Origin of the sequence: Arthrobacter sp. CAN_A214 (assembly GCF_015751955.1) — a bacterium.
Taxonomy (GTDB): Bacteria; Actinomycetota; Actinomycetes; order Actinomycetales; family Micrococcaceae; genus Arthrobacter_D.
The window spans coordinates 1-56,586 of record NZ_JADOUU010000007.1; the positions used below are offsets into that span (position 1 = coordinate 1).

The window sequence follows — 56,586 nt, forward strand, 5'->3', positions numbered from 1 at the left end:
AACAACCGTCCACAACTCATCTGGAATCACATCCGAACGAACCATCCATCCAGCTTCCAACATCACAAGCCGGATATTTAGCAGACACGCCCTAGGTCCGGCTCCTGTGTGCCGGACTGGAATTCAGAGGTTGGGTTTGGCGGACATCGGGCCTAGGGTTGGAGCTAAGCCTGCTTAGTATGTAGCGCAGCTGTGGGCTGCATGCCAAGCAGGCTCAACCGCAGTCCAACGCCGTCGAAGGAGCTGTTCATGGAACTCAGTACTATCGGTTGGAACGAAGAAGCACGCCAGAAGATCCTGCTCGACGCGGACCGCGCCCTCCAGTCAGCGGTGCGTGAGGCAGCGCAGACCCTCAAGGGCAGCAGCCGTGACGAGATCTACGAGTTCCTGTTCCAGAAACTGCAGCCCCAGTTCGTCGACTTCAAGCCCGGCCCCGATCTAGGGAAATGCGCCGACGCCGTGGCGAATGGTGAGGTGTCGCTGAACGGCTGACGCCGTCGGGTGATCAGCACCTCCCGCCAGCACCGCTGGTCCTTTCCTGGAAGGGGCCGGCGGTGCTCTTTCCATCCTCCGGGGTTTCCGTGCACGTTCCCGGTTCGCCGTGTCCTGTCGGTTGTTCCTAGTCCGGGGTGTCCTGTCCGCTGTTCCTAGTCGGCTGCTCCGGGCGGCATTCCGGGGCCGAAGATGGTGCCGGGCTCCGGGCGCTTGGCGGTCACGCCGTCGCCCGAGGACTGGTGCCGGAGCCGCCGGAGAACCCAGGGGACGAAGAACTCACGCGCCCCCACGAAATCCTCGGAGCGCGCCGTGCGCCAGCTTTTCGCCGGAAGGTCCTTCGGGCGCAGGGGCTCCAGGGTGTGCTCGACAGCGAGGGTGTCCAGGACCATCGCGGCGATGGTGTGGTGGCCCAGCGGCGAGAAGTGGAGGCGATCGGCGGCCCACATCTGCGGATTCAGCAGCAGCCGCAGCGCCCACATGTCGGCGGCGACGGCGTCGTGGCGCGCGGCGATGGTCCGAAGATTCTCGTTGTAGATCGCGGTCTTGGCCCGGATGCTCCCGAGTACGGTGTCCCGGACGTCGGGGCCGGTCAGCATCACCACCGTGGCGCCGTTGGTGCCGAGGATCTGCACCAACGCATCGAGGCGTTCGGCGATCCGGTCCGGATCACCGCCCGGACGGAGAAGGTCATTGCCGCCTGCCGAGATAGTGATGAGATCCGGTTTCAGGGCGAGGGCCGGGCCCACCTGCTGGTCCGCGATCTGCTGCAGGAGCCGGCCGCGGACGGCGAGGTTCGCGTAGGCGAAGCTCGGGTGGTCACGGCTGAGCTCCTCGGCCACGCGGTCGGCCCAGCCCCGGTTGCCGCCGACGCTTTCCGGATTGGGGTCACCGATTCCCTCGGTGAACGAATCGCCCAATGCCACGTAGCGGCTCCAGGGGTGCGGCTGGGGGTAGGGGACTTCCTCGACCTGCGGTCCGGGCTGGTTGGCTGTCACGTTTTCATCATTTCAGGCCGCGCGGTGGTTGCGCGAACACCGGCACGCAGGTCGCCCCCCGAGCCATTTGCCGCCCGTCGGGCGGCGCGTGCCAAAATATTCCCATGACCGACGCTGACGAAAGCCCCTTCCCGCACGACGCCGCCGCCTGGGACCCGACCGTGCTGTGGTCGCGGCCGGAAGCCGAGCGGCAGGGAACGCCGCTGCTGGTGCTGCTCCACGGGTACCTGGCCAATGAGGAAGACCTGATGGGGCTGGTCCCCTACCTTCCCGAGGAGTTCACCGTCGTATCGGTGCGGGCGCCCCTGCCCGGCGGACCGGGCTATTCCTGGTTTCCGCTCTCGCGCGAGGCCGATTACTCGGTGGACAAGGTTGCCGCTTCGGTGGGCCGGCTCGCTGCCTGGCTCGGGACCGTCCGGAGCGCCCACACCAGCGTCAGCCTCCTCGGGTTCTCCCAGGGCATGGCCGTTGCCACGAGCCTGCTGCGGCACACGCCGGAGGATTTCGCCTGCGTTGTCGGGTTGTCGGGCTTTGCCGTGCCCGCGGAGGGTTCCTCTTTCTTCCAGGTCGACGACGACGTCGCAGCGGCCCGGGTGCCCTTCTTCTGGGGTCGGGACCAGGCGGACGAGGTGATCTCCGCCGGGATGATCGACTTCACGCACGCCTGGCTGACCGCCAACACCAAACTCACCAAGGTCCTGTATTCCAACATGCTGCACAGCATCAGCCAGCAGGAGCTTGCGCACGTGCGCGAGTTCCTGGCACTGACGGTGCTGGGACGGCGCTAGCCCCTCGTGATCCGGATGCTCTGGCCGTTGACGCTCACCGTGTCGCCCGGGTGGAGCTGCCTCCCGCGGCGTTCTTCGATCTCCCCGTTGACCTGGACCAGACCGTTGTCGACCAGCGCTTTCGCCTCGACGCCGTCCTCGGCCAGGGAGGCGAGTTTCAGCAGCTGGCCCAGCCGGATCATGTCGTCGCGGATGGGAATCTCGTTGCTGTCGCCTGCGCTCTGCGCGGTGTCTTCGCCGGTCATGATTCCATTCTGACGTAGTTATCGCGGAAGCTGTGCCGTCGGCCCTCGGGCGGTTGCACGGATACGCCCTACGCGTGACCGGTGGCTACACACCCCTCGCTGTCCCCGGTCATCGGGCTTCCGCTCGCAATTGCCGTCGGCATCGCCATTCCGTTGCAGGGACGGATCAACGGAGCACTCGGTACGCGGCTCGATGACAGCCTCGCCGCTGCCCCGGTCAGTTTCGGAACGGGACTCGTGCTGATGATCGTCATCTCACTCACGGTCCCCACCGCGCGCGCCGGGGCACGCCAGGTGGTTCCGGCAGTCCGCGAGGGCGCTTTCCGCCGTACTACCTCGGAGCCGGCGCCATCGGCGCGCTCTTCGTGTTCTCCCAGTCCCTGACCATCGCGGTGCTCGGAGTGGCCCTGTTCACGGTGGCCGCCGTCATGGGCCAGTCCCTCAGCGGCCTCCTGGTGGACCGGGCCGGCATTGGACCGGCAGGTAGACGCTCCGCAACTCCCATGCGCGTGATCGGTGTCGTCCTCACCGTGGTCTCGGTGATGTGGGCGCTGTCCCCAAGGTTCGGGATTGCTGGGGGCACGGCGTCAACGTTCCTGCCGTGGCTCCTGCCCGTCCTGCTGCCGGTCGCAGCAGGAATTCTTATGAGATTCCAGCAGGCCATGAACGGGACCGCCGCCGTCCACTACGGAACACCGCTCACCGCCACACTCCTGAATTTCGTGGCAGGGAGCACGGTGCTCCTCGCGGCCTGGCTGGTCAAGCTGCTCGTCGCCGGTCCTGGGAATCCGCTGCCCACCGAGTGGTGGTACTACCTCGGTGGCCCCCTGGGGTGTGTATTCATCGCGCTCGGCGCGCTGCTGGTGCGCAGCCTGGGCGTACTACTGACCGGTCTCAGCATGACCGGCGGGCAGTTGGTGGGATCCCTGGTGCTGGACCTCGTGTTTCCCGCGCCCGGGACGATCATCGCCGTCGCCACCGTCGCGGGAACCGTGCTGACGCTGACCGCCATCGTCCTGACAACCCTGTCCTGGCCGCGGAGGACTACGGGCATCGCGTAGCGACGCCACGCGGCAGCGCGGCCGGCGAAGACGGACGCGTGGGGCGGAACCGGAAGGTTCCGCCCCACGCGTCGATGTCATGACCTACCGGCTACCGGCGGGGAAGCTGTCGGCTAACGGTCAGCCAGTTCGGAATCGTGGTCGTGCTCCGGGTGGAGTCCGCCACCGCTTTCCGTGCCGCCACCCAGGGGGTTGCCGTCGAAGCTCTCCTTCTGCTTGAAGTTGCCCTTCGCCGATCCCGCGCCGTTCACGCCTACCGTGTTCATGGCGTAGGTGAGGGTCAGATGGGCAACGGCGTCGCTCATCTGGTCCAGAGCTTCGATGCTCAGGTTCGTTTCGTCGTCGCAGGCGATGTGGTAGCAGGCGTCGTAGGGCTTGCCGGCCGTTCCCCCGAAGAGTGTCGCCTGCTCAGGGGTCTTGATACCTTCGGCTCCGGTGAACAGGCCGCCGGCCGGAATTCCTTCGGCGATGAAGGGCCCGTAGTCGCTTCGTCCGCTGAACGCAGTCTCGCCCGAGGCAAGCCCGGCCGAAGCGAAGTAGTCGTGGAAGTCCTGTTCGATCTGGCCCGAACCCTCAGGGCCTTCGGCGGCATTGGGTCCTACCTCGAAGGCGGAGTTGTCGCCGTCGTACACGAACCGGCCGAAGTTCGTCGAGCCGATCATGTCGAAGTTCAGGTACAGCCCTACCTCGTCGAGGGCACCGTTCTCCACGAGGTCGGTCACGTAGTGTTCGGCCCCGAGCAGGCCCAGTTCCTCTGCACCCCACCAGGCGAAGCGCACCTGATTTGTCGTCTTGACCTTCTGCATGCTCTCGGCGACGGCGAGGATAGCCGCGCTTCCGCTTCCGTTGTCGTTGATTCCCGGTCCCGCGACCACGCTGTCCAGATGGGCGCCGACCATGACCACGTTGTCGCTGTCGCCCGTCGCGGTCTCGGCAAGGATGTTGTAGGTGTCCCGGTTTTCGGAGATGGTCTCCGTTGCCACGCGGGCCGTGACGGCGTCGCCGATCAGTGACGTTCCCGTGGCGTAGCTCGCGCCGAGCACGGGGATCGAGACCACGCCGGGCGCGCCGAGGGTACCCGCGATCGGCCCGGTGTTGCCTCCGACCCCGGTGTTGAAGATCACGACGGCGCCGGCTCCCGCAGTTTCGGCGTTGAGGGCCTTCTGCGAGAACGGACAGGTGCCACGCTGTACCAGTGCAATCGAGCCCGGCTCGAAGCCGGCGAAGTCCGCTGCTTCGCAACCGCTGGTGTTCGTGGCGCTCGCCACACCTGCGGTGTCGACTGCGGTGATGGCCCCGGAAACGTCCCCCGAGCCGGAGTAGGTCATGGTGGCGAAGGTGTCGGCGGCATACGAGGTGGGAGTCGGACTCGTCTGGGCGAGGACGGGCGCGCTCAGCTGGGCATAGAAGGGGAACTTGAAGGTCTGAATGGTGGGGGAGTACCCCGCGGCCTTCAACTTGTCGACGATGTAGCCGACCGACTCCGAGTACCCCTTGGTGCCGGAGGCCCGGGTGTTGTCGTTCGCCTCGGCGATGGTGTCGAGCGCGTCCAGGTGCCCGACGACGTTCTCCACGGACACCGCTGTCCGTAGCTTCTGGGTGGTGTTGTTGTTGCTGTTCTCGTGGGTCGGACCTGCGTTGGCCGCAAGTCCGCCCGATGCAACGAGGGCCAGGCCACCGGCAAGTGCCAGGCCCACCCTTGCGATGCGTGCACGCGGGTGAAGATCGTTTGGGGTCACGATTCGTTCCTTTGGTCGCGAGGAGGTCTGCTGTTGCAGACACAGAAAACGCCTGTGATGTGGGTCACGTCACGGCGCCCCCCAACCATAGGAAGCAGGAATGCGGTGGTCAAGGGTGGGAAGTGGTTTTCGGTGGAAAACCGCGGTAATACTTGGTTCCTCTTGCGGAAACGAGCCCGTACCACTGGAGTCCTGCGCTCTGAGGGCCCGTGCCGCTGCCGGTAGGCTGGCGATGTATGTTCTTCCCCGCATGGATATCCGAAGGGATTTCCAGCACACCCAACCAGCACACCCAACCAGCGGACCGCACCCAGCGGCCTGCGGAAGCCGGAGCAGTAACCCCATGGCAGCAGCGAAATCAGCGCTCGATCCGATCATCTCCCTTGCCAAGCGCAGGGGCTTCGTCTTCCAGTCAGGGGAGATCTATGGCGGATCGCGCTCGGCCTGGGATTATGGGCCGCTCGGTGCTGAGCTCAAGGAGAATATCAAGCGGCAGTGGTGGCAGTCCGTGGTGCGCGGGCGTGACGACGTCGTCGGACTGGATTCCGCGGTGATCCTTCCCCGCCAGGTCTGGGAGGCGTCGGGCCACGTCGAGGTCTTCAGCGACCCGCTCGTCGAGTGCCTGAGCTGTCACAAGCGCTACCGGGCCGACCACCTCGAGGAGGAGTTCGAGGAGAAGAAGGGCCGGGCACCGGAGAACGGCCTCAAGGACATCGCGTGCGCCAACTGCGGCACCAAAGGTCAGTGGACCGAGCCGCAGGAGTTCTCGGGCCTTCTGAAGACCTACCTCGGCCCCGTCGCGAGCGAGGAGGGCATGCATTACCTGCGGCCCGAGACTGCGCAGGGCATCTTCACCAACTTCAACAACGTGCTCACCACGGCCCGCAAGAAACCGCCGTTCGGGATCGGCCAGATCGGCAAGAGCTTCCGCAACGAGATCACCCCGGGAAACTTCATCTTCCGTACGCGTGAGTTCGAGCAGATGGAGATGGAATTCTTCGTCGAGCCGGGCACGGACGAAGAGTGGCATGAATACTGGATCAAGGCCCGCTTCGAGTGGTATACGGAGCTCGGCATGAACCCCGATAACCTCCGCCTCTTCGTGCACCCCCTCGAGAAGCTCAGCCACTACTCCAAGGGCACCACGGACATCGAGTACCGGTTCGGCTTCCAGGGCTCCGAGTGGGGCGAGCTGGAGGGCATCGCCAACCGCACCGACTTCGACCTCTCGACCCATTCCAAGCACTCAGGAACCGACCTCGGGTACTTCAACCAGGCCACGAACGAGCGCTACACCCCGTACGTCATCGAACCGGCCGCGGGCCTGACGCGCTCCTTCATGGCGTTCCTCGTCGACGCCTACACCGAGGACGAGGCACCCAACTCGAAGGGCGGCGTGGACAAGCGCACCGTGCTGCGGCTCGATCCGCGCCTGGCCCCGGTGAAGGCTGCAGTGCTGCCCCTCAGCCGTAACGAGGACCTCTCGCCCAAGGCGAAGGACCTCGCGGCCGAGCTGCGGCGGAACTGGAACATCGACTTCGACGATGCCGGCGCCATCGGCCGCAGGTACCGGCGGCAGGACGAGATCGGCACGCCGTTCTGCATCACAGTGGACTTCGACACCCTGGAGGACCAGGCCGTGACCATCCGCGAGCGTGACAGCATGGCGCAGGAACGAGTTGCCCTCGACAAGGTGCAGGGGTACCTCGCGGCACGGTTGATCGGCTCCTGATGGCCCTCGAATACCGGGCCTGGCAGGACGGCGACGACCTCGAGCTCCTCCAGCTGTGGGGCGGAGCGGAATCGGCGCCGTCCGAGCAGTTCAGGGGTTCGTTCCGCCCCCCGGCGGAGTCGCCCTGGAACCGCTGCATCACGGCGCTGGACCAGGGGATCCCGGTCGCGGCCGGATTCGTCTACGAGACCGCGCTGCATCCCGACCGCCTCTGGTGCTACGTCGAAGTCGCTGCCGACCACCGTCGCACGGGCGTCGGCTCCACCCTGCTGACAATGCTGCGCCACGAGGCCGCGGCGTCGCCGTCGGGCATCACCGCGCTCCGCAGCAAGGTGCAGCCGGGCACCACCGGCGCCCTCTTCGCGGAGGCCGTGGGTTTCTCGACGATCCAGCGTTCGCGCGTGGTCGTGGTCAGCCCGGGAGCGCTTGCCGCTCCCGCGTTCGAGGATGCCTCCGGTCCCCAGCTCGAGGAAGCGGCGACGGGGTCGGTGGAACTCACCCGCGCCGTCGCCGACTTCTATACTGCGGTCCACGGCTGGGACCGCGCTGATCTGACTCTCGGCCGTGCCCAGCAGCTGCTGCTCTCCGACGCCAGCGGCGCGGCCGGCGCGATCGTGCTGCGCGACCGGCCCCGGGTCGACGGCGGCACCATCGCCGCTTTCGCGGTCAGCTACACCCAGGCCCGCACCGACGGTCCGGCCGATGTCCTCCTGGGCTACGACGCCGCGCTGAAGCCGTCCGAGCAGGAAGCCGCGGTGGCCACGATGATCGCGATGCTCGTGCATCAGTTCCCCGTGCAGCTCGAGGTCGACGACTCGATGGCGGCACTGGCACGGGTCGTCGAGCCGCTGCTGGCCGGACGTGCTGCGACGGCTGATGCCGAGGCGCACGTCATCGCGCTGGGATAGCTGCACGGCCTCCGGCTCGGTGATGGGTGATCCGGCTGCACGGCCGGCGGCTCGATGATCCGACTGCACCGGCTGCGGCTCAGTGATCCGATGATGCGGTGTCCAGGCCATCCGGGGAAGCACCGACCCGGTTGTGCCAGGTCCGGCGGGTCCAGCTCGGCCAATCGGACGACGGAACGGGCGCGGCGGGAGCGTCATGTCCGGACGCCGGGAACGTCGGCTCAACCCCGGCTCAACCCCGGCTGTGGCGGCCCGTGCTGAGGTCGTAGGCGTCGGCCGCGACGCGTTCTTCCTCGGTCATGGCGCCGCCGCCGAGGTGGGCCGGCTGCCACCAGGCTCCTGGCTCGGGGATCACAGGGAAGTCGCCGATGCACCGGTCGATGCCCTCCTGGACGGCTGCGCGCAGCTTCTCGGTCTCAACGGCGACGTCGATGCCTTCGCTGTGCCGGATCGGCTCGCCGCCATGCACCCTTACCGGTGTGCGCCACGCTTTCCGGACCGAGAATCCGTGGCTGCGGGTGAGCAGCCGGTGTGCTCCCCACACGGACACAGGGATCACGGGAACGCAGGCCTCCGCCGTAAGGCGCACCGCCCCGGTCTTGAGTCCGCGGACGGTGTAGCTGCGTGAGACGCCGGCCTCGGGGAGGATCGCTACGTACTCGCCGGCCCTCAGTTTTTCCAGCGCATCGGCGTAGGCATCGGCGCCGGCCCGCCGGTCAGTGACTACGTGGCCCAGGCCGTAGACGAAGGGTCCCACGAACCACAGTGACGCCATCCGCTTGGTGATCAGGTACCGGGCCTGGATGCGGGCATGGTGCCACAGGGCCAACTCCGCGAAGGCGAAGTCGAGGTACCCGAAGTGGGTGATCGCCACTACCGCCTTTTCCGGGGACCGCGCGCCGTGAGCGGCCGTTCAGCGGATCGGGTGCCGGCAGGTTTTCCGTGCCGGTGGTCCGGATCCGCAGCTGCAGCAACCACCGGATCAGCAGCCCCGTGCCCACCACGAAACGGTACAGGCGGTCGTTCTGCTTTGGCTTCTACGCCATGTCCACGCACCTTGATGCTCGGGCCGAGGGAGACCCGCCGGCGCTTGATCCTCACTCATATCACGACTTCCCGTCCACCGGATGCGGGGGAGCGATGCGCAGGATTTCTTCGGCTGGTTGGTGCACTACGTTCCCGAGCAGCGAACAGCCGCCGTCGATTTGCCCGGCCTTGCCACAATGGAGGGGTGACTGCTGTATCGACACGGCCCGTTCCGGCCACCGCGCCCTCCGTTTTTCCTCCTTCCGCTCTCGAGGGCGTGGAGCCTGCGCTCCGCCTCGACCTCCCGCCGCTGAAGCTCGGCGCCATCACGGTGGACACCCCGGTGATCCTCGCACCCATGGCCGGCATCACCAACCGTGCGTTCCGCCGGTTGTGCCGCGAGTACGGCGGCGGGCTGTACGTGTCGGAAATGGTGACCTCACGAGCACTCGTGGAGCGCAGCCCCGAATCGCTGCGCATCATCTCCCACGACGACGACGAACGGGTGCGCTCGGTGCAGCTCTACGGCGTCGACCCCGTCACCGTCGGTGCGGCGGTGCGCATCCTGGTGGAGGAGGACCACGCCGACCATATCGACCTCAACTTCGGCTGCCCGGTCCCCAAGGTCACGCGGAAGGGCGGGGGAGCTGCCCTCCCGTGGAAGCTCGACCTCTTCACCGGCATCGTCCAGACCGCGGTCCGCGAAGCGTCGAAGGGTGGGATCCCGCTCACCATCAAGATGCGCAAGGGCATCGACGAGGACCACCTGACCTTCCGGGAGGCAGGGAAGATCGCCCGTGACAGCGGTGTTGCCGCCGTCGCACTCCATGGCCGCACGGCCTCGCAGTTCTACTCGGGCAAGGCCGACTGGAACGCCATCGCGGAACTGCGGAACGCCCTCCCGGACATCCCGGTGCTGGGCAACGGCGACATCTGGAGTGCCGAGGACGCCGTGCGCATGGTGCAGCAGACCGGAGTCGACGGCGTGGTGATCGGGCGCGGGTGCCAGGGCCGGCCCTGGCTGTTCGGCGACCTGGTCAACGCGTTCGAGGGGAAGACCGAGCGCCACCGGCCGGGCCTCGGCCAGGTGGCCGAAACCGTGTACCGGCACGCCGAGCTCCTCGTGGAGACCTTCGACAGCGAGATGATGGGCCTGCGTGATATCCGTAAGCACATGGCCTGGTACTTCAAGGGCTACGTAGTGGGCGGCGAACTCCGCGCAAAGCTCGCGGCCGTCCCGACGCTCGAGGTGCTCCGCGGCCTCCTCGACGAGCTGGACAGGAACTCGCCCTATCCCGGCCCCGACGCCGAGGGCCCGCGCGGGCGTGCCGGTTCGCCGAAGAAGACCTCGCTGCCCGAGCACTGGCTGGACGGCCGGGTGCTGAACGCGGTTCAGCAGGCCGACATCGCCGCAGCTGAACTGGACGTCTCAGGTGGCTGAACACGCATCGCACCCGACACTTCAAGGCAGGAAGCAGCCATGAGTTTTCCGCATCCGCCCCCGACGGCGGGATACTTCGCCGAGGACATGGAGCGGTGGGTCCGCGAACCCCCCAAGAGCTCGCACCGCTCCGATTTCGAGCGTGACCGCGCACGGGTTCTGCACTCGTCGGCGCTCCGCCGGCTCGGCGCCAAGACGCAGGTCGTGGCTCCGGATACGGACGACTTCGTGCGCACCCGGCTCACCCACTCCCTCGAAGTGGCCCAGGTGGGCCGGGAGCTGGGGCGGGCGCTGGGGTGCGATCCGGACATCGTCGATGCCGCGTGCCTGGCCCACGACCTCGGCCACCCTCCGTTCGGCCATAACGGGGAGTCAGCCCTGAACGACATCGCCCACGGGATCGGGGGCTTCGAGGGCAACGCCCAGACCCTGCGCCTGCTGACGCGCCTCGAACCGAAGATCATCGGTGACGACGGCACTCCTGCCGGGCTGAACCTGACCAGGGCAAGCCTCGACGCCGCCTGCAAATATCCTTGGACGGCCGCGTCCGCTCCCGTCATCGACGCCCACCGGACATCGAAGTTCGGGGCCTACGAGGACGACCTCCCGGTCTTCGACTGGCTGCGCACCGGTGCGCCCGAGGGCCGCTCCTGCCTCGAGGCGCAGGTCATGGACCTTGCCGACGACATCTCCTACTCCGTGCACGACGTCGAGGACGCCATCGTCGCCGGTCACCTCCAGCTGAAGTGGATGGACAGCCCGGACGCGAGGGCGCGTGTGGTCGGGTACACGCAGCAGTGGTACCTTCCCGGAAGCGACCCCGCCGCCGTCGACGCGGCCCTCGCCCGCCTCGAGAAGACCCCGGTCTGGGTGCGGGAAGCGGACGGTGCGCGGCGGTCCATGGCCGCCCTGAAGAACATGACGAGCCAGCTGATCGGCCGGTTCTGCCTCAGCGCGCTCGAGGCCACCCGCGGCATCTACGGGACCGATCCGCTGACCCGCTACTCCGCCGAGATGGTGGTGCCGGAGGACACAGCCCTCGAGATCGCCGTCATGAAGGGCCTGGCCACCACCTACGTGATGACCACGGACCAGCGGCAGCCCCTCTACGAACGCCAACGTGAGATCCTGATCTCACTCGTGGCCCAGATGCACGCCGAAGGCGACCGCTACCTCGAGGCGGCCTTCGCTGAGGACTGGCGCGACGCAGCCGACGACGACGCCCGGCTGCGCGTCATCGTGGACCAGGTGGCCTCGCTGACCGACGGCTCGGCACTGGGCCTCCATGAACGCATTGTGGGCCCGGTTCCCGCGCTCTGGTAGGGCGACGCCTTTCGCGTGGCTGTTGCAATGCCGATGGCTGTGGCTGTGGCTGTGGCTCTGGCTCCTGCAATGCCGATAGCTGTGCCTCTGGCTCTGTTCACACGGGACGGCGGTCGGGCGCCGGCGCAGGGAAGCATAAACTGTTTTCATGGCCGGACTCATCAAGCGCGAAGACATCGATGAAGTCCGCCAGCGCACCGATATCAAGGAAGTCGTCGACGGTTACGTCACCCTGAAGTCGGCCGGAGTGGGCTCCTACAAGGGTCTCTGCCCGTTCCATGACGAGCGTTCGCCGTCCTTCCACGTGCGTCCACAGATGGGCTCCTACCACTGCTTCGGGTGTGGCGAGGGCGGCGACGTCATCTCGTTCGTCCAGAAGCTCGACCACACCTCCTTCACCGAGACCGTCGAAAAGCTCGCCGCCCGGCTCGGTTTCGAACTGCACTACGAGGACGGCGGCTCCGGGCCGAGGCGCGAGGACGTCGGCAAGCGCCAGCGCCTGCTTGACGCCCATAAGATCGCCGCCGAGTTCTATCGGGACCAGCTGGTCACCCAGGGTGCCGCTGCCGGCAGGCAATTCCTCCAGGAGCGCGGTTTCGACCGCGACGCCGCGGCCTCCTTCGGTGTGGGCTACGCGCCGCAGGGCTGGGACGGACTCCTCACCCACCTCACCGGCCGTGGCTTCACCCTCGACGAATTGAAGCTCACCGGCATGTTCAGCGTCGCCTCGAACAATGCCTCCCGCCTCTACGACCGTTTCCGAGGGCGTCTCATCTGGCCGATCCGCGACATCACCGGTGACACCGTCGGATTCGGCGCCCGGAAGCTGTACGAGGAGGACCAGGGGCCGAAGTACCTCAACACTCCCGAAACGCAGCTCTACAAGAAGTCGCAGGTGCTGTACGGCATCGACCTCGCCAAACGGGAGATCGCGAAGACGCGCCAGCTCGTGGTGGTGGAGGGCTATACCGACGTCATGGCCTGTCATCTGGCGGGCGTCGGCACCGCCGTCGCGACGTGCGGCACCGCCTTCGGCGCGGACCACATCAAGATCGCACGCAGGCTGCTGTCCGACGACGGCACGGGAGGTGAGGTGGTGTTCACGTTCGACGGCGACGCCGCCGGCCAGAAAGCCGCCCTGCGGGCCTTCGAGGAGGACCAGCGGTTCGTCGCGCAGACCTACGTCGCGGTGGAACCCGGGGGGGCCGATCCGTGCGACCTGCGCCAGACCAAGGGTGACGACGCCGTGCGTTCCCTCATTGCGGATCGGCGGCCGCTGTTCGAGTTCGCGATCAAGGCATCCTTCGGAAACTTCGACCTCTCCACCGGCGAAGGCCAGGTCAAGGCGCTCCGACATGCAGCGCCGATCGTGGCGCAGATCCGCGACGTGTCGCTGCGGTCCACGTATACCCGTGAACTCTCGCGCTGGCTCGGCATGCAGTTCGTAGGGGAGGACCAGGTGGCACGGGCGGTGTCGACGGCGGCCCGGCGCGACGGAGCCGGTACCCCAGGACGCCGGGAAGCAGCCCGGACAGAGGACCACCGCGGTGACCAGCCGGACGGGCAGGGAGGTGACACGCCCTCGGGGCCCCAGTTCTCCCGCCCCGATCCACGGGATCCCATCGGGCGCATGGAACGTGAGGCACTGGAGGTCGCGCTCCAATATCCGAACCTCCTCGAGCCCGTCCACTGGGAGCGGCTGGCCGGGGCGAACTTCTCTGCTCCGGTGTATGCGACGCTTCGGGATGCGGTGCAGGCAGCAGGCAGCAGCGGAACGGATCCGGCTCAGTGGGTCGAACGGGTTCGGCAGGAGGTGCCGGAAGTACTGCGGGGTTTCGTCACGGAACTAGCGGTTACCCCGCTACCCTCGAAGGCCGAGGACGCGCTCGCACTGTATTGCCGCGATATCGTGAACAGGCTCTTCGAGCTTCGCATCACCCAGCAGAAGGCCGAGAAGCTGGGGCAGCTGCAGCGCATGGATCCTGCCGCTGATCCTGCCGTCTACAACCAGTTGCAGCGGGACCTGATGGAACTCGAAACTCAGCGGCGGCTGCTCCGCTCCGACTAGGAAATTCCGGATGGAACGGCAGGAGCCGATCAGGCGCCGGGGCGCTGGTACCTGACCTGACCGGCCTGGCGCATGGCATCCATCGCTTCGTCGACAGTCAAAAGCACTGTCGTCTCGAGCGAACTGAGCGCGCCGCCACCGCTGACCGCGAGTGCAACCGCCGCCATCGACACGTTGTCGGGAGCCTCCCGCTGGCCGATTCGATATAGGACTGGGCGGCCTTTCCGCGGTCCTCGGGATTGCTGATCAACCGCGCCCACGTCTCCGGCATGTAGCTGAACCTCGAGAGATAGAGCGGCATCGACTTCACCTTTTCCGACTGTTCGAGCGCAGGCCCCGGTTGAAGTCTAGATCCGCCTGGAAGAAAAAGACCCTGCGGCACCGGCTGCAACGGGACGCTCGCGCCGCTTCCGGGGTTACGGTCGAAGGCGTCCTCGGTTCAGCCGGAAGCGGCCGGCCGGTCAATTTCACAACGCCGCGGATCGTATGTAGAGTTGATCCTGCCGCTTTCCTCCGTAGCTCAATTGGCAGAGCATTCGACTGTTAATCGAAGGGTTACTGGTTCAAGTCCAGTCGGAGGAGCAACAAAAGCCCCTGACCAGCGTTTCCGCTGGTCAGGGGCTTTTTTCTGCGGACCTGTCGCGGACAGCCGGTACTGTCGGAGCGCGGGCGTAGGCTGGGGCCATGAAAAATGACGGCGCGCTCATCCTTGTCACCGGTGCCACTGGCTACCTCGGCGGCAGGCTCGTGACGAAGCTGGTGGCCGAGGGCCACAGCGTGCGCGTCGTGGTCCGCTCACCGCAAAAACTCAAGGATGTTCCCTGGGCGGACGACGTCGACCTCGTCGAGGGGGACCTGCAGGATCATGAGACCATGCGCCGTGCCTGCGAGGGCGTGGAAACCCTCTACTATCTGGTGCATTCGATGGGTTCGGGGAAGAACTTCGACGTGCGCGAGAGCGAGATCGCCGTCACCGTGTCAGAGGCGGCCACCGAGGCCGGGGTCTCCCGGATCGTGTATCTCGGTGGGCTGCACCCCGAGGGGGTGACCCTGTCGACACACATGCGCTCCCGTACCCAGGTCGGCCGGATCCTGCTCGATTCCGGCACACCCACCATCGCCTACCAGGCTGGGGTGGTGATCGGCTCGGGGTCGGCCTCCTTCGAGATGATCCGGCACCTCTCCGACGTCCTGCCCGTCATGCCCGCACCCAGGTGGGTACTCAACCGCATCGAGCCCATCGCGGTCCGCGACGTCATCCACTACCTCGGAGGAGCCCTCGACCTGCCGCTCGACCTCAATCGGACCTTCGACCTCGGCTCCCGTGAGGTGCTCACCTACGCGGAGATGATGAACCAGTACGCAGAGGCCGCGGGACTGCCGAGACGCAGGATCCTCGCACTGCCGGTTCTCACGCCGCGGCTGGCGGGCCACTGGGTCAACCTGGTGACGCCCATTCCGCGCGCCATGGCGATGCCGTTGATCGAGTCCCTGCAGCACGACGCCATCACCGCCGAAAACGACATCGATGCCTATCTGCCCCTTCCCGAAGGTGGTCCCACCGGCTACCGCCGGGCCGTGGACCTCGCCCTGGGCAAAATGCGAGGCGGCGAGGTCGAGACAAGTTGGGCGGGAGCCTCCCAGCTCGACGCCGCCGCCGATCCACTGCCCTCCGATCCCCAGTGGGCGGGGCATACAGTTTTTACCGACTTGCAGACCTACAGCTCGTCGGCGCCGCCCGAGAAGCTGTGGAGCGTCGTCGAGGGCATCGGCGGCGAGAACGGCTGGTACTCATGGCCGGTGGGCTGGGCCGCACGGGGCTGGATGGACAAGCTCGCCGGGGGAGTAGGGCTGCGACGAGGCCGGCGGGACCCTCGGGAGCTACTCACAGGCGAGGCCTTGGACTTCTGGCGCGTCGAGGAGATCGTTCGCGGGGAACGCCTGCGACTGCGCGCCGAGATGAAGGTGCCCGGCCGGGCGTGGCTCGAGTTCTCGGTGGATCCCGACGGCTCAGGAAGCGCCTACCGCCAGCGCGCCGTCTTCTTTCCCCAGGGGCTTTCCGGGCGGCTGTACTGGCTCGCAGTGCTGCCGTTCCACGGCTTCATCTTCAAATCGATGGCGCGCAACATCGCGAAGACCGCGGAAGCAATGCCCTAGGGACGCCCCCGGAGGCCGCCGACGTGCCAGCGCCTCGGTCACGAGGCCGAATACGGTGGCGGTATCGCCTCGGGTGCCAGGTCGGCCAACTTCAACCGGCATTTCCTGGCCGGGACGGCTACTGCAGGGGCGGCACGCTTTTCGGCCGGATGACGGTCCACAGGAACACGACGGCCAGGGCGACGCAGCCTGCCATGACGGCGGCCATCGGTGTTGCGGACCTGATGCCAAGTACTCCTACCAACGGTGACACCACTCCTGCGAGGCCGAAGGTCACAGCGCCGAGCAGGGATGCTGCGGTTCCCGCCTGGGCACCATGGTTGATCAGCGCGAGTACCTGCACGCACGGGAACATGAAGCCTGCAGCCAAAATGTAGAACCACAGCGGGATGGCGGTTCCGAGGATTCCGAACCCGAGCTGGTCGAACACGATGATCAGTGTCGACATTGCCAGCATGACCGCGGTCGCGTAGGCCATGACCCATTGAGGCCCGATGCGCCGAAGCACCCGCGAGCTGATCTGCAGTCCGCCGACCACACCGAGGGAGTTCACGGCGAAGAGGAGTCCGTATTGCTGCTCGTTCAACCCGTACAGGTCCTGGAATAGGAACGGTGATGCCGAGAGGTAGGAGAACAGTCCGGAGAAGTTCATGCCGCCCACCAGCAACACGCCGATGAAGACGCGGTCGCTGAGGACCGCCCGGTAGCGCTGGAGCGCAGTGGAACCGGAACTCTTGCGTCGCTCGGCAGGAAGTGTCTCGATGATGAACACCGACACGGCAATGATGACCAGTACCCCGTATCCGGCGAGGAACCAGAAGATGCCGGGCCAGGCCGTCACAAGCAGCAGCTGCGACCCGATCACCGGGGCAAAGATGGGTGCCATGCCGTTCACGAGCGCCATGTAGGAGAGATTCCGCACCAGGGCATGCCCGCTGAAGAGGTCGCGCACCATGGCCATGGCCACTACTCCGCCGCCGGCCGCACCCACTCCCTGGAGGACGCGGAAGATCATGAGTGCCGTGATGTCATCGGCGGAAGCGGCGCCGATCGAGGCTGCCACATGGAGCGACGTCGCAAGAATCAGTGGAACACGCCGTCCGATCTTGTCGCTGAGCGGCCCGACGACCAGCTGGCCGGCGGCGAATCCGACGATCGTCCCGGTCAGCGTCAGCTGGGTGGCGGCCTCGGATATTCCGAGGTCGCTCTGAAGCGCCGGAAACGCCGGCAGGTACAGATCGATGGTGAAGGGACCCAGTGCTGTCAGCGCACCGAGGGTCGCGATGTAGATCATTTTCTCGCGCCGCGTGAGTGCATCGCCTGGGTGGGAGAGGGGGGTCAAGAGTCTGCCTATCGAAACAAGGTGGTGGGGCGGAGCGCGCGCTAGTTGCCGGAGCGAATCAACGCACCCTTCATCTTAGGGCCGATCCCGGAGCTACCCGGCGCCAAGCGCTTGTTGAGCGTTCTTCCTACTGACGTAGGGTGAAAGGGGACTGCACCTCGCATGAAGGATGGAAGATAAACGAGCCGGCAGGATGCGCGGCTGGAGGACGATATGTCGCCCCGCCACCTCGCCCGGGTCATCGGGATCAGTGTGGCTGCGGCGGTCGGCGGGCTCCTGTTCGGATTCGACACGGCAGTGATCAACGGAACAGTCGATTCCATCCAGGCCGACTTCGGCCTCAGCGCCTCCGTCCTCGGGTTCACCGTGGCGATCACCCTGCTCGGCTGCGCTGCTGGAGCCTGGTTCGCCGGCGGACTGGCCGACAAGTACGGACGCAAAACAGTCATGGTCGTCGCCGCGGGGACCGGTCTTCGGCCTCCGGTCCAGTCTGTGGGTCGGCATGGCCATCGCGGCGCTCCAGCAGCTCGTTGGCATCAACGCGATCTTCTACTACTCGACCACACTGTGGCAGTCCGTAGGATCCAACGAGAGCGATTCGTTCACGACGTCGGTCATCACCTCGGTGATCAACGTCGCCACGACCTTCGTGGCCATCTCTTCGCTGCAACACGGGGTCCTGTCATGTGGGTGACACTCGGTGAGATGTTCCCCAACAGGATCCGTTCCCTCGCCCTTGGTGCCGCCACGATGGTCAACTGGGTCTTCAACTTCGTCGTGACGCTGACGTTCCCCTGGGTCAGCGCAAACCTCGGACTCCGGACCGTGTGTGCGGCCTGCACCGCATTCGCCGTGCTGTCATTCTTCTTCGTGAAGAACAGGCTCAAGGAATACACCGGCCACGATCTCAAGGACAACACCGACCTCATTGCCCGCTGAGGGATGCACTTCGGCTGGGAAGTTCCGCGAAACCGCCCATAGCCTAGAAACGAACGAACTCCGCGGGAAAGCACGGGCAATGGGCGAGGGGCGCACCGGTGGTAATTTTAGGGTCAGTGTCATAACGGTTACTTCAAACAGGAATGGAGGCGGGGCGCATGAGCAGCTCGGCTAGCACACGCGGCAGGCGGTCCACGGGATCGCTTTCCCTCTTTGGGCTCATCAAGATACTCGCGCGTCTCACCCCGCGGCAGATCAGCGACGAATTCTCGCTGGCTCTGGAGCAGATGAAGCAGAAGGGGATCAAAGCGGGCGTTGCCGCCGCGTTCCTCGTCGTAGCGCTGATCTTTGTCCTCTTCTTCGCCGTCGCACTCATCGTGGCCGCGATCCTGGGGCTCGCAGAGGTTCTGCCGCCGTGGCTTGCCGCGCTCGTGGTCGCTGCCGCCTTCCTCGTTCTCGCCGCCATCATCGGGCTCATCGGTGTTTCGCGGTTCAAGAAGGCTCTGCCCCTGCTTCCGGAAGAGGCGATCCGCGGCGTCCGCTACGACCTCGGCGTGCTGAAGGAAGGCCGGAGCTTCAACCCGGCGGTGCTCGACATCAAGAAGCCGAAGGAAGATCCGAAGGACGACAACGCCCGGGACTCCGCACCGAAGGAACCCACGCCGTCCTTCGAAGAGCTGCGTGGACGTTCGGGCGAGCGCCGGACGCACATTGCTGAGGCGAGGGACTCCCTCGGGAGCCGGGTGGACATCAAGTCCCGCTTCGAGAAGGCCAAGAACGATGCGAAGGCCAAGAAGGAAGCAAAAGCGGTCAACGCTGCAAGTCGCCCCGGGGGAAACACCGACAGCGGCAGGGTTGCCGCCGTCGCCGTGGAGAAGGAAGTTCCCCACAACATCTCGCTTGCCGATCGCTGGAAGCCGCTGAGCGTGCTCGCCGGCTCGGTGGCCACCCTGGTGGTCCTGTTGAGGCGCCTGCTTTCCTGATAACAGCCGGCCCGGTGCCTGCATAATGGGAAGGGGAGGCATTGGTGATCAGATTTATCGGCGCTGGAACGCGGCCCGGGGCGCAGAACAGGGTACTGGCGACGGCATGGACCCTGCCCAACATCGTGACGATCGTCCGTTTTCTCGGGGTGCCGTTGTTCGTGTGGTTCATCGTGCGCCAGGAGTATGGCCCGGCCGTCGGAACACTCGTGATCCTCGGGTCGACCGATTGGATTGACGGGTATATCGCCCGACGGTTCGACCAGGTTTCAACGGTGGGTAAGTGGCTGGATCCCGTAGCGGACCGGACGGCCCTGATCGTGGTGGCCGTCACCTTCGTGGTGAACGGGATCGCACCCGCGTGGCTCGTCTGGATCATCGTCGTTCCCGACGTGATCCTGATCCTGAACATGCTCATCCTCTTCCGGGGCCCGAATCATCTGCCCGTGTCGAACATCGGCAAGATCCGTACGGCGCTGCTGCTCGTCGGCCTGCCGCTGCTCCTGCTGCACCGCGTGCCCGGATATGATCAGCCTTGGATCTTCCTGTCCGCGCATGCCCTCCTCATTCTGGGATGCATCGGGCACCTCCTCGCCTTCTACGGCTATTTCACCGCGGCCCATAGGCAATACCGTCGTCAGAAGCGCCGCCAGGGGCCCATTGCCGGTGTCGCCGGCTGAATGGCTTTCCTGGCGATCGTGCTGGCGCTGGCGGGTGCGGTTTTCCTCGCCTTCGGCGCCCAGCGGCAAGGCAGCGCCGTTCGGGCGCATACGGGCGGCCTCGACCTCAACACCGCCGGCTTCCTGCGGCTCCTGCGGAACCCCCGGTGGATTCTCGGTCTCGTCCTGTTGGGCACAGGCACAGCACTGAACGTGGTGGCACTGGCGCTGGCGCCCCTGACGGTGGTGCAGCCCATCGGCGCGATTGCGCTGGTGATCACCACCATCGTGAATTCCAGGGACCAGGGTATCCGGATCAACAGGGCAACGATCGCCGCAATCACGGCCTGCGTCTTCGGCAGCGCCCTGTTCGTCCTCCTCGCGGTCAATGTCACCCAGCAGAACCATTCGATCGCCGTCGGGCAGGAACTCTCGGTGGTCCTGCTGCTGGTGCTCGCCGTCGTCGTTTTCGGCACCCTTGCCGTCCTCGGGAAGCGCAGGCTCAACGCCGTTGCCTATATTCTCGGGGCTGGTGTGCTCTTCGGGTTCGTCGCGGTCCTCACCAAGGTCATCATGACGCACCTGCTGGATCCGAACGGCCGGTTCCTGCTGAACGTCCCGCTGTACACGGCGGTCGCGTTCCTCGCCGCTGTGGGCCTTGGGATCTGGTTCGTCCAGAGCTCCTACGCCACAGGCCCTCCCGACCTGGTGATTGCCGGACTCACAGTGATCGATCCGCTCGTCGGCATTGCCGTGGGGATCACCATCCTGGGTGAACTGCAGCCCGACGTGCAGACGATTGCCGCCGTGGGCATGGCCACGGCGGCATTGATTGCTATCGTTGGAGTCATCGCGTTGTCGCGGCACCACCCCGATGTGGTGAGACGGCAGCGTTAGGAATACCGACGCCGGCACCTGCCCGCCACTCCGAACAGACCTACGTAGGGGATCCCCGAGTGAACCACCCGGCTGGAAGCAAGCCACTGACCATCCTGATCGCGGCCGACACCTATCCGCCGAACGTCAACGGGGCGGCGCAGTTCGGCTACCGGTTGGCCAAGGGCATGACGAGGCGCGGCCATGACGTGCACGTTCTTGCTCCGAATACCGAGAACGGCAGGAGCCACACCGAATCCGGCGGTGAGTGGGCCGTTCACCGACTGCGCTCCCACAGCACCCCCACGCATGAGTACTGGCGGATCTGCCTGCCGTGGGAGATCCGGCGCGACGTGAGCATGTTGTTCGACCGGATCCAACCGGACGTGGTGCACATCCAGTGCCACTACATGGTGGGGGAGTACACGCTGTACGAGGCTGCGAAGCGCGGCATCCGTGTGGTGGCGACGAATCACTTCATGCCCGAGAACCTCAACCCGTTCCTGCCCTTTCCCGCATGGTTCAAGGAAATCGTCGCGAAGAACTCGTGGCGGGACATGGGCAGGGTCATGGGGAAGGCCGACGCCGTGACCACCCCCACGCCGCTCGCGGCGAAGGCCATGCACGATCACGCGTTCCTCCGGAAGGTGCTGCCCGTTTCCAACGGGATCGATTCCTCGGCGTACGAGTTGAGGCCCGGCGAGGAGATCGAGCCCCATTCACATCCCACCGTGCTGTTCGTGGGCAGGCTCGCGGAGGAGAAGCATATCGACGTCCTCATCGACGCGATCGCGAAGACGCCGGCGGAGCTGGATGTGCACTGCGAAATCGTGGGTGGGGGAGAAGTGAAGCCCGCTCTCCAGGCGCAGGCCGCGCGGCTGGGCCTCGGCGGTCGGGTCAGATTCCTTGGTCTGGCCAGCGATGAGGAATTGCGGATCGCTTACCTGCGGGCCACTGTGTTCTGTCAGCCGGGTACGGCTGAACTGCAGTCGCTCGTCACCCTGGAGGCGATGTCGGCCTACACTCCGGTGTTGCTGGCTGACGCCATGGCGTTGCCGCACCTTGTGGACGACGGCGAGAACGGATACCTTTTTCCGCCCAACGACAGTGATCAGCTCGCGGCGCGCATCACCGAACTGGTCAGCCTCCCTTCCGCGGATCGCGAGCGGATGGGCAAGGCAAGCCGCGCCATGGCAGAAAAGCACGACATCAACACCTCGCTCGCCACGTTCGAGGCCCTGTACTACGGGGCACCGACCGATGGCACTGCGATCTAGCGCATCCCAGCCGTTGCCAACGGCTACAATAAACGAGCGGTGGGGCCGTTCTGCCTCACCGGGGCAGGCGCAACTGCGGCAGGGGGCTGTAGCTCAGCTGGTTAGAGCAGCGGACTCATAATCCGTTTGTCCTGGGTTCAAGCCCCAGCAGCCCTACACCGGGAAGCCCCGGAATCCGGAAGATAAACCTTCAGGATTCCGGGGCTTCTCACTTTCGACGGTTCTGCACTGGCGGGCTAAGTTACTCGCGGGTAACATTTGATCATGGGTGTCGGCCATCAGGGCGCCCGGAAATCTCCAATCCGCGCCGAATGTAGTACTGGTCGCCGGTGATCAGAGTGAAGGACTATCCATGAGCAAGCCAGCCATTGACCTCGACAACCTGCCCTACGCGGACGGGGACTTCTACTCGTTCGAAGAATTGCTTTCCGACAAGGAGCGGTCACGGCTCGCCGAGGTGCGCGCGTGGCTGACTGCTGAAGTGCGGCCCAACGCGGTGGCGTGGTGGAACGAGGGCTCCTTTCCCCAAAGCCTTATCCCCCGTCTCGCAGAGCTGGATTCGATGAGCCCCGTCCACCGGCAGGGCTACTCGAACCTCTTCGCCGGGATGATGCACGCCGAGTTCACCAGGGCAGACACGTCGATCGCCACTTTCATCGGCGTCCACGACGGACTGTTCACGGGCTCGATCGAACTCCTGGCCTCTCGGGAGCAGCAGGAGGAGTGGCTGCCGGATATCTATGCGTTCCGGAAGATCGGCGCATTCGGGCTGACCGAGCCCCTCGGCGGCTCCGATGTTGCCGGCGGCACACGGACCACTGCCCGGCGCGACGGCGCCAACTGGGTCCTGAACGGCGCAAAGCGGTGGATCGGCAATGCCACGTTCTCGGACTGGGTGGTCATCTACGCCCGTGACGTCGAGGACAATCAGGTCAAAGGCTTCCTGGTGGACACCTCGCTTCCCGGCTACTCGGCCTCGAGGATCGAGAACAAGATCGCCCTGCGCACGGTGGAGAACGCCGACATCACCCTCGAGAACGTGGTGGTCGCAGACGACTTCCACCTCAAGGGTGCGAACAGCTTCCATGACACGAACAAGGTTCTGAAGGTCACGCGGCTCTCGGTGGGCTGGCAGGCGGTGGGCCAGCAGCTGGCGGCCTTCGACGTCGCCCGTCGCTACGCGGTGGAACGTCAGCAGTTCGGCAGGCCCATTGCCTCCTTCCAGCTCGTGCAGCAGCAACTCGTGCAGATTCTGGGCAACGCCATGAGTTCGATGGGAATGATGGTCCGCCTGTCCCAGCTCGAAGACGCCGGAACCGCGAAGGATGAACAGTCCGCCCTCGCGAAGGCGTTCACGACGGCGCGGATGCGCGAGAGTGTTGCCGCCGGACGAAACATCCTCGGGGGGAACGGGATCGTCACGGATTACGAGATGGCGAAGATCTTCTCCGATGCCGAAGCCATCTACACCTACGAAGGCACCCAGGAAATGAACACCCTGGTCACCGGCCGTGCGATCACCGGGATTTCTGCTTTCGTCTAGGTCGAGCCAACGGGCCGGTTGCCCATGGGCGTCAGCGGCGGAGTGGCAGCAGGACCGACGGACGCCGGTCCGAGACATAGGCGAGCGGGTCGACGTAGTTCCCCTGGAGGCGGACGCCCCAGTGAACGCACAGCACCGGGCAGTGGGGAGGCCCCTCGATGGTACCGACGGATTCGCCTGCAGCAACTTGATCGCCTTTCCTCAAAGTTGTGGCAACCGGCTCGAAGCTGCTGACACGGCCGTCGCCGTGGTCGATCGAGAGTACCGGGCGGTCGACCACGGTACCGGCGAAGGAGACGAAGCCGTCGGCGGGACTGAGGACCGGCGCGGCCGCTCCGGCTCCGGTCGACCGCGCGGCCGAGAGGTCCACGCCACGGTGGCCCGCCTTCCACCGTTCGGGTGGGGGTTGGAAGTGCCGGAGGACACTCGGTTCGGGGGCCAGCGGCCAGGACCAGGGAGCGGTGAACGAGCCGGGCGCCGTCGTGGTGGACAGTGCCGCTGGCAGTAGCGGGAGTGCGCCGGCCTCGTCCGCGCCCCGGATCGCGGACTGCGCGGTTCCGCCGGCGGCAAGCGCCAGTGCGAGGACGGCCGCCTGCAGCATCCGCCGCGGCCGGGGACGTATAGCAGTCCTTCGCATCGGCCGTAGGCCCTGGGTGGGATTTCCTGTCATAACGCCACTCTTCCCGGTCCAGCAGGTTCGAACGCAGGCCGTTCTCCTCAAGTGGACATCAGCGGGACGTCGACCGGCCCGGCCGACCCGTACGTCAACCACCCCTACGCCCTGTAGTACACTGGGCAGAGCAGTTTGCTGCATTCCCATCCCTTCCTGCCGCAAGGCTTACCCGGGTCGGTTTGAGCCAAGCTGACTACGCGTGCCTGCGACCCGCCTCCGCCAAGGAGGTTCGGGGTGTTCGTCCAACGGTCCGGGAAAACCGGGTAGGGCGGATGCGTTGTCCGACGGACAGGTACCAGGAGTTCCGCCCACCCTGGGCGTAACGCTGATAACCGTCAACAAGCAGAGGCAGCGCGCTGAGCCGCGCAGGAGCCCTGCTGAAAGAAAGGCAGAACATGCCAGTAGTAACAATGCGCCAGCTTCTCGACAGCGGCGTCCACTTCGGTCACCAGACGCGCCGCTGGAACCCGAAGATGAAGCGCTTCATCTTCACCGAGCGCAACGGCATCTACATCATCGACCTCCAGCAGTCGCTGTCCTACATCGACCGCGCCTACGAGTTCGTCAAGGCCACCGTCGCCCACGGCGGCACCGTACTCTTCGTGGGTACCAAGAAGCAGGCCCAGGAAGCTATCGCCGACCAGGCCACCCGCGTGGGCCAGCCCTACGTCAACCAGCGCTGGCTCGGTGGCATGCTCACCAACTTCCAGACTGTTTCCAAGCGCATCCAGCGCATGAAGGAACTCGAAGAGATCGACTTCGACGACGTAGCCGGTTCGGGTCATACCAAGAAGGAGCTCCTGCTCCTTCGCCGTGAGCTCACCAAGCTCCAGAGCAACCTCGGTGGTATCCGCAACCTGACCAAGGCTCCGTCCGTGGTCTGGATCGTCGATACCAAGAAGGAGCACCTCGCCATCGACGAGGCGAAGAAGCTCAGCATCCCCGTTGTCGCGATCCTCGACACCAACTGCGATCCCGACGAGGTCGACTTCCCGATCCCGGGCAACGATGACGCCATCCGTGCAGTGAACCTGCTGACCCGCGTGGTAGCGGACGCCGTCGCCGAGGGCCTGATCGCCCGCCACAACCGCTCGGGCAACAACGATTCGGCAGCAGCCGACGAGCCCATGGCCGAGTGGGAGCGCGAGCTGCTCCAGGGCAACTCCGAGGCTCCTGCCGCTGAAGCCCCCGCCGCTGAAGCACCTGCAGCAGAAGCCCCCGCGGCTGCTGAGGCCGCCGCCCCCGAGGCTGCAGCTGATGCCGCCCCTGCTGCCGACGAGGCTCCTGCCGGACTGCAGGCCCCCATCGCCGAGGAAGTCCCCGAAGCAGTAGCTCCCGCCACGGAAGCCGCAGCCGACGACACCAAGTAGTTCCAGCTGCGGAAGGGGTGCGGGTAAATCCGCACCCCTTCCGCATGCTCCGCCGGTCCTTCCTTGCGAAGGTGGGCCGGTGTTCCGCTCTTCCTCCAGCAGATCAATCCCAACCTAGGAGTTCGTATGGCAAACTACACTGCCGCTGACATCAAAGCCCTCCGTGAGCGCACCGGCGCCGGCATGATGGACGTGAAAAAGGCACTCGACGAAGCCGATGGCAACGCCGAGAAGGCCATGGAGCTGATCCGTATCAAGGGACTCAAGGGCGCCACCAAGCGCGAAGGCCGCTCCACGGCCGAGGGCCTAGTCGCCGCGCGCGTCGAGGGCAATGTCGGCGTCATGGTCGAGGTCAACTGTGAGACCGACTTCGTCGCCAAGGCCGGACCGTTCATCGACTTCTCCCAGAAGGTACTGGGAGCCGCGATCGCGTCCGGAGCCACGGACGTCGAGTCCCTCCTTGCTTTCGACCTGGACGGCAAGCCCGTATCGGAGCACGTCATCGAAGCCGGTGCGCTGCTCGGCGAGAAGGTCGATGTCCGTCGGGTTGCCCGCATCGAAGGCAACATCGTCGACGCCTACATGCACAAGACGTCGAAGGACCTGCCCGCGCAGGTCGGCGTCCTGTTCGCCGTCGAGGGTGAGGGCGATTCCGCCGCGGTCGCTGCTCATGACGTCGCCGTCCACATCGCTGCCTACTCGCCGACCTACCTGACGCGCGATGAGGTTCCTGCCGAACTCGTCGAGTCGGAGCGGCGCATTGCTGACGAGACGGCCCGCGCCGAAGGAAAGCCGGAGCAGGCCCTCACCAAAATCGTGGAAGGCCGCCTGACCGGATTCTTCAAGGAGGGGGTCCTGGTGGACCAGGCCTTCGCGAAGGATGCCAAGAAATCCGTTGCCCAGGTGCTCAGCGAAGCCGGGGTCAAGGCAACCGCCTTCGCTCGCTTCCGCGTAGGAGCATAGCGGGTTCGAGGCACCAGGCCGTTGAACCGATGAAGGGTGGCCCCAATAGGCGGCCACCCTTTTTCGCGCCCGATGGACGCACCGTATTCTGTTACAGGTTTCATTCTGCAGGTCAAGATTCACCCGCTCGATGCCCGGGAGGCACCATGAACATCCTTGAAACGGCGACACACAGCGGGACAAAGGGCCGACGACGGGTACTGCTGAAGCTCTCCGGTGAGGTTTTCGGCGGGGGGAAACTCGGGGTGGATCCGGAGACCGTGCGCTCCGTCGCCAAGCAGATCGCCGCCACCATCGACGAGGTGGAGGTTGCTATCGTCGTCGGCGGCGGAAACTTCTTCCGGGGCGCGGAACTATCGCAGAGCGGGATGGATCGCTCGAGGGCTGACTACATGGGCATGCTCGGTACTGTCATGAACTGCCTGGCCCTGCAGGACTTCCTCGAGCAGGCGGGGGTGGAGACCCGGGTTCAGAGTGCGATCACCATGGGACAGGTTGCCGAGGCCTACATCCCGCGGAGGGCCATCCGCCACCTGGAAAAGGGCCGTGTGGTCATTTTCGGTGCCGGCGCGGGACTGCCCTACTTCTCCACCGACACCGTCGCGGCCCAGCGTGCGCTCGAGGTCCATGCCGACGAAGTCCTGATGGCGAAGAGCGGGGTGGACGGTGTCTACACCGCCGATCCCCATAAGGACCCCACCGCAAGGAAGCTCGACACCCTGTCCTACGATGAAGCACTGAGGCGGGACATCCGGGTCATGGACCAGACGGCCATGACCATGTGCAAGGACAACGACCTGACCATGGTGGTCTTCGGCATGGAGGGTGAGGGGAACGTGACCCGTGCCATCCGCGGTGAGGCACTGGGAACAGTCGTAACCACCTAGCACCCCCGCAGGTGGCCCGACCGATTTTGGGCTGAGTCACGGGGCACGTGAACTAGGATTGAAAACCGGACCGGTTGCCGTGCAACTGAACGCAGAGCTAAGGAGACGTCGTGATCGAAGAGACATTGCTAGAGGCCAGCGAAAAAATGGACAAGGCCGTGGACGTAGCAAAGGACGATTTCGCGACGGTTCGCACCGGCCGTGCAAATGCCTCGATGTTCTCAAAAGTCGTAGTGATGTACTACGGCTCGCCGACGCCCCTGCAGCAACTTGCCTCGTTCCAGAACCCGGAGGCGCGCACGCTGCTGATCACGCCGTTCGACAGGTCGTCGCTCAACGACATCGAACGCGCGCTGCGCGACTCGGATCTGGGAGCGAACCCGTCCAACGACGGCAACGTCATCCGGGTGGTCCTCCCCGAACTGACCCAGGAACGGCGCAAGGAGTACGTCAAGCTCGTGCGCACGAAAGCCGAGGATGCCAAGATCTCGATCCGCAACATCCGGCGGAAAGCGAAGGACGGCATCGACAAGGCCGTCAAGGACGGCGACGCCGGTGAGGACGAGGGTTCGCGGGCGGAGAAGGAACTCGACTCCCGCACGAAGTCGCATACCGACACCATCGATGAGCTGCTGAAGCGCAAGGAAACCGAGCTCCTCGAAGTCTGATGACCCACCTCCAGCCTCCCGAGCGCACGGGCGCATTCCAGGGTTACGGCAGGGGTGGTACCCGGTGAGTCGGCGGTCCGTCCGCACGGGACGTCCGCAAAAGCGCGGATTCTCTCTCTTCCCGCGGAGAAAAGCCAGTACGCCCGGGCAGCAGTCCCGGGCCGGCCGCAATCTCCCTGCGGCGATCGGCGTCGGTGCTGCCCTCCTGATCCCGATACTCGCGGGTCTGATGTTCCTGCCCCTGGCGTTCGTTTTCACCGTTGCCGTCCTCGGTGCGGTCGGTGTGTGGGAAACGTCCCGTGCCCTCGAGGTGCGGCGCATCCGGGTTCCGCTGGCGCCGTCCCTCGCCGCGAGCATCGCCATGCCGCTCGCTGCCTACTTCGGGGGAGCGGAAAGCCTGGCCTTCGCATCCGTGGCGTCAGTGTTCGTGCTCCTGGTGTGGCGTTCCCTGGACCCGGCGCCCGACGCGACGCGCAGCATCATGGCGGGTACCTTCACGCTGCTGTGGGTTCCCTTCCTGCTCAGCTTCGCCATGCTGCTGGTGAGGGCGGACGGCGGTCACCTGGTCATTGCGACGCTGCTTCTCCTGGTGGTCGCCAACGACACGTTCGGCTACATCATCGGAGCCACTTTCGGAAAGCATGCCATGGCTCCGAAGATCAGTCCGAAGAAATCGTGGGAGGGTTTCGGCGGATCGATCGGCGGGGCAATCGTCGTAGGTGTACTTTGTTCGGTTTTCCTGCTGGGCCACCCGGTGTGGGTGGGGTTGCTCCTCGCCGTCGCTACCGTGGCTTCGGCAACAGCCGGGGACCTCGCTGAGTCGATGATCAAGCGGGAGCTCGGGGTGAAGGACATGGGAACGATCCTCCCCGGCCACGGGGGTGTCATGGACCGGCTCGACTCGATCGTGTTCGCTTCACCGATGGCGTACCTTCTGTCGGCTACATTGGTTCCGGGCCTGCTGTAACCGCCGGGCGCACCTCCGATCCCGGATCCCGGCAGGCCGGTCTCAGTAGAAGGACACTCCATGGATTCTGCTCGTCAGGGCCCCCCCTTTGCTCGTGTTGCACACCGGGCGTACGGCTACAACGTCCGTCAGGTGGACAGGTTCCTGGCCCGGGCGCGGCAGCATTACGCGCTCGGGGGTTCGCAGGGTGATCCCGTCACGAGCGCGGTAGTCCGTTCCACGATCTTCGCCCCGGCCAGGGGAGGCTACGAGCCGCGGTCCGTCGATGCGGCGATGGACCGGTTGGAGGACGCCTTCGCCCTCCGCGAGCGGGACGACCTGATCGAGTCGAAGGGCCAGGACGCATGGCTCCGGCAGATCGGCCGTCAGGCGGCAGTCCTCAAGGGACGGCTGAATCGCGCTCCGGGGGAGAGGTTCCGTCGCCCGCCGGGCAGGAAAGCGCCCGCCTACAACGTGGAGGACGTTGACGCCCTCTGCGGAAAGCTCCTCGGTTACCTCGACAACTCCCTACCGCTGAGCGTCGATGTGGTGCGCCGTTCAGTTTTCCGGGGAACTGCAGGTTCGGAAGGATACGAGGAGGCGCAGGTGGATGCATTCCTGGACCGGGTGGTCGAGCTCATGGCGGCAATCGACTAGCGCCGATCGACTAGCGCCGATCGACTAGCGGCGATCGACGAGCGGCAATCGGCTGGTCGGCGGGCAGTCGGCCTACCGCCTACGGCGTCTCGGGGCTGTGCAGTCGCGCAAGGATCCGGGATGTACCTGAGGGCCTGCGGTCTCGGGTCGCCTTCGATGCCAGGATGGTCACCAGGAACGCTGCAGGAACCGTCCACAGCGCCGGTTGCTGCAGCCAGGCGAAATCCGCTGCCGCTTCAGCTCCGAGAAGCGCAGCGGAGAGGATCGCCCCGCCGCACAGCACCGCACCGGTCAGCATGCCCGCCACCGCGCCGACGTCGGTGAGCCCGGTCCACCAGATGCCGAGCAGCAGCAGCGGGCAGATCGTTGAGGCAGTGAAAGCGAAGACGGACCCTACGCTTCCCGCCAACGCCTGTGTGTCTGTCAGCAGGGCGAACACCAGGGGAATCACTGCAGAGAGGACTGCTGCCCTCCGGAACCCCCGAACACTTCCGGAGAAGAATTCCTGGCTCACCACTCCGGCAAGGGAAACCACCAGTCCACTTGTCGTCGACAGAAAAGCGGCGAAGGCTCCCGCTGTCACGAGGGCGGAGAGCAGGTCTCCGGCGACGCCGTCGAAGATCCGGCCGGGTAGCAGGAGCACCGTGGAGTCCGCGCTGCCGGTCCCGGCGAGTTCAGGGGTGTAGATGCGGCCGAGGATGCCGTACGCCGTGGGGAGGAGGTAGAACACCGAGAGCAACCCCAACACGATGAGCGTAGTGCGCCTGGCGGAAGCGCCGTCGGGATTCGTATAGAACCTCACGAGGATGTGTGGCAGGCCCAGCGTCCCGAACAGCAGGGCGATCACCAGTGAGATGGTGCTGTAGAGGGAGGCCTGTCCGGTGATGTCCAGGTCAGCAGTGAACGCGGCGCCCTGCGCGGTGATGGGCATGCCCGCCGATCCTAGACGCAGGAGAATGAACACCAGCGGAACCGCCAGCGCAGTGAGTTTGAGCCAGTATTGGAACGCCTGGACGAAGGTGATGGATCGCATTCCGCCCGTCACGACGCTGAGGGCGACCACCACGACGACGGCGACCGGGCCCACCCAGGAGGGCAGGCCCGTGGTGATTCGGACCGTGAGTGCCGCGCCGTGCAGCTGCGGAACGATGTAGAGCCATCCCACCACGATGACCAGCAGACTGGTCACGCGGCGCACCAGCAGCGAATCGAGCCGCGCCTGGGCGAAGTCGGGGATGGTGTAGGCGCCGGAGCGGCGCAGGGGGGCAGCGACGAACAGCAGCAGCATCAGGTAGCCGGCGGTATAGCCGATGGGAAACCAGAGCGCGTCGACCCCGGAGATGAGGATCAGGCCGGCCACGCCGAGGAAGCTCGCAGCCGAAAGGTACTCACCACCGATGGCGGAAGCATTCCACCAGGGCCGCACGGTGCGGGAGGCGACGTAGAAGTCGCCCGTGGTGCGCGAGATCCGCAGGCCGTAGATGCCGATCAGTACCGTACTCAGCGCCACCAGCACCAGGGCTGCGTAGCCCACCACGGGGTTCATGCCGATAGCGGTCGGCGGGAGGAGTTCAGAATTCATCGATCAGGTCCTGGAAGCGCTTTTCGTTGCGCGAGGCGCTGCGGACATAGAGCACCGCGCAGCCGATCACTAGCGGATAAATGCAGAACCCCAGCAGGAGCCAGGGCACGGGGACGGTGAACACCGTCACTCCGCTGATCGCGGGGAAGATGATCAACAGCACCGGGATACCGATGAGGATGATGAGAAACCCGCCCGCAACCACGAGGGCGAGGCGCAGTTGGGACCGGATCAGTGAGGTGACGAAGAGTTGGCCCACCTCCGATTCCTCTGCCACCTCCCTCATCACGGGATAGGAGCTGCTGGTGGGCCGTGCGCTGGTGCGCGGGGCGGTGACGCGGACGCGCTGGGGCGGCGGAACGGGTGGTACAGCGGCCGGGAAAGCCGGTGCGACATCCGGCGCACGATCCGCTCGATCACTCCAAGGGGGAGCTGGTGGGGTTTCGAGCGAGCCGTCGGTCGGGTCATCCGGGAGGGTTGTCTGCGGGGACTTCGGCAGGGACATCGGGGTCGGCAGCTCCCCGGGATTGCTCATCCGCGTCCTTACTGGCCGGGCCGGAGGCGGGTGGCTTCGAGTTTCTCCCGGACATCGGGAAGATGCCGGCGGCTGACGGGCAGTTCGGCGTCGCCCACCAGCAGGCTGGCCCGGCCGGCACTGATGCGGACCTGCCGGACCTGGTCCATGGCGACGAGGTAGGAGCGGTGGGTGCGGAGGAAGCCTGCGTCGGCCCACTGGCGTTCGAGGTCGTTGAGCGGGATGCGGATCAAATAGCTTGCCTCCGCGGTGTGCAGCCGCGCGTAGTCGCCCTGTGCCTGCACGTAGCGGATCTCGTCGCGGCGGATCATCCGGCTGATACCGCCCTGGTCCACGGTGATGACTTCCGGAGCAGCGGTGACACCCTCCATCAGTTCACAGATGCGCCGTACGGATTCGGCGAGCCGCTCTACACGCACGGGTTTGAGGAGGTAGTCCACCGCCCGCAGCTCGAACGCCTCCAGCGCGCGGTCCTCGTCAGCCGTGACGAAGACGACGGCGGGCGGCCGGCTGAAGCGTGAGATCACCCGGGCGATGTCGAGGCCGGAAAGGGAGGGCATGTGGATATCGAGGAACAGGGCGTCGACGTCGTGCATCTCAAGCGCGCGCAGGGCCTCAGCTCCGCTCGAGGCGCGGTGGATCGTTCTGATCCGGGGATCCCGGGAGAGCAGGAAAGCCAGTTCCTCCACAGCGGGGAGCTCATCGTCGGCGATGACAACATTGACCATGACTACTAGGTTACGTCGCTCAGGCCTGGTGATCCGGCTGCGACTTGGGCACACGCATGGTGATCAGCGTTCCCGCCCCGGGCGCTGTGTCGATGATCAGCCCGTGGTCGTCACCGTAAACCTGGCGCAGGCGTGAATCGACGTTCCGCAGTCCCACATGGACGCCCTCCGTATGGCCCGCCAGTACCAGGCGGAGGTGCTCAGGGTCGATGCCGACGCCGTCATCCTCGATGGTCACCTCGGCGAAGGCGCCGGCGTCGTGCGCGGTGATTGTGATGTGCCCGGTGCCGTCCTTCGAATCCAGCCCATGGCGCACTGCGTTCTCGACGAGGGGTTGGAGGCTCAGGAACGGGATCACCGTACTCAGTACCTCGGGGCCGATCTCAAGCTTCACCTTGAGCCGCTCGCCGAAGCGCGCCCGCTCGAGCAGCAGGTAGCGGTCGATGCTCTTCAATTCCTCGGCAACGGTGGTGAAGTCGCCGTGCCTGCGGAACGAATAGCGCGTGAAGTCGGCGAATTCGACAACGAGTTCCCGGGCCCGTGCCGGATCGGTGTTGATGAACGAAGCGATGGCGTTCAGCGAGTTGTAGATGAAGTGCGGGCTGATCTGTGCGCGCAGGGCACGAACCTCGGCCTCGGCGAGGAGGCGCCTTGATGAGGCCAGTTCGGCCAGTTCAACCTGGGTGGACACCCAGCCGGCGAGTTCGTTGGTGGCCCGGACAAGGCCCGCATTGACGTCCGGAGCGAAGGCGCCGACCGTCCCGATGATCCGCTGGTCCACGCGCACCGGAGCGACGACGAGCTCGCCGCCGCCGGGAACGCCCGCCTCGTCGAGCTGTGTGCTGCGGAAGATCTGGGTGCGTCCGCTGTCCAGCACCCGCTGGATCAGCAGCATCACGGCGGAGGGCAGGGAGCGGCTCCCGTCCGAGGCGAGCATGGCGGCGTCGTCGGTCATGACCAGTGTGTCGCACCGCAGGAGGCCCCGCAGGTGGCGGCTGGCCTTCGCGGCGCCGGACGCAGTCAGCCCCTCCCTCAGATGCTCGGAAGCAAGCGCCGCGGTGTGGAGCGTGGCGTAGGTGGCGCGGTCGGCGTCCGAGCCGAGGTCATGTGAGGAGCGTGACAAACGGAACCCGAGGGCGGCAACGATGGCGATGGTGACAACGACGACGGCGCAGACCAGGGCGGTGTCGACGGCGGCGCTGAACATTCCCCAAGACTAGCGGCCGGCCGGACAAGCTCCTTCGATGGCGTGGTGACACGCAGGAACCCCTGCCACTCCTCATTACCGCCGGCTACCCCGCCATTCGAGACGCAGGCATGGTCGATCCCGGCGGATGCTGCTCCGGACCTGCCGATTGCCGCTGTCACCTCGCCGGTCACCCTGGCATCGTCGCCGGAATGCGTCGGACATCCACTCGGCGCAGCGGCCGACCGTTCACCGCACTTCGAGATGCTTTCGGCGATCCGTCCTGCGGCGGAACTGGGAAACTCGACCCGGAGGCAGCACAGTGATGGGAGTCACACCAACGTGCCGACACCTGCCTGCGACTAAAGCCGGCTGCGGTGAGGGGGAAGCGCCTAATTGGAGGAGGAACAATGGGTTCGCACCCAGTTGAACCGGCTGCTGGATCACCGGCTGCCGTGGACTTCACGGAAGTCCAGCAAACCGAGCAGTTCCGGGAACTGCGCAAGCGCCACCGTAGTTTCGTCTTTCCCATGGCAGTGGTTTTCCTGCTCTGGTACTTCGCCTACGTGCTCCTGGCTGACTATGCCCATGAGTTCATGGCCACACCCGTGTGGGGCAACATCAATATCGGAATCATCCTGGGACTGCTGCAGTTCGTCAGCACCTTCGGCATCACCATGTGGTACGTCAGCTACGCCAACAAGCGGCTCGACCCGATCGCAGCGAACATCCGGCACGAACTCGAAGAAGCAGCCCCCGAGGCTTTCAGTGACACACCAGGCGGAAAGAAATGACCACTACCGTAAGTGCGGGCATCCGTCTGCCGATGCAGACCGCCGAATCGACGCAGGTCGGCGAGCCATGGCTGAACATCCTCATCTTCGGCCTGTTCGTGGCGATCACGCTGGTGATCGTGCTTCGGGCCAGCCGCAACAACAAGACTGCGGCCGACTACTACGCTGCGGGGCGGTCCTTCACCGGACCGCAGAACGGCACCGCGATTGCCGGTGACTATCTTTCGGCGGCTTCCTTCCTCGGAATCGTCGGCGCCATCGCCATCAACGGCTACGACGGCTTCCTCTACTCCATCGGGTTCCTCGTGGCATGGCTCGTCGCCCTCCTGCTGGTCGCCGAACTCCTGAGGAACACCGGGAAGTTCACGATGGCCGATGTGCTTTCCTTCCGCCTGAAGCAGCGTCCGGTGCGCATTGCGGCAGCCATCACCACCCTTGCTGTTTGCTTCTTCTACCTTCTGGCGCAAATGGCCGGTGCCGGAGGACTTGTCTCACTCCTGCTCGGCATCAATGACCGCCTGGGTCAGTCCGTGGTCATTACGGTGGTCGGTGTGCTGATGATCATGTACGTGCTGATCGGTGGCATGAAGGGCACCACCTGGGTGCAGATCATCAAGGCCTGCCTGCTCATCGCCGGTGCCTTTATCATGACTGTCTGGGTGCTGGCCCTCCACGGCTTCAACCTCTCCACCCTGCTCGGTGCAGCGATCGAGACCTCCGGTAATGCGGCCATCACCAGCCCGGGCCTGCAGTACGGCGTCAGTGCCATCACCAGGCTGGACTTCCTGTCCCTCGCCCTGGCGCTGGTCCTCGGAACCGCAGCCCTGCCCCACGTGCTCATGCGCTTCTACACGGTTCCTACCGCGAAGGAAGCCCGGCGCTCAGTGGTGTGGGCCATCTGGCTCATCGGCGCGTTCTACCTGTTCACCCTGGTGCTCGGTTACGGCGCCAGCGCGCTGATCGGAGCAGACCGCATCACCGCGGCTCCGGGCGGCGTCAACTCCGCGGCACCGTTGCTCGCGTTCGAACTGGGTGGATCACTGCTCCTCGGCCTGATCTCCGCGGTGGCGTTCGCAACCATCCTTGCGGTGGTGGCAGGTCTGACCATTACGGCTGCAGCCTCCTTCGCCCATGACATCTACGCCAACGTGATCCGCCGCGGCAAGGTGGATCCCGACGGCGAGGTCAAGGTTGCACGGCGCACCGTCGTCGTGATCGGCCTGCTGTCGATCCTCGGCGGCATCGGGGCGCAGGGGCAGAACGTCGCCTTCCTGGTGGCGCTGGCCTTCGCCGTGGCGGCGAGCGCGAACCTGCCCACCATCCTCTACTCCCTGTTCTGGAAGAGGTTCAACACCCAGGGCGCAGTGTGGAGCATGTACGGCGGTCTCGGATCGGCGATCCTGCTGATCGCGCTGTCACCTGTGGTGTCCGGTGGCGAAAGGTCGATGATCCAGAATGCCGACTTCTCGATCTTCCCGCTCAGCAACCCGGGCATCGTCTCGATTCCGCTGGCCTTCTTCCTCGGCTGGCTCGGCACCACCCTGTCGAAGACCACCGAGGACCCGATGAAGCAGGCCGAAATGGAAGTGCGGTCGCTGACCGGCGTTGGAGCCGAGAAGGCTACCGACCACTAGGTCACCTACTCCAGCAGCACTGCAGTACGAAAGGCCCGGCTCCCACTTTTTCTCGGGGGCCGGGCCTTTCGCTGTCGCCGAAGGGTCTGACGCGAACTGCTGTCCGCGAGGCAGCGCTCCGGTCGGACAGAAAGCGGCCGGAGCGAAACCCGGCGTGCGCCTCACGACGCGGGGCGGGGACCCCTGGCCAGCAGCGGCGCCACTCGGAAGGGGACCAGTTCACCCATGGCAAGTGAGGTGTCGCAGCGCTCCACTCCCTCGCAGGCAAGGATTTTTCCATTGATCCGGAAGAGGTCCTCGGCGTCAGCAGACACTACCCGCACCAGGATGTCTGCCTGACCGGTGACGCCGAACGCCTCGATGACCTCCGGAATCTCGCTGATTCTCTCTGTGATGGCGGTCAGTTTCTGCTGCTGGACGTGCACGTGGATGAAGGCCGTCAGGGGGTAGCCGAGTGATGCCGTGTTGATCCGCCGCTCGAAGGAGAGGAACACGGACTTCTTCTCGAGCTGCGCCATGCGTGCCTGCACTGTATTGCGGGAAAGTCCGAGCTTTTCGGCAAGGGCCACCACCGTCCGCCGGGGGTCTTTGGCCAGGGCCAGAAGTAGGCGGGTGTCAGTACTGTCGAGGGGTTGCATAATGCACAACGCTAGCACGGCCCGGGCCACCGAAATAGAGCATATTGCTCAACGAATCGAGAAACGGTTGTGCTGACTGTCTTCTGTGAGTAGGGTCACACTAACTTCAGGTAAAGGTGCCTGACTCTCTTTCCGGACGCGTCGTGCTGGCCGGAAGGAGAAGCTGCAGTGGAAGGTGCGTGCGATTGTGGCCCTGAGTGAAACGAGCGGAACCAGTGCACGGCAGGGCGCTGCGGACAGCGTGGACGGCACCGACCTGATCCAGCTCATCGACGCCGTGGGGACCCGGCACCCGAACCCGCATTACGATCCCCTGGTGGCCGACGTCGACGGCGCGGCACTGCAGGCGCTGTACGAGGACATGGTGGTGGTGCGGCGCATCGATGCCGAGGCCACCGCCCTGCAGCGTCAGGGCGAGCTGGCCCTGTGGCCACCGCTCCTCGGTCAGGAAGCCGCGCAGATCGGTTCCGGCAGGGCGCTGCGCCAGGATGATTTCGTCTTCTCGAGCTACCGCGAGAATGGGGTGGCGTATTGCAGGGGAGTGGACCTCACCGACCTGCTCCGGGTATGGCGGGGCAATGCGTCGTCGGGCTGGGACCCCTACGCCATCAACATGGCCACACCCCAGGTGATCATCGGAGCCCAGACGCTGCATGCGACCGGCTATGCGATGGGCATCCTGAACGACGGCGCCGATTCGGTGGCCGTCACCTACTTCGGCGATGGGGCCACCAGCCAGGGCGACGTGAATGAAGCCCTGGTCTTCGCCGCAAGTTACCAGGCCCCTGTGGTGTTCTTCTGCCAGAACAACCACTGGGCCATTTCCGAACCGGTGGGCCTCCAGGCCCACGTTCCCATCGCCAATCGCGCCCCGGGCTTCGGCATCCCTTCCGTCCGGGTGGACGGCAACGATGTCCTGGCGTGCCTCGCCGTCACCCGTGAAGCCCTGATCCGGGCCCGCTCGGGCGGAGGGCCCACCTTCATCGAGGCCGTCACCTACCGGATGGGCCCGCACACCACAGCCGACGATCCGTCCCGCTACCGCGATCCAAACGAGCTCGAGGACTGGGCGGCGAAGGATCCCCTGGCGCGGATCGCGGCCCTGCTCGATTCGATGGACCTTCTGGACGCCGCCTACGCCGACACGGTGAAGGCGAAGGCCGACGGCGTCGCCGCGAAGCTGCGGGCGGGGTGCCTCGGCATGGCGGAGCCGGCGCCCACCGATGTCTTCCAGCACGTCTACAGTGCACCGAACTCCTGGCTCGACCGGCAGCAGGACCACTATGAGCGGTACCTCCTCTCATTCGGCAACGGAACCACCACGGAAGGGGCCTCCTGATGTCCACGATGACTTTCGGCCGCGCGATCAACGCGGGGCTGCGCCGCGCCATGGACAACGATCCCAAGGTCATCCTGATGGGGGAGGACATCGGGAAGCTGGGAGGTGTCTTCCGGATCACCGACGAACTCCAGAAGGACTTCGGTCCGCACCGCGTGCTCGACAGCCCCCTGGCGGAAGCCGGCATCATGGGTACTGCCGTGGGCATGGCGTACCGGGGCTATCGTCCCGTGGTCGAGATCCAGTTCGACGGCTTCATCTACCCGGCTTTCGACCAGATCGTCTGCCAGGTCGCGAAGATCCACTACCGCACGCAGGGTGCGGTCAAAATGCCCATCACCATCCGGGTGCCGTTCGGCGGCGGTATCGGGTCGCCGGAGCACCACTCGGAATCACCGGAAGCGTACTTCACCCATACGTCGGGACTTCGGGTGGTCAGTGTCTCGAATCCGCAGGACGCCTACACCATGATCCAGCAGGCGATCGCGAGCGACGACCCGGTGCTCTACTTCGAGCCGAAGCGCCGCTACCACACCAAGGGCGAGGTGGACGAGGGCGCGGATCCGTCGTCGTCGGACATGGGTGCGGCCCGCGTGGTGACCGAGGGAAGCGACGTCACCCTGGTCACCTACGGCCCGCTGGTGCCGACAGCGCGTGACGCGGCGATCGCAGCCTCCGACGACGGCGTGTCCGTGGAAGTCATCGACCTGCGCTCACTCGCGCCGATCGACTTCGCAACCGTGGAGGCCTCCGTCCGGAAGACCGGACGCCTGGTGGTCACCCATGAGGCTGCGCAGTCCGGGGGGCTGGGTGCTGAGATTGCTGCGAGCATCGCCGAGCGCTGCTTCGACCACCTGGAGCATGCGCCGGTGCGGGTGACGGGATTCGACATCCCCTACCCGTATTCGAAGCTCGAATTCCACCACCTGCCCGACCTCGACCGGATCCTCGATGGTGTGGACCGCGTCCTGGGGCGGCGCAACTCATTGAGCGGACTTGAAAGGTAGTGCCCGGCATGATCAAGGAGTTCCGCCTTCCCGACCTCGGGGAGGGCCTCACCGAGTCGGAGATCGTCAGCTGGCATGTAGCTGTCGGCGACACCGTCGAACTGAACCAGGTGATCGCCGACGTCGAGACCGCCAAAGCCGTGGTGGAACTACCATCACCCTATGCCGGCGTCATCGCACGGCTTCATGAGCAGCCGGGCACCGTGGTGGAGGTCGGGTCCACGATCGTGTCCTTCGACATCCCGGCAACCGGGGAAGCAACCGTTCCTCCCGAGCGGCGCGAGCCGAACCTGGTGGGTTATGGTGCGGCCGTCGAAAAGGGTGGCAGGCCGCAGCGCAGGACGCGGAACTTCGCGGAGGATGGTGTCGGCGTCGTGGCGTTGAAGGCCGATCAGCCGGTTCAGGTAGCTCAACCGCTGCAGCCGACGCCCGCGGCGTCGGTAGCTCATATGCCGGCGATCGTGGATCCTGCGACCGACCCGTCATCGCCACCGATGCCCGCGACGGGAACTTCGGATCATCCCGCGGCTGCCATGCAGGCCAACGGCCGAGGCGAGAGGCCCCGATCCACGCCTCCCGTGCGGAAACTTGCCCGCGACCTCGGCATCGTGCTTGATTCAGTGGACGGTACAGGACCTGGACAACTGATCACCCGTGAGGATATCCTCGACGCTTTTGCGGCACGGGACGGATCTGCAGCGGGAACCGTCGGCCCTGAAGCGGCTGCGTCGGGAGGCGTCGTCGCCGTATCCGAACGGAATTCTCCGGCTGGAAGCAATACGGCGCAGGTGAGCGGAGAAACGCGGATCCCGATCAAGGGCGTCCGGAAGCATACGGCGGCTGCGATGGTGGCCAGTGCCTTCACCGCCCCGCACGTGACGGAGTTCCTGACCGTCGACGTCACGCCCACCATGGAGCTGATCGGCAAGCTGAAGGCTTCGCACGTTTTCGCCGATGCACGGATCACACCCCTGACGATCATTGCGAAGGCCGTCTGTATTGCGGTCGGCCGCCAACCGTCACTCAATTCGTCCTGGGACGAGGCTGCGAACGAGATCGTGCAGTACTCCGCGGTGAACCTCGGTATTGCGGCAGCCACACCCCGCGGGCTGCTGGTACCGAATATCAAGGACGCCGGGGCGCTCAACCTCCTTGACCTGTCCAGCGCGCTGAAGTCCCTGACGGATACCGCACGTTCCGGGAAGACGAGTCCGGCTGACCTGTCCGGCGGCACCTTGTCCATCACCAACATCGGGGTGTTCGGCATCGATGCGGGAACACCGATCCTCAATCCCGGCGAAGCGGCAATCCTCGCTGTCGGCGCGGTGCGTCGTACGCCGTGGGAGTACGAGGGGCAGGTTGCCCTGCGGTCGGTGATGACGCTGAGCCTGTCCTTCGACCACCGTCTGGTCGACGGGGAACAGGGGTCGCGTTTCCTCGCGGACATCGGCACCATCCTCTCCGATCCCGGAATGGTTCTGACGATGGTCTGATGCGTCCCCCGAATTTCCCATTCTGAGCAACGCAGGAGGAGCGAAGCAATGAGCGCTTCGCTCCTCCTGCGTTGCTGTTGCTGGTCAGGCTTCCCCGCCTACTGCAGCTCGAGGATCAGCTCCCTCACGACGGCGCCCCGAGCACTGGCGAAGCCCTGGGTTTCACCCACGTGCTTGAAGCCCCACCGCTCGAGGATGCGGATGGAATTCACATTGTCCACCACCGCGCGCGCGCGCAGCGGGCGGTCCGTCACCTGCTCCAGGAACTGGCCCACTGCCGCCGTCGTGATGCCCTGTCCCCAGCTGGCCTTGTCGATCCAGTAACTGATCTCCGGGATGTCGCCGTCGTGGTAGGCAAGGATGCTGCCCACCACGCGGCCATCGGAGAGGATGGTGCGGACCGTGATCTTCGGGTCGTTCAGGATGTCCTGCCAGTGGTGGTCGAAGACCCCGCGGTCGGCCGGGTTCTTTGCGGCGAAAGCCGCCATATGGTTTGCGCTGGGATCCAGCTGGTGCGAGAAGAATTCATCAAGGTCGGCAGATTCGACGGGGCGAAGCTCAATCACGGCGGAACTCAATTCGGTAATGGTCACGGTCTAGGGGAACAGCGTACTAGGTCGGGACAGTAGGGCATGGACCTGATCATCCTCAGATTCTCACCGCGGCCCACGACATGTCCTCCAGCAGCCCGCGCAGGCCGGCGAGGTCGGGGACTGCCCTGCCGCCATGGGTGGTATGGGGTGTCGAATTGATGAGGCCGAACACGGCGTGTGTCTTCCTCCTCAACCGGACGCGGTCGACGTCCGGAGACAGTTCAGCGAGGGTGTCCACCCAGACTTCGAGGTAACGGCGCTGGAGGGACCGCACCAGCTGCTCATCCTCGCGCTGGAGGCTGCTGAGATCACGGTCCTGGACCCGGATCACATTGGCCTTCGAAAGGGCGAAGTCCACCTGGAACCGGATCAGGTCCTTAAGTGCCGCTTCGGGATCCGTCGATGCCGCCACCACTGCAAGACTGCCGTCCAGGAGGTCCTCACTGACCCCGATGAGGAGCGCCGACAAGACAGCGGGTTTACCGCTGAAGTGCCGGTACACGGCGGGTCCGCTCACCCCGGCGGCCGAACCGAGGTCTTCGATGGAAACTCCGTTGTAGCCGCGCTCGGCGAACAGCTGCGCCGCAGCGTCGAGGAGCGCCGCCCGTCGGGAGGCCTTGGCGATGCTGCGGCCGGTGAGACGGTCCTCGACGGGCAGAACTTCCATGGGGATCCTTCGCTTTCTGCACTGGAATGCTCCCATTGTGGTAGACACCACGGTTAATAGCCACTAACCTAAATTCGGTTAGCGTCTGCTAACTGGAGCTATCGCGAGGATATTGGTCGATGGAGACACTGACGTCGAAGGTCGATACCACCTCGCCGCAATTCGTGGAGAACGATCGGGCCCAGCAGGGCCTGGTCGGGGAGCTGCGTGCACGGCTGGCAAAGGCGGCGCTCGGTGGCCCGGAGCGCTCGCGGGAGCGTCATGTCGCCCGCGGCAAGCTCCTGCCGCGCGAGCGGATCGACCAGCTGCTCGACGACGGCAGCCCGTTCCTCGAGATCGCACCGCTCGCCGCACACGAACTGTACGACGGCGAATGCCCCGGCGCGGGAGTCATCGCGGGAATCGGCCTGGTCCACAACCGGCATGTCCTCGTGATCTCGAACGATGCGACAGTGAAGGGCGGCACCTACTACCCGCTGACGGTGAAGAAGCACCTCCGGGCGCAGGAGATCGCGCTGGAGAACAACCTGCCGTGCATCTACCTGGTGGACTCGGGCGGTGCCTACCTGCCGAAACAGGACGAGGTGTTCCCCGACCGGGAACACTTCGGCCGCATCTTCTTCAACCAGGCGCAGCTTTCCGCACGGAAGATCCCCCAGCTCGCCGCGGTGATGGGGTCCTGCACCGCTGGTGGAGCCTACGTTCCCGCCATGAGCGACGAGACCGTGATCGTCCGGAACCAGGGCACCATCTTCCTCGGGGGACCGCCGCTGGTGAAGGCGGCCATCGGCGAAATCGTGACCGCGGAGGAACTCGGGGGCGGCGACGTCCACGCCCGTATTTCGGGTGTGACCGACCACCTCGCGGAGAACGACCAGCACGCGCTGGAAATCATTCGGGACATCGTCTCCACCTTGCCGGAGCCCCATCCCGCGTGGCAGCCCACGGCCTCGATGGCGCCGGCGCAGGACCCCGCTGAGCTGTACGGTGCTGTTCCGGTCGATGTCAACGCCTCCTACGACGTTCGTGAAGTCATCGCCCGGCTGGTCGACGGAAGCCTCTTCCACGAGTTCAAGCGGGAATACGGCACTACCCTCGTCACCGGCTTCGCGACGCTCCACGGCCACCAGGTCGGTATCGTCGCCAACAACGGAGTCCTGTTCAGCGAATCGGCACTCAAGGGTGCCCACTTCGTGGAGCTGTGCGATCAGCGAGGGATTCCACTGATCTTCCTCCAGAACCTGTCGGGCTTCATGGTGGGCAAGGACTACGAGGCGGGCGGCATTGCCAAGAACGGCGCGAAGATGGTCACCGCCGTGGCGACATGCAGGGTGCCCAAGCTGACCGTCGTGATCGGTGGTTCATTTGGGGCCGGCAACTATTCCATGTGCGGACGCGCGTATTCGCCGCGGTTCCTGTGGATGTGGCCGGCGAGCAGGATCTCGGTGATGGGCGGAAATCAGGCTTCTGCCGTGCTGAGCACAGTCAAGCGGGACCAGCTCGAGGCCCGGGGCGAAGCATGGGGTGCTGACGAAGAGGAAGCGTTCAAAGCACCTATCCGCGACCAGTACGAAGCCCAGGGAAGCCCCTACTACTCGACGGCCCGCCTCTGGGACGACGGCATCATCGATCCGGCGGATACCCGCACGGTGCTCGGGCTGGCCCTTGATGTCTGCGCCAATTCACCCCTGCCCGAAACCTCCTTCGGCCTCTTTCGGATGTGACCCCATGCACCCTGTATCCATGACCGGCAGCATCCCTACCAATATCCCTTCCGCCTCGACGCCGACGAGCACGACGCCGACGAGCACGACGCCGACGAGCACGGCGGTGCCCGACACGACGCCGGTGGTGTCGCCGGGTGCGCACCCGTCAGCGCGATCCGCCCTTTTTGGAACGGTCCTGGTGGCGAACCGCGGTGAGATCGCGTGCCGCATCATCCGCACCCTGAGGAGCCTCGGCATCCGCTCGGTCGCCGTCTACAGTGATGCCGACGCCGGAGCACGCCATGTCAGCGAGGCCGACATCGCTGTCCGCATCGGCCCTGCTGCCCCTTCGGAAAGCTATCTCGACGGCGAAGCCATTCTTCGCGCGTGCCGCAGAACCGGTGCGACGGCGGTGCACCCCGGCTACGGCTTCCTCAGCGAGAACGCCGCCTTCGCGGAGAGCCTCGCCGCCGCAGGCATCATCTTCATCGGCCCGCCGGTGCATGCCCTCAACGTGATGGGCGACAAGATCCGATCGAAGAACCACGTCGCCGGCCACGGCGTCCCCGTGGTGCCGGGTATCGCCGAGCCCGGACAGAGCGACGAGCAGCTCATCCGCCAGGCTGCGCAGGTCGGATTTCCGCTGCTGATCAAACCGTCCGCCGGGGGCGGCGGCAAGGGAATGCATGCTGTGCACCATCCTGAGGAGCTGCCCGGAGCACTCGTCACTGCGCGGCGTGTCGCAGCTTCTGCTTTCGGGGATGACACCCTGTTCCTCGAACGGCTCGTCCTGACGCCGCGCCACATCGAGGTCCAGGTCCTGGCGGATACCTCCGGCAACGTCATCCACCTGGGCGAACGCGAGTGTTCACTGCAGCGGCGCCACCAGAAGGTGATCGAGGAGGCGCCGTCCGTCCTTCTCGACGACGCCACGCGGAGCCGCATCGGTGAAGCTGCCTGCAACGCCGCCCGCAGCGTCGATTATGTCGGTGCGGGAACCGTCGAATTCCTGGTCTCGGATACCGCGCCGAACGAATTCTTCTTCATGGAGATGAACACCCGGCTGCAGGTGGAGCACCCTGTTACCGAAATGGTGACCGGCGTAGACCTCGTCGAATGGCAGATCCGCATCGCAGCAGGGGAGGAACTGGCCCTCCGGCAGGAGGATGTGGTCTTCAGGGGGCATGCTGTCGAGGCGCGGGTATACGCGGAGAACCCGGAAGCCGGGTTCCTGCCGTCCACCGGGACCGTGCACCGGCTGGCAGATCCGGTAGGGGAGGGCGTCCGTGTCGACAGCGCACTCGTTGAAGGATTCGTTGTACCGGCGGCCTACGACCCCATGATCGCCAAGGTCATCGCTTGGGGACAGGACCGGATCGAGGCGCTCGATCGGCTCGACGCTGCGCTCGCCGGGTCGGTGGTGCTGGGCGTCAGCACCAACATCGAGTATCTCCGCCTGCTCATCAATGACCCGGACGTACGGGCCGGACAGCTGGACACCACGCTGATCGAGCGCAAGATGCCCGGCCTCCCGTTCCGGGGAATCACGGACGCCGAACTGGCCGTCGTAGCCGTTGCCCTTGCTGACGACAACTTCACCGATCAGGGCTTCACCGGTCCGGGCCCTGCTGATGCGGGCGCGCCCCGGGGAAACAGGACGCGCGGGTCAGCTGACCGCGCTTCCGGCGGCGGCAACGGGGCAGTCCGCGCTCCCGAAGTGTCCCCCTGGCAGCGCCGCGACGGATTCCGGGCGGGAGTGAACCGCCCGAGGACGTTGAGCCTCGAGGTGTCCGCCGGCGATGTTCGAGAAATCGCGCTCCGACCCGTGAACTCGGGCCCTACCGGGCAGGACGTTCCCGGTGCCTCCCTGAACGGACGAGCCGTCTACGGAGTGACGCCGGAAGGGGGACAGGAACACCAGGTGAGCCTCGACGGCACAGGCGGTGCCGTCGTCGACGGAGTGCGCACCCCGGTCACCCTGCTCCGACGTGGCGACACGGTATGGCTAGGTGCTGAGGGCTGGTCCGTTGCGGTGAGGAAGCGGAGCCGCCGGGAGCGCCTCGACGCCCAGCTCGCCCTCATCGCGCGGGCCGACGGCGGAGTGGACCCCCAGGTCCGCAGCCCGATGCCGGGCACCGTGGTGTCGGTGTCGGTGCAGGACGGCGAAACCGTCGAGGCGGGAACGGTTCTCCTCGCCGTCGAGGCGATGAAGATGGAACACCAGCTCGCCGCCGCCGTTGCCGGCGTCGTTTCCATCAACCTCAAGCCGGGCGACCTAGTCAGAGCCGACCAGGTGGTCGCCACCATCCACGTTCCGGACGCCCTGCCGGTGGATGGACCAGATATGCCGACATCAACAGCTAAGGAAGTGCCTGCACCATGAATTTCGAACTCAGCGAGGAATACCAGGACCTGGTGGACACTGTCCGCGAGTTCGCGGATGAAGTGGTGGCTCCGGTCTCGGCACGCCACGACGAGGAACACAGCTTCCCCTACGAAGTGGTCAAGCAGATGGCATCCATGGGGCTGTTCGGACTGCCGTTCCCCGAGGAATACGGCGGAATGGGCGGAGACTACTTCGCGCTGTGCCTCGCGCTCGAACAGCTGGCCCGTGTGGACCAGTCGGTCGCGATCACGCTGGAGGCGGGAGTGTCCCTCGGCGCGATGCCCGTGTACCGCTTCGGTACCGAAGCCCAGAAGCAGGAGTGGCTCCCGTCCCTGGCCGCAGGCACCGCTCTGGGTGCCTTCGGGCTCACGGAGTCCGAAGCGGGATCCGATGCCTCGGGCACCAAGACCACAGCGGTACTCCAGGACGGCGCCGGCGGCAGTGAATGGGTGCTCAACGGAACCAAGGAATTCATCACCAACTCGGGCACCGACATCACCTCCCTCGTCACGGTCACCGCTGTGACCGGGACGTTCGAGCGCCCGGACGGAAGCGTCAAGAAGGAAATCTCGACGATCCTCGTTCCTTCGGACACTCCCGGGTTCAGGGCGGAGAAGGCGTACAACAAGGTGGGCTGGAACGCCTCGGATACCCACCCCCTCACGCTCAAGGACGTCCGGGTCCCCGAGGCCAACCTGTTGGGTGTGCGCGGCCGCGGTTATGCCAACTTCCTTCAGATTCTCGACGAGGGCCGCATCGCGATTGCCGCGCTCGCAACGGGGGCTGCACAGGGCTGTGTCGAACAGTCGCTGAAGTATGCCAAGGAACGCCAGGCGTTCGGCAACAGCATCGGGACCTACCAGTCCATCCAGTTCAAGATCGCCCGCATGCAGGCCCGGGCCCACACTGCACGGCTTGCCTACTACGACGCCGCGTCGCGCATGCTCGCCGGCAAGCCGTTCAAGACCGAGGCATCCATCGCTAAGCTGATCGCAGGTGAGGCAGCCATGGACAATGCGCGGGATGCGACGCAGATTTTCGGTGGGTACGGCTTCATCAACGAATTCCCAGTGGCACGGCACTACCGTGACTCGAAGATTCTCGAGATCGGCGAAGGCACCACCGAGGTGCAACTGATGCTGATCGCCCGCGAACTGGGCTTGTAGGGTCGGTACAGCTGACGCAGACGATTCACCCGGATTTAAGGAGAAGCAGTGATCAACAAGGTGGTTGACAGCGCGGCCGAAGCTGTTGCGGATATCCCGGACGGCGCGTCCCTGGCCGTGGGAGGCTTCGGATTGTGCGGCGTTCCAGCTGCACTCATCGAAGCGCTTCACGAGCAGGGCACGTCCGGGCTCGAAACGATCAGCAACAATTGCGGGGTGGACGGCTGGGGACTGGGAGTGCTTCTCTCCGCCGGGCGGATCCGCCGGACCATCAGCTCCTATGTGGGTGAGAACAAGGAGTTCGCGCGGCAGTACCTATCGGGCGAGCTCGAGGTGGAATTAACGCCGCAGGGGACGCTTGCCGAGAAGCTGCGGGCGGGCGGTGCCGGAATTCCCGCCTTCTTCACGACGGCAGGGGTGGGCACGCAGGTGAGTGAGGGCGGTCTGCCCCAGAGGTACGACGACGCGGGCAATGTGGTGCTCGCCTCCCAGCCGAAGGAAGTCCGCAGCTTCGACGGCGTCGACTATGTCCTCGAGGAGTCGGTGACCCCTGATTTCGCGCTCGTTCACGCCTGGAAGGGCGACCGGCACGGAAACCTCGTCTTCCACGCGACGGCCATGAACTTCAACCCACTGTGTGCGCAGGCCGGCCGGGTGACGATTGCGGAGGTGGAGGAACTGGTGGAGCCGGGGGAGCTCGATCCCGAGCACGTGCACATCCCGGGAATCTTCGTCCAGCGGGTGGTGCTGGCGCCGTTCGTCGAGAAGCGGATCGAGAAGCGCACGGTGTCGCTCTCAGTTGCGGACGGATCCAATCCGGAAGCCCCGGCCTCAGGATCGCCGACCAACCCCACTGCATCAACTAGCGCTGCGAAGGCGGTCTAGATCATGGCACTCACCCGGAACGAACTTGCGGCACGCGTAGCGCGTGAACTGGAGAACGGCCAGTACGTCAACCTCGGGATCGGTATGCCGACCCTGATTCCCAATTACATCGCGGATTCCGTCGAGGTGGTCCTCCACTCCGAGAACGGGATCCTCGGCGTCGGGCCCTACCCCACTGAGGACCAGCTCGACCCGGACCTGATCAATGCCGGCAAGGAAACCGTCACCGCCAACAAGGGCGCCTCCTACTTCGACTCGGCGGCGTCCTTCGGCATGATCCGCGGGGGACACGTGGACGTCGCCGTCCTCGGTGCCATGGAGGTCGCGGCAAACGGCGACCTCGCGAACTGGATGGTCCCGGGGAAGATGGTCAAGGGCATGGGCGGAGCCATGGACCTGGTGTTCGGGGCCAAGCGCGTCATCGTCATGATGGAGCACGTGGACCGATCGGGGAAGCCCAAGATCGTGGAGCGTTGCTCACTGCCGTTGACGGGCAAGGGATGTGTCGACAGGATCATCACCGACCTCGCGGTCATCGACGTAGATCCCTCGCGGGACGGCGGTGTGCTGATCCTCCGGGAAACGGCACCGGGCGTGAGCGTCGAGGAAGTTCTTGCCGCAACCGGGGCCCGGCTCGAGGTGCAGCTTGACGGGCAACCCGATGCGCAGCTCGAGGTGCAGCTTGGCTACTGAGGAGACCCATGCGGTTGCAGTGCCAGCCGGAGCGGGTGAGCGGCCAGGACACACGGCTGCGCAGCCCGTCTCCGGGACTTCAGGGGCAGCCGACCGAGTTGCGCGGTCCTCGGACGGGACGGCAGATTTCTCCGACGGCACCGGGCGGCGGGTCATCGAACAGCGTGGCAGGTACGTCGATGAGCTCGTGGCCGGAGCGGTCTACGCGCATCGACCGGGCAGGACGCTGACCGAAGCCGACAACGTCCTGTTCACTACGCTGACCATGAACACGCAGGCACTTCACCTCGACGCCGCCTGGGCGTCGCGGCAGCCGTTCGGCCAGCGGTTGATCAACTCCATGATGACGCTAGCCGTCATGGTGGGGCAGTCGGTGTCGCAGCTGACCCAGGGCACGATCGTCGCGCAACTCGGCCTGACCGACGTCGCTTTTCCTCACCCGCTCTTCCAGGGGGACACCCTGTACACCGAGACGGAGATCGTCGAGGTCCGTTCCTCGGCCTCACGGCCGGGCCAAGGAATAGTGAAGATGATGCATATCGGCCGGAACCAGCACGGCGAGGTCGTCGCCCGGGCGAGCCGGTCGGTACTCATGTGGTCCAGGGAGGGCCATGCGGCCCAGGAAAAAGAGGCAACTGATGAATGAATTCCTGCTCGGACCGTCGCTGCTGTTCTGTCCAGGGGATCGTCCGGAGCGCTTCAGCAAGGCCGAGCAGTGGGCCGATTCGGTCATCATCGATCTCGAGGACGCCGTGGCACCTGCGCAGAAAACCGCGGCCCGGGCAGCGCTCGTGGCCAGCAGTCTTGATCCAGCCCGGACTGTGATCCGCATCAACCCAGCGGGCAGCCCCGATTTCGCCGCCGACTGCGACGCCGTGAACCGGACCCGCTACCGGACAGTGATGCTCGCCAAAGTGGAATCGCCGTCCGACGTGCAGCAGGTCGTCGCGCGGATTGAGGGGTGCACGGTGATCGCTCTGTGTGAAACCGCAGCCGGTGTGGTCAATGCTGTTGATATCGCCCGTGCGCCCGGAGTCCTTGGGCTGATGTGGGGGGCGGAAGACCTCGTTGCTTCCCTGGGCGGTACGTCGAGCCGGGACGGGGCCGGCGGGTACCGTGCCGTTGCCATGCATGCGAGATCGCAGGTGCTCCTCGCCGCCGGTGCCGCCGGGATCGGATCGATCGATGCCGTCTATGTCGCCATCGGCGACCTCGCGGGCCTCTCCGTCGAGGCTGACGACGCCGCAGCGTCGGGATTCAGCGCGAAGGCCTGTATCCATCCGAGCCAGGCCGACGTCGTCCGGAAGGCCTATGCCCCGAATGCCGCCGACGCGGAATATGCCCGCGAACTCCTGCAGGAATCCGAAAGCCAGGGCGGTGTGTTCCAGTTCCGGGGGCGGATGATCGACGAGCCGATCCTGCGGCATGCGCGGCGCATGGTGGAGCGGGCAGGGCACTAGCGCTGGTTCGCTCACTCAGTTTTCGTCCTAGTTGGATCAACCTGGGCGGGCTGGGAAGCGCACCGGTCGGTGCGGCTGGACGACCGAGACAAACCGGGCCAACAGCATCGACCGGGGGAACGCAAGCCCTAGGACGGCGCCGGATCGGCAACGGGATCTTCCGCTGCACCCATGGTTCGGCGTTTCGCCGGAATTGCTGCAGAAGTTGTTTTGAAGGGAATTGTCGGACCGTGCTTCAGGTAATCAGCGGGATACGTGGTATAGGTGCGGTGAGCCGGCGAAGTCCAGGAACGAATCCCTGCCGCATTGCTCGTGAGGTTCCACGGGGTGATGGACTTGAATCGATGGTGCTTGCGGCATAGCTGGGAAAGGTTCCGGTGATCCGTGGTGCCACCCTGCGACCAGGGAACGCTGTGGTCCACCTCGCAGTGCGGAGCCGCTCGGCTGCAACCGGGGAACCTGCGGGTTTTATCCTGAAAACGGAGCCAGCGCCTGAGCAGCGTCGACGGTAACCGCGACTTCCGTCCCATGGCCAGCACATTTTGGCCACCGTTCACCAGCAGCGGGATGAAGTGCTTACTGACGGCGGTGAGTTCCCTCGCCGAGACCGGACTGATGGGGCCGTAGCCTTCCAACTGCGCGGGGTTTTCGGCGAGTTCCAGTAGTGTCTGCACGTCCATCGTCACGAGGACGTCAGTAGCTGCGCTCCTCTGACCGGAGGGCAGGGGGCTGCCGTTTGCGGTCCCCTCCGAGCAGGACTTGCGACCCGCCCGCACTTCAGGTTCGGAGCCGGTGAGCAGGTCCACCAGCACGTCGGCTCGCGACTGGGTGAGGGTGCGGTGTTCATCAGCCCCCTGCACGGACCTCGCCAGACCAGTCACCATCCCGAACGCCCCGACAGCCGTTTCGGCAGGGAGGAAGGCCGACAACCAGCACATCCCGTCCCTCTCAGGAGCCGACTCAACGCGGCGGTCGGCAGCAGCCTTTCCCTGCCGCGCCACAATCGACTCCGGATGATGCCGTTCCCGCTCACGCCGCCCGATCCGTGCGAGCTGGTCCGCGTCCGTCCGGGAGCCGAGGCCAGCAGGCAGTCCTCAAAGTCCTTCCGAGCCGAAGGCGGAACACCGTCAGCTTGTTCCAGAATCGCTGATGCATGGTGATAGGTGATGTCGCCGCTGCGCAGGGCAAGTCGGGTGCCCGCCGACCGCGCTGCTCCGCCTTCGCCTCGAGGCCGTTGTGGCGCAGGTCATCCTGGAAACGCCTCTCCAGAAGGTGCATCACCTCGGCCTGTTCGGCCTGTGCCCACGAGACCAAGGTGCCCAGTTCGGCCAGACCGGCGGTCAACCCAGGGGCATCGAGTGATTCGACGGAGAGAAGAGCAATGGCTCCACTCAGCCCGGGTCTGGCCGTGAGCGCAGCGGCACCCGATGGATCCGGCGTCGGCTCTCCAACTGGACTGGTCACACCCCTACAATCCCACCCGCCTCTGACATCTCTTCCCAGCCCGATTACGGTCTTCCCAGCCCGATGGTGGCGCGGTCTTCCCAGAGTTCACGGGCCGTTCGAGTGAGGCTGCACCGGAAGGCAGCCAGCGCGTTTCCACCCCTGTGGACCGTGCGGGATACTTGGGCCATGGACTTCAGCGCCCCCTCCCGAGAGCACCGCCGCGTCGTCATCCTCGGCTCGACCGGTTCCATCGGCACGCAGGCTCTTGAGGTTATCGCGGAGGCGCCCGACCGGTTCAGCGTCGCGGCGCTCGCCGCCGGCGGAAATCTCGACCTGCTCGCCCAGCAGGCGGTGTCCACCCGCGCTGCGGCAGTCGGTGCCGCCGGTGGCACCGAAGCGGACCTCGAGCGGGCCATTGCGACAGCGGCGGACGACGCCGGCGTCCGGGACTACGCGCCCGTCATCCTTACGGGGCCCGACGCCGCCTCCCGTCTCGCCGCATGGCCGGACGCCGACGTCGTGCTCAACGGCATCACCGGTTCGATCGGACTGGCGCCGACACTGGCCGCCCTCGAAGCAGGGCATCTGCTCGCCCTCGCCAACAAGGAATCCCTCATCGTCGGTGGCGAACTGGTGCGCAAGGCGGCAGCGCCCGGTCAGCTGGTACCGGTGGATTCCGAGCACTCCGCCATCGCGCAGGCGTTGAGGTCGGGCGGCGCCGACGAGGTGGACCGGCTCGTGCTCACCGCATCGGGCGGCCCGTTCCGCGGTATGGCCCGAGAGAAGCTGGTCAGCGTGACCCCGGCCCAGGCCCTGGCCCATCCCACCTGGGCCATGGGCAAGGTCATCACCACCAACTCGGCCACGATGGTCAACAAGGCCCTCGAAGTCATCGAGGCGCACCTGCTGTTCGACATCCCGCTCGACCGCATCGACGTCGTCGTCCACCCGCAGTCCGTGGTGCACTCGATGGTGCAGTTCGTCGACGGATCCACGATCGCCCAGGCATCACCACCGGACATGCGCTTGCCGATCGCCCTCGGGATCGGGTGGCCCTTCCGGGTGCCGGGGTCGGCCACGCCCTGCGACTGGTCGGCGGCGTCTTCCTGGACCTTCGAACCGCTCGATGAAGATGCCTTCCCCGCCATCCGGCTGGCGAAAGCCGCAGCATTGAGGGGCGGCACGGCCATGGCCGTGTACAACGCCGCCAATGAGGAGGCCGTAGAGGCTTTTCACAGCGGAATCATCGGATTCAATGACATCGTCGACACCGTCGCTGCAGTGGTCGAGGAGTTGGCAGGCAGCCCGGCCGGACTCCTGCCCGGCACGCCGACACTGCACGACGTACTCGACGCCGAACATCGGGCACGCGCCTCGGCGCGCCTTCGTTGTGGACTGCAGGACCACCCGCTGAATACGAACGCCGAATAGAAGGAACCGCTTTGACCATTCTGCTTTTTGTGGGAGGGGTACTGTTCGTCGCCGTGGGCATCGCGGCGTCGATAGCGCTCCACGAGGTGGGGCACCTCCTGCCCGCCAAGCTGTTCAAGGTGCGCGTTACGCAGTACATGGTGGGATTCGGGCCCACCTTCTTCTCCCGCAGGAGGGGCGAGACGGAGTACGGGCTCAAAGCGATTCCGCTGGGCGGCTATGTCTCGATGGTAGGAATGTTCCCTCCCGCAAGGACCGGCGATGACGGCGCCGTACGGCAGTCCAGCACCGGCATGTTCCAGCAGCTGACCAATGATGCCCGCCGGGCCGCCGCCGAGCAGCTGCGCCCCGGCGACGAGGACAGGGTGTTCTATAAGCTGCCCATCCATAAGCGGATCATCATCATGCTGGGCGGACCGCTCATGAACCTGCTCATCGGGATCGTGCTGTTCGCCGTGCTGATCATGGGGTTCGGCTCCGCGCAGGCCACCACCACGGTTTCCGAAGTCTACGAGTGCGTTGTTCCGGCGAGCCAGCAGGCCGAAACCGGTCAGACCGACTGCTCCGAAGGTGACCCAACAGCACCTGCCTTCGAGGCCGGGCTCCAGCCGGGGGACCGCGTCACGTCCTTCGACGGCAGGGAAGTCACCAGCTGGGACGAGTTGTCCAGCTGGATCCGGGACGCCGCGGGGCGCGAGGTTTCGATCACCTATGAGCGGAACGGGTCCTCCGTCGATTCCACCATCACGCCGCTCCTGACCGAGCGGCCGGTCGCCGGGGACGACGGCGCCGCGCAGCTCGATGCCGACGGTAACCAGGTGACGCAGGAGGTGGGTTTCATCGGGGTCGGATCCACCCAGGAGCTGGTTCCGCAGCCTGCCGGCGAGGTGATGCCGGCGGTATGGGATTCCCTGGTGAGGGTCTCAGGTGTTGTGGTGAACCTGCCGCAACGTGTGGTCGAGGTGGGGCAGGCTGCATTCTCGGATGCCCCCCGCGACCCTGAGGGCCCCATCAGCGTAGTGGGGGTCGGCCGTATCGCCGGCGAAGTGTCGGCGATGGAGGAGGTCCCGTTCGACGCCCGGGTGGCCACCCTGGTGGGGCTCGTGGGCGGCGTGAACCTCGCGCTGTTCGTCTTCAACCTGATTCCCCTTCTTCCCCTGGATGGAGGCCACATTGCCGGAGCGCTCTGGGAGGGGCTCCGCCGGACCGTGGCCCGCGTCTTCAAGCGCCCGGATCCCGGTCCGTTCGACATGGCGAAGCTGCTGCCCCTCACCTATGCGGTGGCGGTGCTGCTGCTCGGGATGGGTGTCCTGCTGATCTATGCGGACATCGTCAAACCGGTGGACCTGTTCGGCTAGTTGAGTTTCGAAACTAAAACGAAATCGATTGAAAATCTGTTATCAGTCGTTTATGGTTGATCAATGTTCGTTCTTACCGTCGACCAGGCCGCGAGCCGAAGCAACCCCGACCTGATTCCAGAGCTCCTGCGCCTCCTGCGGCAGGTGCCCGCTACGGTGGGTTTCGAACGCTCGGTCGGAGACGAGGCACAGGGTGTCCTCGACTCGCCCCACGCCGTCGTGGAAGCGGCCCTGCTCTGCCTGCGGCAGGGACACTGGTACGTCGGCATCGGTGTCGGTGACGTGGAGCGGCCCTACCCTGTCAGTCCGCGGGAAGCGCGCGGCAGCGCCTTCGTGCTCGCCCGCACCGCCGTCGAGCGGGCGAAGAAGACCGGGGAGCGCGCGCCTGTGGCCGTCGAGGGACCGCCTGGATCGGCTGAAGCCGAGGCCGTCCTTGCCCTGCTGGGACGCTCCGTCCTGAGCCGCTCGACGGCCGAGTGGCGCATCCTCGACCGGCTGGAACCCGGCAAACGTGGGAGCCAGACCGCCGTCGCCAGGGAGCTGGGGATCACGCCCCAGGCCGTCAGCAAGGCCGTTGCACGTTCCGCCTGGGTGGAGGAATGGGCAGCGAGGCCGGCAGCCGCACTACTGTTGTCCTGGGCCGACTCAACGACGTCGGGCCGGAAGCCCGCGCCGCACCAGGAGGACTGATGGAAATATTCTGGATCTTCATCACCCTCGTTGTCGCAGGGGGAGCCGGATGGCCGGTCACCACCTTCGTCCTTCGTCTTGCGCGCACGGTCGACGCCCAGCAGGCACTTCGTGAAGAACCGCTTGATCCCGCGGACCAACCCCAGCGCGAATTCCCCGTTCCGGATCCGGACGACGTCGCCAGGCTCGTGCCGCCCCTGCCCGCAGGTGTCCTGCGGGGCGGCCTGGTGATCGGTGTCCTCGAACGGCTCGCCGTCGCTACGGCCGTCCTGACGGGTGAGCCCGTGGCGATCGCCTACGTGGTGGCCATCAAAGGACTTGGGCGCTATGCCGAGTTGAAGGAGACTCCCGCCGCAGCGGAACGCTTCATCATCGGCACCCTTACCTCCATGCTGTGGGGAGCGGGCACGGCCATTGTTGCGACAACTTACCTGCTCTGATCACGTAGGCTGACCCCATGAGTGTTTTCGCAGTTGAATACGTGTACAGCCCCGACCAGAACGATGTACGGGAGGAGCACCGCCCCTCGCATCGGGAATGGCTGGGCACCCTCGTGGACCAGGGCACGGTGCTCGCCTCGGGGCCGTTCACCGACGGAACGGGAGCGCTCCTCATCTTCACCGCGGACACCGAGAATGATCTCCACCAACTGGTCAGCCAGGACCCATTCGCCCTGGCCGGTGTCATCTCGGCCGTCAAGACCACCGAGTGGAAGCCCGTTATGGGAGCCTTCAACCACCTCGTGTGAGACCTCACCTGCGGGTGGATAATGACAAAGAGGAAATGTACTGACGTGCGGCATAGGCCGCCACCATGGAGGATGCTTTGACTTCGGTCAACCTAGGAATGCCTGCCGCACCGCCGCCCGTCCTTGCACCACGGCGCAAGACCCGCCAGATCAAGGTCGGCTCGGTAGGAGTTGGGTCTGACTTCCCCGTCAGCATCCAGTCGATGACCACCACGCCCACCACCGACATCAACGCGACCCTTCAGCAGATCGCCGAACTCACGGCCACTGGCTGTGACATCGTACGGGTGGCGTGCCCCTCGGCCGATGATGCGGCGGCCCTCCCGATCATCGCGAAGAAGTCGCAGATCCCGGTGATCGCCGATATCCACTTCCAGCCCAAGTATGTCTTCGCGGCGATCGACGCCGGATGCGCAGCCGTCCGCGTCAACCCCGGGAACATCCGCAAGTTCGACGACCAGGTCAAGCAGATCGCCGCAGCAGCGAAGGCTGCCGGAACCTCGATCCGGATCGGCGTCAACGCCGGCTCACTCGACCCTCGACTCATGGAGAAGTACGGCAAGGCCACGCCCGAGGCCCTGGTCGAATCCGCCGTCTGGGAAGCCTCGCTCTTCGAAGAGCACGACTTCCACGATTTCAAGATCTCGGTCAAGCACAATG

General features: G+C 65.6%; 54 protein-coding genes, 2 tRNA genes and 1 pseudogene (1 of these 57 only partly in view). 41 read left to right on the plus strand and 16 right to left on the minus strand.

Features of this window, described 5'->3' with window-relative positions; translation table 11 throughout:
* Positions 1-249: 249 nt before the first annotated feature.
* Positions 250-492, plus strand: coding sequence for a hypothetical protein (locus IWX65_RS08140; protein WP_196821924.1), 243 nt, complete (start codon positions 250-252; stop codon positions 490-492).
* A gap of 155 nt (positions 493-647) precedes the next feature.
* Here IWX65_RS08140 and IWX65_RS08145 read toward each other — a convergent pair whose 3' ends face one another.
* Positions 648-1,490: an SGNH/GDSL hydrolase family protein gene (locus IWX65_RS08145; RefSeq protein ID WP_196881924.1), complete on the minus strand. Its 843-nt coding sequence runs from the start codon at positions 1,488-1,490 to the stop codon at positions 648-650.
* A 104-nt stretch (positions 1,491-1,594) separates the two neighbouring features.
* Here IWX65_RS08145 and IWX65_RS08150 point away from each other — a divergent pair, with 104 nt between their 5' ends.
* On the plus strand, positions 1,595-2,278 hold the full coding sequence (locus tag IWX65_RS08150) for an alpha/beta hydrolase (RefSeq protein WP_196881925.1): 684 nt from the start codon (positions 1,595-1,597) through the stop codon (positions 2,276-2,278).
* Here the strand turns inward: IWX65_RS08150 and IWX65_RS08155 are convergent.
* A complete protein-coding gene (locus tag IWX65_RS08155) occupies positions 2,275-2,523 on the minus strand; it encodes an RNA-binding S4 domain-containing protein (protein ID WP_196881926.1) in 249 nt (82 codons plus the stop codon). The genes IWX65_RS08150 and IWX65_RS08155 overlap by 4 nt on opposite strands.
* An 81-nt stretch (positions 2,524-2,604) precedes the next feature.
* Between IWX65_RS08155 and IWX65_RS08160 the strand changes: the two are divergent.
* Positions 2,605-3,584: pseudogene (locus tag IWX65_RS08160) on the plus strand (DMT family transporter).
* Positions 3,585-3,697: 113 nt separating this feature from the next.
* Here the strand turns inward: IWX65_RS08160 and IWX65_RS08165 are convergent.
* Positions 3,698-5,323, minus strand: coding sequence for a M28 family peptidase (locus IWX65_RS08165; protein WP_334683737.1), 1,626 nt, complete (start codon positions 5,321-5,323; stop codon positions 3,698-3,700).
* 343 nt (positions 5,324-5,666) lie between these two features.
* Here IWX65_RS08165 and IWX65_RS08170 point away from each other — a divergent pair, with 343 nt between their 5' ends.
* Together IWX65_RS08170 and IWX65_RS08175 are read left to right on the plus strand one after the other, a co-directional pair.
* The gene (locus tag IWX65_RS08170) at positions 5,667-7,055 is read left to right on the plus strand and encodes a glycine--tRNA ligase (RefSeq protein WP_196881927.1); all 1,389 of its coding nucleotides are present in this window, start codon (positions 5,667-5,669) and stop codon (positions 7,053-7,055) included.
* Entirely contained in the window at positions 7,055-7,963 is a 909-nt protein-coding gene (locus tag IWX65_RS08175; protein ID WP_196881928.1) for a GNAT family N-acetyltransferase, read from the plus strand. The genes IWX65_RS08170 and IWX65_RS08175 overlap by 1 nt, the downstream gene beginning before the upstream one ends.
* A 232-nt stretch (positions 7,964-8,195) precedes the next feature.
* Here the strand turns inward: IWX65_RS08175 and IWX65_RS08180 are convergent, their stop codons facing one another.
* A complete protein-coding gene (locus tag IWX65_RS08180; RefSeq protein ID WP_334683738.1) occupies positions 8,196-8,837 on the minus strand; it encodes a lysophospholipid acyltransferase family protein in 642 nt (213 codons plus the stop codon).
* Between the two features lie 429 nt (positions 8,838-9,266).
* Here IWX65_RS08180 and dusB point away from each other — a divergent pair, with 429 nt between their 5' ends.
* From dusB to dnaG, 3 genes are all read left to right on the plus strand, one after another.
* Positions 9,267-10,430, plus strand: a complete 1,164-nt coding sequence (dusB, locus tag IWX65_RS08185) for a tRNA dihydrouridine synthase DusB (RefSeq protein ID WP_196882138.1) — start codon at positions 9,267-9,269, stop codon at positions 10,428-10,430.
* A 39-nt stretch (positions 10,431-10,469) separates the two neighbouring features.
* Positions 10,470-11,753 carry a deoxyguanosinetriphosphate triphosphohydrolase gene (locus IWX65_RS08190; protein WP_196881929.1) on the plus strand — a complete coding sequence of 428 codons (1,284 nt, stop codon included), beginning with the start codon at positions 10,470-10,472 and terminating at the stop codon, positions 11,751-11,753.
* A gap of 148 nt (positions 11,754-11,901) precedes the next feature.
* Entirely contained in the window at positions 11,902-13,821 is a 1,920-nt protein-coding gene (gene dnaG / locus IWX65_RS08195; RefSeq protein ID WP_196881930.1) for a DNA primase, read from the plus strand.
* A 29-nt stretch (positions 13,822-13,850) separates the two neighbouring features.
* Here dnaG and IWX65_RS17750 read toward each other — a convergent pair whose 3' ends face one another.
* A complete protein-coding gene (locus IWX65_RS17750) occupies positions 13,851-13,988 on the minus strand; it encodes a hypothetical protein (protein WP_334683739.1) in 138 nt (45 codons plus the stop codon).
* A gap of 342 nt (positions 13,989-14,330) precedes the next feature.
* Between IWX65_RS17750 and IWX65_RS08205 the strand changes: the two genes are divergently transcribed.
* Together IWX65_RS08205 and IWX65_RS08210 are read left to right on the plus strand one after the other, a co-directional pair.
* A tRNA-Asn gene (locus IWX65_RS08205) sits at positions 14,331-14,403 on the plus strand.
* A 102-nt stretch (positions 14,404-14,505) separates the two neighbouring features.
* On the plus strand, positions 14,506-15,978 hold the full coding sequence (locus tag IWX65_RS08210) for an SDR family oxidoreductase (RefSeq protein WP_196881931.1): 1,473 nt from the start codon (positions 14,506-14,508) through the stop codon (positions 15,976-15,978).
* Between the two features lie 118 nt (positions 15,979-16,096).
* On the opposite strand, the gene IWX65_RS08215 is transcribed toward IWX65_RS08210, so the two are convergent.
* On the minus strand, positions 16,097-17,272 hold the full coding sequence (locus IWX65_RS08215) for a multidrug effflux MFS transporter (protein WP_196882140.1): 1,176 nt from the start codon (positions 17,270-17,272) through the stop codon (positions 16,097-16,099).
* 261 nt (positions 17,273-17,533) lie between these two features.
* On the opposite strand from IWX65_RS08215, the gene IWX65_RS18055 reads away from it, so the two are divergent.
* The 7 genes from IWX65_RS18055 (at position 17,534) to IWX65_RS08250 (ending at position 23,597) form a co-directional block, all read left to right on the plus strand.
* Positions 17,534-18,259 (plus strand): MFS transporter, encoded by a 726-nt coding sequence (locus IWX65_RS18055; protein WP_442859177.1) that lies wholly within the window; start codon positions 17,534-17,536, stop codon positions 18,257-18,259.
* Between the two features lie 158 nt (positions 18,260-18,417).
* The gene (locus IWX65_RS08225) at positions 18,418-19,242 is read left to right on the plus strand and encodes a phage holin family protein (RefSeq protein WP_196881932.1); all 825 of its coding nucleotides are present in this window, start codon (positions 18,418-18,420) and stop codon (positions 19,240-19,242) included.
* A 44-nt stretch (positions 19,243-19,286) separates the two neighbouring features.
* On the plus strand, positions 19,287-19,922 hold the full coding sequence (locus IWX65_RS08230) for a CDP-alcohol phosphatidyltransferase family protein (RefSeq protein WP_334683740.1): 636 nt from the start codon (positions 19,287-19,289) through the stop codon (positions 19,920-19,922).
* Complete coding sequence (locus tag IWX65_RS08235) at positions 19,923-20,798, plus strand: DMT family transporter (RefSeq protein ID WP_196881933.1); 876 nt, start codon at positions 19,923-19,925, stop codon at positions 20,796-20,798.
* Positions 20,799-20,857: 59 nt separating this feature from the next.
* Positions 20,858-22,054, plus strand: coding sequence for a glycosyltransferase (locus tag IWX65_RS08240; RefSeq protein WP_196881934.1), 1,197 nt, complete (start codon positions 20,858-20,860; stop codon positions 22,052-22,054).
* A gap of 82 nt (positions 22,055-22,136) precedes the next feature.
* Positions 22,137-22,210 (plus strand) — tRNA-Ile (locus IWX65_RS08245).
* A gap of 196 nt (positions 22,211-22,406) precedes the next feature.
* Positions 22,407-23,597: an acyl-CoA dehydrogenase family protein gene (locus tag IWX65_RS08250; RefSeq protein ID WP_196881935.1), complete on the plus strand. Its 1,191-nt coding sequence runs from the start codon at positions 22,407-22,409 to the stop codon at positions 23,595-23,597.
* Positions 23,598-23,628: 31 nt separating this feature from the next.
* Here the strand turns inward: IWX65_RS08250 and IWX65_RS08255 are convergent, their stop codons facing one another.
* Positions 23,629-24,267, minus strand: a complete 639-nt coding sequence (locus IWX65_RS08255; protein WP_334683741.1) for a murein hydrolase activator EnvC family protein — start codon at positions 24,265-24,267, stop codon at positions 23,629-23,631.
* Positions 24,268-24,665: 398 nt separating this feature from the next.
* Here IWX65_RS08255 and rpsB point away from each other — a divergent pair, with 398 nt between their 5' ends.
* The 6 genes from rpsB to IWX65_RS08285 all read left to right on the plus strand — a co-directional run bounded on the left by rpsB (position 24,666) and on the right by IWX65_RS08285 (position 29,761).
* A complete protein-coding gene (gene rpsB / locus IWX65_RS08260; RefSeq protein ID WP_196881937.1) occupies positions 24,666-25,640 on the plus strand; it encodes a 30S ribosomal protein S2 in 975 nt (324 codons plus the stop codon).
* A gap of 126 nt (positions 25,641-25,766) precedes the next feature.
* The gene (tsf, locus tag IWX65_RS08265; RefSeq protein ID WP_196881939.1) at positions 25,767-26,603 is read left to right on the plus strand and encodes a translation elongation factor Ts; all 837 of its coding nucleotides are present in this window, start codon (positions 25,767-25,769) and stop codon (positions 26,601-26,603) included.
* A 146-nt stretch (positions 26,604-26,749) separates the two neighbouring features.
* Positions 26,750-27,490: a UMP kinase gene (pyrH, locus tag IWX65_RS08270; protein ID WP_196821942.1), complete on the plus strand. Its 741-nt coding sequence runs from the start codon at positions 26,750-26,752 to the stop codon at positions 27,488-27,490.
* Between the two features lie 110 nt (positions 27,491-27,600).
* Positions 27,601-28,158 carry a ribosome recycling factor gene (gene frr, locus IWX65_RS08275; protein ID WP_196821943.1) on the plus strand — a complete coding sequence of 186 codons (558 nt, stop codon included), beginning with the start codon at positions 27,601-27,603 and terminating at the stop codon, positions 28,156-28,158.
* 64 nt (positions 28,159-28,222) lie between these two features.
* Positions 28,223-29,125, plus strand: a complete 903-nt coding sequence (locus IWX65_RS08280) for a phosphatidate cytidylyltransferase (RefSeq protein ID WP_334683742.1) — start codon at positions 28,223-28,225, stop codon at positions 29,123-29,125.
* Between the two features lie 60 nt (positions 29,126-29,185).
* Positions 29,186-29,761, plus strand: a complete 576-nt coding sequence (locus IWX65_RS08285) for a DivIVA domain-containing protein (protein WP_196881940.1) — start codon at positions 29,186-29,188, stop codon at positions 29,759-29,761.
* 79 nt (positions 29,762-29,840) lie between these two features.
* Here IWX65_RS08285 and IWX65_RS08290 read toward each other — a convergent pair whose 3' ends face one another.
* The 4 genes from IWX65_RS08290 to IWX65_RS08305 are packed head-to-tail and all read right to left on the minus strand — an operon-like array spanning position 29,841 to position 33,813.
* Positions 29,841-31,307 (minus strand): sodium/solute symporter, encoded by a 1,467-nt coding sequence (locus IWX65_RS08290; RefSeq protein ID WP_196882148.1) that lies wholly within the window; start codon positions 31,305-31,307, stop codon positions 29,841-29,843.
* 25 nt (positions 31,308-31,332) lie between these two features.
* Positions 31,333-31,878: a hypothetical protein gene (locus IWX65_RS17770; protein ID WP_334683743.1), complete on the minus strand. Its 546-nt coding sequence runs from the start codon at positions 31,876-31,878 to the stop codon at positions 31,333-31,335.
* Between the two features lie 8 nt (positions 31,879-31,886).
* Positions 31,887-32,606 (minus strand): LytR/AlgR family response regulator transcription factor, encoded by a 720-nt coding sequence (locus IWX65_RS08300; RefSeq protein ID WP_026532090.1) that lies wholly within the window; start codon positions 32,604-32,606, stop codon positions 31,887-31,889.
* 19 nt (positions 32,607-32,625) lie between these two features.
* Positions 32,626-33,813: a sensor histidine kinase gene (locus IWX65_RS08305; RefSeq protein ID WP_196881942.1), complete on the minus strand. Its 1,188-nt coding sequence runs from the start codon at positions 33,811-33,813 to the stop codon at positions 32,626-32,628.
* A gap of 389 nt (positions 33,814-34,202) precedes the next feature.
* Here IWX65_RS08305 and IWX65_RS08310 point away from each other — a divergent pair, with 389 nt between their 5' ends.
* Both IWX65_RS08310 and IWX65_RS08315 read left to right on the plus strand, forming a co-directional pair.
* The gene (locus tag IWX65_RS08310; RefSeq protein ID WP_196881944.1) at positions 34,203-34,586 is read left to right on the plus strand and encodes a DUF485 domain-containing protein; all 384 of its coding nucleotides are present in this window, start codon (positions 34,203-34,205) and stop codon (positions 34,584-34,586) included.
* Between the two features lie 32 nt (positions 34,587-34,618).
* Complete coding sequence (locus IWX65_RS08315; RefSeq protein WP_196882151.1) at positions 34,619-36,220, plus strand: solute symporter family protein; 1,602 nt, start codon at positions 34,619-34,621, stop codon at positions 36,218-36,220.
* Between the two features lie 161 nt (positions 36,221-36,381).
* On the opposite strand, the gene IWX65_RS08320 is transcribed toward IWX65_RS08315, so the two are convergent.
* Positions 36,382-36,858, minus strand: a complete 477-nt coding sequence (locus tag IWX65_RS08320; protein WP_196881946.1) for an Lrp/AsnC family transcriptional regulator — start codon at positions 36,856-36,858, stop codon at positions 36,382-36,384.
* Between the two features lie 193 nt (positions 36,859-37,051).
* Here IWX65_RS08320 and pdhA point away from each other — a divergent pair, with 193 nt between their 5' ends.
* The 3 genes from pdhA to IWX65_RS08335 are packed head-to-tail and all read left to right on the plus strand — an operon-like array spanning position 37,052 to position 40,697.
* On the plus strand, positions 37,052-38,197 hold the full coding sequence (gene pdhA / locus IWX65_RS08325; protein ID WP_334683757.1) for a pyruvate dehydrogenase (acetyl-transferring) E1 component subunit alpha: 1,146 nt from the start codon (positions 37,052-37,054) through the stop codon (positions 38,195-38,197).
* Positions 38,197-39,204: an alpha-ketoacid dehydrogenase subunit beta gene (locus tag IWX65_RS08330; RefSeq protein ID WP_196881948.1), complete on the plus strand. Its 1,008-nt coding sequence runs from the start codon at positions 38,197-38,199 to the stop codon at positions 39,202-39,204. Before pdhA ends, IWX65_RS08330 begins: the two co-directional genes overlap by 1 nt.
* A gap of 8 nt (positions 39,205-39,212) precedes the next feature.
* Positions 39,213-40,697, plus strand: coding sequence for a dihydrolipoamide acetyltransferase family protein (locus tag IWX65_RS08335; RefSeq protein ID WP_196881949.1), 1,485 nt, complete (start codon positions 39,213-39,215; stop codon positions 40,695-40,697).
* 98 nt (positions 40,698-40,795) lie between these two features.
* On the opposite strand, the gene IWX65_RS08340 is transcribed toward IWX65_RS08335, so the two are convergent.
* Together IWX65_RS08340 and IWX65_RS08345 are read right to left on the minus strand one after the other, a co-directional pair.
* Positions 40,796-41,263, minus strand: a complete 468-nt coding sequence (locus IWX65_RS08340) for a GNAT family N-acetyltransferase (protein WP_196881951.1) — start codon at positions 41,261-41,263, stop codon at positions 40,796-40,798.
* An 82-nt stretch (positions 41,264-41,345) separates the two neighbouring features.
* Entirely contained in the window at positions 41,346-41,957 is a 612-nt protein-coding gene (locus IWX65_RS08345) for a TetR/AcrR family transcriptional regulator (RefSeq protein WP_196881953.1), read from the minus strand.
* Between the two features lie 119 nt (positions 41,958-42,076).
* Here IWX65_RS08345 and IWX65_RS08350 point away from each other — a divergent pair, with 119 nt between their 5' ends.
* The 7 genes from IWX65_RS08350 to IWX65_RS08380 all read left to right on the plus strand — a co-directional run bounded on the left by IWX65_RS08350 (position 42,077) and on the right by IWX65_RS08380 (position 50,253).
* Positions 42,077-43,681 (plus strand): carboxyl transferase domain-containing protein, encoded by a 1,605-nt coding sequence (locus tag IWX65_RS08350; RefSeq protein WP_196881955.1) that lies wholly within the window; start codon positions 42,077-42,079, stop codon positions 43,679-43,681.
* Between the two features lie 4 nt (positions 43,682-43,685).
* A complete protein-coding gene (locus IWX65_RS08355) occupies positions 43,686-46,046 on the plus strand; it encodes an acetyl/propionyl/methylcrotonyl-CoA carboxylase subunit alpha (RefSeq protein ID WP_334683744.1) in 2,361 nt (786 codons plus the stop codon).
* On the plus strand, positions 46,043-47,215 hold the full coding sequence (locus IWX65_RS08360; protein WP_196881962.1) for an acyl-CoA dehydrogenase family protein: 1,173 nt from the start codon (positions 46,043-46,045) through the stop codon (positions 47,213-47,215). Before IWX65_RS08355 ends, IWX65_RS08360 begins: the two co-directional genes overlap by 4 nt.
* Before the next feature lie 48 nt (positions 47,216-47,263).
* Complete coding sequence (locus tag IWX65_RS08365) at positions 47,264-48,100, plus strand: CoA transferase subunit A (protein ID WP_196881964.1); 837 nt, start codon at positions 47,264-47,266, stop codon at positions 48,098-48,100.
* Positions 48,101-48,103: 3 nt separating this feature from the next.
* Positions 48,104-48,793 (plus strand): CoA transferase subunit B, encoded by a 690-nt coding sequence (locus tag IWX65_RS08370; RefSeq protein WP_196881966.1) that lies wholly within the window; start codon positions 48,104-48,106, stop codon positions 48,791-48,793.
* Between the two features lie 154 nt (positions 48,794-48,947).
* Entirely contained in the window at positions 48,948-49,439 is a 492-nt protein-coding gene (locus IWX65_RS08375) for a MaoC family dehydratase (protein WP_334683758.1), read from the plus strand.
* Complete coding sequence (locus IWX65_RS08380) at positions 49,432-50,253, plus strand: HpcH/HpaI aldolase/citrate lyase family protein (protein ID WP_196881968.1); 822 nt, start codon at positions 49,432-49,434, stop codon at positions 50,251-50,253. The genes IWX65_RS08375 and IWX65_RS08380 overlap by 8 nt, the downstream gene beginning before the upstream one ends.
* 128 nt (positions 50,254-50,381) lie before the next feature.
* Here IWX65_RS08380 and IWX65_RS08385 read toward each other — a convergent pair whose 3' ends face one another.
* Together IWX65_RS08385 and IWX65_RS08390 are read right to left on the minus strand one after the other, a co-directional pair.
* A complete protein-coding gene (locus IWX65_RS08385; RefSeq protein ID WP_334683759.1) occupies positions 50,382-51,344 on the minus strand; it encodes an HNH endonuclease signature motif containing protein in 963 nt (320 codons plus the stop codon).
* Positions 51,283-51,717, minus strand: a complete 435-nt coding sequence (locus IWX65_RS08390) for a hypothetical protein (protein ID WP_196881970.1) — start codon at positions 51,715-51,717, stop codon at positions 51,283-51,285. Before IWX65_RS08390 ends, IWX65_RS08385 begins: the two co-directional genes overlap by 62 nt.
* Positions 51,718-51,885: 168 nt before the next feature.
* Here IWX65_RS08390 and dxr point away from each other — a divergent pair, with 168 nt between their 5' ends.
* The 6 genes from dxr to ispG all read left to right on the plus strand — a co-directional run.
* Positions 51,886-53,130, plus strand: coding sequence for a 1-deoxy-D-xylulose-5-phosphate reductoisomerase (gene dxr / locus IWX65_RS08395; protein ID WP_196881971.1), 1,245 nt, complete (start codon positions 51,886-51,888; stop codon positions 53,128-53,130).
* An 11-nt stretch (positions 53,131-53,141) separates the two neighbouring features.
* Complete coding sequence (locus tag IWX65_RS08400) at positions 53,142-54,488, plus strand: M50 family metallopeptidase (protein WP_196881972.1); 1,347 nt, start codon at positions 53,142-53,144, stop codon at positions 54,486-54,488.
* A 63-nt stretch (positions 54,489-54,551) separates the two neighbouring features.
* Positions 54,552-55,178: a MarR family transcriptional regulator gene (locus tag IWX65_RS08405; RefSeq protein WP_196881973.1), complete on the plus strand. Its 627-nt coding sequence runs from the start codon at positions 54,552-54,554 to the stop codon at positions 55,176-55,178.
* Complete coding sequence (locus IWX65_RS08410) at positions 55,178-55,618, plus strand: hypothetical protein (RefSeq protein WP_196881974.1); 441 nt, start codon at positions 55,178-55,180, stop codon at positions 55,616-55,618. Before IWX65_RS08405 ends, IWX65_RS08410 begins: the two co-directional genes overlap by 1 nt.
* Positions 55,619-55,635: 17 nt before the next feature.
* Positions 55,636-55,926 carry a YciI family protein gene (locus IWX65_RS08415; RefSeq protein WP_196881975.1) on the plus strand — a complete coding sequence of 97 codons (291 nt, stop codon included), beginning with the start codon at positions 55,636-55,638 and terminating at the stop codon, positions 55,924-55,926.
* A gap of 77 nt (positions 55,927-56,003) precedes the next feature.
* Positions 56,004-56,586: the beginning of a flavodoxin-dependent (E)-4-hydroxy-3-methylbut-2-enyl-diphosphate synthase gene (ispG, locus tag IWX65_RS08420; RefSeq protein ID WP_196881980.1), read on the plus strand. 584 nt of this gene lie beyond the right edge of the window; the window shows 583 of its 1,167 coding nt (coding positions 1-583); the start codon lies at positions 56,004-56,006; the stop codon falls past the right edge of the window.

Excerpts from the sequence above, each read along its gene's own strand:
- IWX65_RS17770 (WP_334683743.1), bottom strand. The coding sequence starts at position 31,878 with ATGAGCAATCCCGGGGAGCTGCCGACCCCGATGTCCCTGCCGAAGTCC.
- rpsB (WP_196881937.1), top strand. The coding sequence starts at position 24,666 with ATGCCAGTAGTAACAATGCGCCAGCTTCTCGACAGCGGCGTCCACTTC.
- IWX65_RS08155 (WP_196881926.1), bottom strand. The coding sequence starts at position 2,523 with ATGACCGGCGAAGACACCGCGCAGAGCGCAGGCGACAGCAACGAGATT.
- IWX65_RS08285 (WP_196881940.1), top strand. The coding sequence starts at position 29,186 with ATGGATTCTGCTCGTCAGGGCCCCCCCTTTGCTCGTGTTGCACACCGG.
- IWX65_RS08210 (WP_196881931.1), top strand. The coding sequence starts at position 14,506 with ATGAAAAATGACGGCGCGCTCATCCTTGTCACCGGTGCCACTGGCTAC.
- IWX65_RS08410 (WP_196881974.1), top strand. The coding sequence starts at position 55,178 with ATGGAAATATTCTGGATCTTCATCACCCTCGTTGTCGCAGGGGGAGCC.
- IWX65_RS08150 (WP_196881925.1), top strand. The coding sequence starts at position 1,595 with ATGACCGACGCTGACGAAAGCCCCTTCCCGCACGACGCCGCCGCCTGG.
- IWX65_RS08355 (WP_334683744.1), top strand. The coding sequence starts at position 43,686 with ATGCACCCTGTATCCATGACCGGCAGCATCCCTACCAATATCCCTTCC.
- IWX65_RS08350 (WP_196881955.1), top strand. The coding sequence starts at position 42,077 with ATGGAGACACTGACGTCGAAGGTCGATACCACCTCGCCGCAATTCGTG.
- IWX65_RS08175 (WP_196881928.1), top strand. The coding sequence starts at position 7,055 with ATGGCCCTCGAATACCGGGCCTGGCAGGACGGCGACGACCTCGAGCTC.
- IWX65_RS08215 (WP_196882140.1), bottom strand. The coding sequence starts at position 17,272 with ATGATCTACATCGCGACCCTCGGTGCGCTGACAGCACTGGGTCCCTTC.
- IWX65_RS08235 (WP_196881933.1), top strand. The coding sequence starts at position 19,923 with ATGGCTTTCCTGGCGATCGTGCTGGCGCTGGCGGGTGCGGTTTTCCTC.
- IWX65_RS08320 (WP_196881946.1), bottom strand. The coding sequence starts at position 36,858 with ATGCAACCCCTCGACAGTACTGACACCCGCCTACTTCTGGCCCTGGCC.
- IWX65_RS08305 (WP_196881942.1), bottom strand. The coding sequence starts at position 33,813 with ATGTTCAGCGCCGCCGTCGACACCGCCCTGGTCTGCGCCGTCGTCGTT.
- IWX65_RS08415 (WP_196881975.1), top strand. The coding sequence starts at position 55,636 with ATGAGTGTTTTCGCAGTTGAATACGTGTACAGCCCCGACCAGAACGAT.
- IWX65_RS08250 (WP_196881935.1), top strand. The coding sequence starts at position 22,407 with ATGAGCAAGCCAGCCATTGACCTCGACAACCTGCCCTACGCGGACGGG.
- IWX65_RS08345 (WP_196881953.1), bottom strand. The coding sequence starts at position 41,957 with ATGGAAGTTCTGCCCGTCGAGGACCGTCTCACCGGCCGCAGCATCGCC.
- IWX65_RS08315 (WP_196882151.1), top strand. The coding sequence starts at position 34,619 with ATGCAGACCGCCGAATCGACGCAGGTCGGCGAGCCATGGCTGAACATC.
- dnaG (WP_196881930.1), top strand. The coding sequence starts at position 11,902 with ATGGCCGGACTCATCAAGCGCGAAGACATCGATGAAGTCCGCCAGCGC.
- IWX65_RS18055 (WP_442859177.1), top strand. The coding sequence starts at position 17,534 with ATGTCGCCCCGCCACCTCGCCCGGGTCATCGGGATCAGTGTGGCTGCG.
- dxr (WP_196881971.1), top strand. The coding sequence starts at position 51,886 with ATGGACTTCAGCGCCCCCTCCCGAGAGCACCGCCGCGTCGTCATCCTC.
- IWX65_RS08310 (WP_196881944.1), top strand. The coding sequence starts at position 34,203 with ATGGGTTCGCACCCAGTTGAACCGGCTGCTGGATCACCGGCTGCCGTG.
- IWX65_RS08360 (WP_196881962.1), top strand. The coding sequence starts at position 46,043 with ATGAATTTCGAACTCAGCGAGGAATACCAGGACCTGGTGGACACTGTC.
- IWX65_RS08140 (WP_196821924.1), top strand. The coding sequence starts at position 250 with ATGGAACTCAGTACTATCGGTTGGAACGAAGAAGCACGCCAGAAGATC.
- IWX65_RS08255 (WP_334683741.1), bottom strand. The coding sequence starts at position 24,267 with ATGACAGGAAATCCCACCCAGGGCCTACGGCCGATGCGAAGGACTGCT.
- IWX65_RS08335 (WP_196881949.1), top strand. The coding sequence starts at position 39,213 with ATGATCAAGGAGTTCCGCCTTCCCGACCTCGGGGAGGGCCTCACCGAG.
- IWX65_RS08300 (WP_026532090.1), bottom strand. The coding sequence starts at position 32,606 with ATGGTCAATGTTGTCATCGCCGACGATGAGCTCCCCGCTGTGGAGGAA.
- IWX65_RS08170 (WP_196881927.1), top strand. The coding sequence starts at position 5,667 with ATGGCAGCAGCGAAATCAGCGCTCGATCCGATCATCTCCCTTGCCAAG.
- IWX65_RS08405 (WP_196881973.1), top strand. The coding sequence starts at position 54,552 with ATGTTCGTTCTTACCGTCGACCAGGCCGCGAGCCGAAGCAACCCCGAC.
- IWX65_RS08370 (WP_196881966.1), top strand. The coding sequence starts at position 48,104 with ATGGCACTCACCCGGAACGAACTTGCGGCACGCGTAGCGCGTGAACTG.
- IWX65_RS17750 (WP_334683739.1), bottom strand. The coding sequence starts at position 13,988 with ATGGCGGCGGTTGCACTCGCGGTCAGCGGTGGCGGCGCGCTCAGTTCG.
- IWX65_RS08190 (WP_196881929.1), top strand. The coding sequence starts at position 10,470 with ATGAGTTTTCCGCATCCGCCCCCGACGGCGGGATACTTCGCCGAGGAC.
- IWX65_RS08330 (WP_196881948.1), top strand. The coding sequence starts at position 38,197 with ATGTCCACGATGACTTTCGGCCGCGCGATCAACGCGGGGCTGCGCCGC.
- pyrH (WP_196821942.1), top strand. The coding sequence starts at position 26,750 with ATGAACATCCTTGAAACGGCGACACACAGCGGGACAAAGGGCCGACGA.
- IWX65_RS08290 (WP_196882148.1), bottom strand. The coding sequence starts at position 31,307 with ATGAACCCCGTGGTGGGCTACGCAGCCCTGGTGCTGGTGGCGCTGAGT.
- IWX65_RS08380 (WP_196881968.1), top strand. The coding sequence starts at position 49,432 with ATGAATGAATTCCTGCTCGGACCGTCGCTGCTGTTCTGTCCAGGGGAT.
- IWX65_RS08225 (WP_196881932.1), top strand. The coding sequence starts at position 18,418 with ATGAGCAGCTCGGCTAGCACACGCGGCAGGCGGTCCACGGGATCGCTT.
- tsf (WP_196881939.1), top strand. The coding sequence starts at position 25,767 with ATGGCAAACTACACTGCCGCTGACATCAAAGCCCTCCGTGAGCGCACC.